The organism is Streptomyces sp. f51 (assembly GCF_037940415.1).
Classification (GTDB): domain Bacteria; phylum Actinomycetota; class Actinomycetes; order Streptomycetales; family Streptomycetaceae; genus Streptomyces.
This window is the reverse complement of sequence record NZ_CP149798.1, coordinates 1,142,058-1,198,213: the sequence shown is the minus strand read 5'-3', so window position 1 is coordinate 1,198,213 and position 56,156 is coordinate 1,142,058. Positions and strand designations below refer to the sequence as shown.

Below are 56,156 nucleotides of genomic sequence, written 5' to 3'. Positions count from 1 at the left end.
GAGATGAACGAGAACCCGGCGGCGAACGAGGCGTACCGGCCGAGGCTGCGGTGCAGTTCCTGGCGGTAGCCGAACTCGGTCAGGGAACGGTCGTCCGGGGACGCGGGCGGATCGGGACGTACGTCGGAGGGGGCGGTGGTGGTCACGGCGGCACCTGCCTTCGGCGCGAAGGGCGATCGGGATTCCTGTCGGGTGACAGAAATTAGGGAGACCCTGTTTCGCCCGCGTGACGCGGCCGTATCGGCGACGGGCCCAATTCCTCACGTGGGTGCGGCCCGCGCGTGCCCGGCCGCCCTCCGGGGTCCGTCGTGCCCTTCCGAACGCGATACATCGTGTCCATTGACGCGTTGCGCCGACACGCGATATGTTCGGTTACGGATATTCGGGGGCGAGGTGGGAAGGGTGACGTCGATGAAGCGGCGCAAGCTGAACAACCCGCTGGCGCTCGCCGTCATGACGACGCTCTGGCAGAAGCCGATGCATCCGTACGAGATCGCCCGGACGCTGCGCCGCCAGGGCAAGGACACCAGCACGAAGATCAACTACGGATCGCTGTACACGGTCGTGCAGAACCTGGAGCGGCACGGCTTCGTCGAGGTCACCGACGTCGAGCGGCAGGGCAACCGTCCGGAGCGCACGATCTACGGCATCACCGAGGCCGGGCGCGAGGAGACGACCGAATGGCTCTCCGACCTGATGGCCGTCCCCGCGCGGGAGTACCCGATCTTCGAGACCGCGCTGTCGCTGATGGGGGTCCTGCCTCCGGACGAGGTCGCACGGCTCCTCGCGGAGCGGCTCAACTCCCTTGAGGTGCAGGCCGCGAGCGCCCGCGGCGGCCTGACGAAGCTGTACGAGACGCTGCCCCGGCTCTTCCTGGTGGAGACCGAGTACCAACTGCACATGATCGAGGCGCAGGCGGCCTGGGTCCGGGGGTTCCTCGCGGAACTCGGGGACGGCACGCTGCCCGGCGTCGAGGCGTGGCGGACGTTCCACGAGACGGGGGAGATCCCGCCCGAATTCCAGGAACTGGAGGAGCGCGCCTTCGACACGTGACCCCGGAGAACAGACCCCGGCAGGACTGTTGGAGCAGTCCCGCCAGGGTCTCGAACCCCGAACCGAATCCGCCGTGCGGCGGCTCCAGGCGATCGAGGTGCGGCACACCCAGGATAGCCCGGCGCTCCTCACGCGGATCGGATCGGCGATCACCGAGATCACCCGGCCTCGGCCGGGCGGCTCGGCCACCCGGGACCGAACGGCTTCACGCCGAGCGGCCCGGCAGTCACCCGGGACCACTCGGCTTCACGTCGGGCGGCCCGGCAACCACCCGGAACCACCCGGGAATCCGAGATCACCCGGCTCCGGCCGGGCATCCGCTCACTTGGGAGAGCAGTCGTCATGACGGACACACGTGCGCCCGCGGTCGAGGCGCGTCAGCTGATCAAGACGTACTCCGGTGACGTCACCGCGCTCAGCGGCATGGACATCACCGTCGGACAGGGCACCGTCTTCGGCCTCCTCGGCCCGAACGGCGCCGGCAAGTCCACCACCGTCAAGATCCTCACCACCCTGGCCCGCCCCGACTCGGGCACCGCCACCGTCGCGGGCCACGACGTGCTGCGCCACCCGGACCGGGTGCGGCGCGCGATCGGCGTGGTCGCCCAGAACTCGGGCGCCGACCCGGTGGCGACCGGCCGGGAGAACCTCCGCCTCCAGGGCAGGCTCCACGGCCTCAGGGGCGCGGCCCTGGACCGCCGGGCCGACGAACTCCTGGAGCGGTTCGCCCTCAGCGAGGCCGCGCGGCGCCCGGTCAAGGGGTACTCGGGCGGCATGCGGCGGCGTCTGGACGTGGCCCTCGGTCTGGTCCACCGTCCCGAGGTGCTCTTCCTCGACGAACCCACCACCGGACTCGACCCCGAGGCCCGCACCGCGATGTGGGACGAGATCGCGAGGCTCGCCGGCGACGACGGCCTGACCATCCTGCTCACCACGCACCATCTGGAGGAGGCCGACCGGCTCGCCGAGCGCGTCGCCATCGTCGACCGCGGACGGGTCGTCGTCGAGGGCACCCCGGACGAGCTCAAGGGCGAACTCCGCGGCGACGCCGTCCATGTGGAACTGGCCGAGGCGGTCGGCGACGCCGGACGTACGCTCCTTGAGGGCGCCCTCGGGAATCTGCCCGGCGTGCACCAGGTCCTGTTCGACGGACGGCGGATCAGCGTCCGCGCCGACGACGGCGGAGCCACCGTGCCCGTGCTGCTCGGCGCGCTGGAGCGGGCCGGGGCCCGGGTCGTGTCCGCGACCGTGGCCCGCCCCTCGCTCGACGACGTCTACCTCCGCTACGCGGGCCGCCGTTACTCGGAAGCCGGATCGGACGACGCCGGTTCCCTCGTCCTCGCCGGAGGTGCCCGATGAGCGCGGCCGTCTCCCAGACCTGGTACATGACGCAGCGCCAGCTGATGGTGTTCGCCCGTCAGCCCGCCTACGCGATCATCACCCTCATCCAGCCGGTGATCTGGCTGTTCCTGTTCGGCGGTCTCTTCAAGCAGGTCGTCGAGCTCGGCGGTTTCGGCACCGGTTCGTACCTCGACTACCTGGTGCCGGGGGTGGTCGTGATGAGCGCCCTCAGCTCCAACATGTGGGCCGGCATGGGCACGTTGGAGGAGATCCAGCGGGGCACCCTCGACCGGTTCCTCACCACCCCGGTCAGCCGGGCGGCGCTGATGAACGGCAACGTCGTCAACAACGGCCTGATCACCGCCCTCCAGTCCGTCGTCATCGTCCTGCTCGGGCTGGCCGGGGGTGCCGAGTACCCCGGCGGCGCGGGCGGTGTGGCGATCCTGGTCCTCGCCTCGGTGCTGCTCGGCACGGTGTTCGGCGCGCTGTCCAACGCGCTGGGCATGCTGGTCCGGGAGCGGGAGTCGATCATCGGGATCAACACCTTCCTGCTGCTGCCGCTGACCTTCCTCTCCAGCGCCTTCATGGCACCCTCCCGGATGCCGGACTGGATCCGGCACGTTGCCGGCTTCAACCCGCTCGACTGGGCCATGGTCGCGGGCCGTTCGGCGATGTCGGCGCACCCGGACTGGGGTGGCGTCCTCGGCCGGACGGGAGGCCTGCTCGCGCTCGCGGTGGCGGCGGTCTGGCTGTCGATCCGCACCTTCAGGTCGTACCAGCGCTCGGTGTAGCCCCTGCGCACGGAACCCTTACAGACGTCAGGAGGCGGGCCCGCGTCATGCGGGTCCGCCTCCTGACGAGGTGCGGGGCGTCGAGGATCCGGCCTCAGGCCGAGGTCTCCTGCTCCGCCTCCACCCGGGCGTTCCAGTCGCGCTTGGCGGCCTGCCAGCCGTCCTCGTTGTGGCCGAGGCGCCAGTAACCCGAGATCGACAGGTCCTCGCGCGGAATCCGGTGCTCGACCCGCAGCAGGGCCCGCAGTTCCTTCACGAAGCCGGCCTCGCCGTGCACGAACGCGTGCACCCGGCCCTCCGGGAACTCCAGGGCCCGTACGGCCTCCACCAGGGCGGCGCCGATGGGCCGGTCGCCGCGGTGCAGCCAGACGATCTCCGCGTCGGAGTCGATCTTCTGCTCCTCCTCGGGTCCGGAGACCTCGACGAAGGCGCGGACGGTGGCGGCGTCGGGCAGTGACTCCAGCGCGGCGGCGATGGCGGGCAGCGCGCTCTCGTCACCGGCGAGCAGATGCCAGTCGGCATCCGTGTCGGGGGCGTACGCGCCACCGGGGCCCATGAACCGCACGACCTCGCCCGGCCGCGCCCGAAGGGCCCACGGTCCCGCGAGCCCCTCGTCCCCGTGCACCACGAAGTCCAGGGTCAGCTCACGCGTCTCGGCGTCCCAGGCGCGCACCGTGTACGTCCGCGTCACCGGCCACTGCTCGCGCGGGAACTCCTCGCGGACGCGCTCCAGGTCGAAGGGCTCGGGATACGTGACACCCGGCGGCCCGAACAGCAGCTTCACATAGTGGTCGGTTCTGCCGCTCGTGGCGAAGTCCGCGAGAGTGTCGCCCCCCAGCACCACGCGCTGCATGTGAGGGGTCAGCCGCTCGGTCCGCACGACCATCGCGGAGTGGGGCTTCCGGGGCTTGCGTTCCGGGCGCTCTGCCATGACTGCCTCCTGTTCACATGGTTAGGCTTACCTAAGTTAGCACCTCTTCGTGTGCAGTAACCATGCACGAACCGGTATCGGTCACGCCAGAAGTGTTCAACTATGCCTCCAGGGTCGCGAGCAGACGGTTCAGCGAGCCGCCCAGACCCCAGCGCCCGGCGAGCTCGTCCAGTGCGGCGGGATGGCGCGGGGCGTGCGGCAGTGCCGTGTCCACCGCGGGGAGCGGTACGTCCCCCGCCACCTTGACGACCGTCGGCGCCACGGCGATGTACGGGCGGGACTCGTCCAGTCGCTTGCGCTGCGAGGGGGTCAGCTTCGCCTTGGGGTCCTCGACGGCGGCCATGATCCCGGCCAGGTCGCCGAACTCGGCCAGCAGCTTGGCGGCCGTCTTCTCCCCGATGCCCGGCACCCCCGGCAGCCCGTCGCTCGGGTCGCCGCGCAGCAGCGCCAGATCCGCGTACCCGGGACCGTCGACGCCGTACTTCTCGCGCAGCCAGGCCTCGTCGGTCAGCTGGAGCGTGCCGACGCCCTTGAGGGGGTACAGCACGCGCACCCCCCGCTCGTCGTCGACGAGTTGATACAGGTCGCGGTCGCCGGTGACGATGTCGACCGGGCCGCTCGCCCGTCCGGTGAACGTGCCGATCACGTCGTCCGCCTCGTACCCGGCGACTCCCACGCGCGCGATGCCCAGCGCGTCCAGGACCTCCTCGATGACGGGCACCTGCGGGGAGAGCGTGTCCGGCACCTCCTCCTCGTCCGGGCCGGTCTCGGTCGGCGTCGCGACCCGGTGCGCCTTGTACGACGGGATCAGGTCGACCCGCCACTGCGGGCGCCAGTCCGCGTCCATGCAGGCCACCAGATCGTCCGGCCGGTGGTCCTTGACCAGGCGGTCGATGAACTCCAGCAGCCCGCGCACCGCGTTCACCGGCGTGCCGTCCGGCGCCTTCACGGATTCCGGCACACCGAAATAGGCGCGGAAGTACAGCGAGGCGGTGTCGAGGAGCATGAGTCGTCGCGTCTGAGCTGTCACGCTCCGCATCATGCCGTACGCCACTGACAGTGACCTGGACCACTCCCGTGTTTGCTCCGTGTAAGCGGGGGCAGGCGCGGCCTCTGAACGAACTCGGTTGCATATTGAACGTATTCAACCGTCACCGGCAGCCGGGACCACCTGAACCGCGCGTCCAGCGTGTTCCCCTGCCCCGACGAGAGGCACCTGTGTCATCCAGGCTTGAGGCCGACCATCTGTACAAGGTGTTCGGAAGACGATCGGAAGAAGCCGTGGAGCGGCTCCGCCAGGGGGCCGACCGTGAGGAACTGCGCTCCGACGGCACCACGGCCGCCGTGATCGACGCGTCCTTCACGGTGGAGCCGGGGCAGATCTTCGTCGTCATGGGCCTGTCCGGATCCGGCAAGTCCACGCTGCTGCGCATGCTCAACGGACTGCTGGAGCCCACCGCGGGACACGTGCGCTTCGACGGCCAGGACCTCACCGCGCTCAGCGCGCGCGAACTGCGCGAGGTCCGTTCCCGCAAGATCAGCATGGTGTTCCAGCACTTCGCGCTGTTCCCGCACCGCAGCGTGCTGGAGAACGCCGGGTACGGCCTCGAGGTCCAGGGCGTACCGGCCGCCGAGCGCCGGGAACGGGCGGCCACCGCCCTCGAACTGGCCGGACTCGCCGGCTGGGAGAAGTCCTGGCCCGACGAACTCTCGGGCGGCATGCAGCAGCGGGTGGGCCTCGCCCGCGCGCTCGCCACCGACGCCGACCTGCTGCTCATGGACGAGTCGTTCAGCGCGCTCGACCCGCTGATCCGCCGCGACATGCAGGACCAGCTGATCGAGCTCCAGAAAAAGCTGGAGAAGACCATCGTCTTCATCACGCACGACCTCAACGAGGCCATGCGCCTCGGCGACCGCATCGCCGTCATGCGCGACGGCCGCATCGTCCAGACCGGCACCGCCGAGGACATCCTCGTCCGGCCCGCCGACGACTACGTCGCCTCCTTCACCCAGGACGTCGACCGCTCGCGGGTGCTGACCGCCGGCGCCGTCATGGACACGGACGTGCGCGGCGACGAGGCCGACTGCGCCTGCGAGAAGGCCAGGCCCGACACCCCCTTCGTGGACCTGTGCGCCATGAGCGCCCGCCTCCCGCACCCGGTCGCCGTCCTCGACGAGAAGCACGCCCTCGTCGGCGTCGTCCCGTGGCAGCGGCTCCTCGGCTTCCTCGGCGACGAGCGGATCGCCCCCGCGGACCGTCCCGGCGGACGGGACAAGGGGGTGAAGGCGCATGCCTAGGATCCCCTTCGGCGACTGGGTCAACAGCGCGGTCGACTGGCTGCTCAACCACATGGCCTGGCTCTTCGACTTCCTCAAGACCGTCTTCTCCGGCACCTACGACGGCATCGACGCGGTCCTCCAGGCGCCCCAGCCGCTGCTCCTCGCCGGCATCCTCGCCGTCGTCGCGTTCTGGCTGCGCGGCACCTCCGCGGGCGTCCTCACCTTCGCCGGATTCGCCTTCATCGACTCCCTCGGGCTGTGGGAGGACGCGATGACGACCCTGTCCCTGGTCCTCGTCGCGACCCTGATCGCCTTGGTCGTGTCCGTCCCCGTGGGCATCTGGGCTGCCCGCTCCGACCGGGTCAGCGGCATCGTCCGGCCGGTCCTCGACTTCATGCAGACGCTGCCCGCGATGATCTACCTCATCCCGGCGATCCTGTTCTTCGGCACCGGTGCCCCCGCCGGCATCGTCGCCACCCTGATCTTCGCGCTGGCCCCCGGCGTCCGCATGACCGAACTGGGCATCCGCCAGGTCGACAAGGAACTGGTCGAGGCCGCGGACGCGTTCGGCACCACCCCGCGCGCCACCCTGCTGCGCATCCAGCTGCCGCTCGCCCTGCCCACCGTCATGGCCGGCGTCAACCAGGTGATCATGCTGGGCCTCTCCATGGCCGCCATCGCCGGCATGGTCGGCACCGGCGGTCTCGGCGGCGACGTCAACGAGGCCATCGGCCAGCTGAACGTGGGCCTCGGCTCCGAGGCCGGCGTCGCCATCGTCATCCTCGCGATCTACCTCGACCGCATGACCGGCGCGCTCGGCACCCAGGTCTCCCCGCTCGGCCGGCGTGCCGCCGCCCGGGCACGGGCCGCACAGGGCCTGAGGATCTGGTCGTACCGGCCCCGTCCCGCGGTCGCCCTGGTCGGAGTCGTCGTCCTGGCCCTGGTCGCGGGCGGCATGGGCCTGTTCGGCGGCGCGGGCACGCCCGCCACCGCGGCCGACGGCCAGGACGTCGGACAGGGCAAGAAGATCACCATCGGCTACATCCCCTGGGACGAGGGCGTCGCCTCCACCTTCCTCTGGAAGGAGATCCTGGAACGGCGCGGCTATCAGGTGGACGTCAGGCAGTTCGACGCCGGCCCGCTCTACACCTCGCTCGCCCAGGGGGACGTCGACTTCGAGACCGACTCCTGGCTGCCGACCACGCACGCCGAGTACTGGAAGAAGTACGGCAAGCAGCTCGACGACCTGGGCTCCTGGTACGGCCCGACGTCCCTGGAGCTCTCCGTGCCCGCGTACATGAAGGGCATCGACTCCCTGGACGACCTCAAGGGGCAGTCGGCGAAGTTCGGCGGCCGGATCACCGGCATCGAGCCCAGCGCCGGCATGATGGGCCTGCTCAAGAGCAAGGTGCTCAAGGCGTACGGGCTCGACAAGGAGTACAAGGTCGTCGACAGCTCCACGCCCGCGATGCTGGCCGAGCTGAAGCGCGCGTACGCCAAGAAGCAGCCGATCGTCGCCACCCTCTGGTCGCCGCACTGGGCCTACAGCGAGTACAAGCTGAAGAAGCTCAACGACCCCAAGGGCGCCTGGGGCAAGGGCGACGGGGTGCACACGCTGTCCCGCAAGGGCTTCGCGCAGGACGACCCGGTCGTCGGCAAGTGGCTGAAGGACTTCCGGATGTCCGAGAAGCAACTCACCGGTCTCGAAGCCGAGATCAACAAGGCGGGCAAGGGCAGGCAGCAGGACGCCGTGCGCGCCTGGCTGAAGAAGAACCCCTCGGTCGTCGGCGACCTGGCCCCCGTCGAGGACTCCGCCGCCGCACCGGCCGAGGCCGAGCGCCCGCTGGACGTCGCCTGGTTCCCCTGGGACGAGGACGTCGCCGTCACCTACCTCTGGAAGAACGCGCTGGCACGGCGCGGCTACACGGTCAACCTCAAGCAGATGGACGTCGGCCCGGTCTACACCGGTCTGGCCTCGGGCGACCTCGACCTCAACTTCGACGCCTGGCTGCCGCACGCCCAGTCCAACTACTGGGACCAGCACAAGAACGACCTTCGCGACCTCGGCAGCTGGTACAGCCCGACCTCCCTGGAGATCGCGGTCCCCTCGTACGTGAAGGACGTCAAGTCCCTCGCCGACCTCAAGGGCAAGGCGAAGACCTTCGGCGGGAAGATCATCGGCATCGAGCCGGGCACCGGTGAGATGAACCTCCTCAAGAAGAAGGTGCTTCCGGGCTACGGCCTGGACAAGGAGTACGAGGTCGTCGACGGCTCCACGCCCGCGATGCTGGCCGAGCTGAAGCGCGCGTACGCCAAGAAGGAGCCGGTCGCGGTCGTCCTGTGGTCGCCGCACTGGGCGTACAGCCAGTACAGGCTCACCAAGCTCACCGACGACAGGAAGCTGTTCGGCGAGGGCAACACGATCCGGACCATCGCCGGCAAGGAGTTCCCCGGCCGGTACCCGAAGCTCACCGAGTGGATCAGGAAGTTCAGGATGAGCGAGTCCGAACTCGGCGGCCTGGAGAGCGAGATCAGGCGGCACGGGCAGGGCCACGAGGAGGAAGCCGTCGCCGCGTGGGCCAAGGAGCACCCGGACGTGGTGCGCCGCATGACCGCGAGCTGACGGGCGGGCCGCCGTCGCGCGGCAGACGGTTCACTCCGAGGGGTGGTCCTTGTCGTCAGGGTCGATGTGACCCGGACGACCAGGACCACCCCTCGCCGCGTCCCCGGAGCCGCGCCCCCCGGCCGCCCGTCCGTACGCGTGCGCGCCGGACCGCACACACGGGCGAGGAAGCGCCCGGCCGCGTACTGGCGTACGGGAGAGTTCCGGACAAAACCGTGGCGCGGCCGGCGGCCCCGCCCGCACGGGCGCGGTCCCGGCCCGGGCCGTCGCCCGCGGTCGCGTCCCACCGGCCCCCGCCGCGGGCGGGCCGCCGGCCCGGCGCACACCAGCCCCGTGCGCGCGGGATCCCCCGAACGCGGCCACCGCCGTGCGCCCCGGCGTGACGCGATGCGCCAACTGCGCACCGGTCAGGCGGACTTCGGGTCATCATCGAGACGCCGAAGCGTCCGGGCGAGGCTCCCGCCCTCGTGATCGGCCCTTTCGCCCCGGTACGAGGGGGTGGCGGCGCCGGGCGCACGAGGGCTCGCGCGGTGGCGCGAACTGTAACCCTCACTCTCCCTCGAAGTGACAGCGATGTGACGGCTCCATGAAACGGTTTGCCGAACATGCGTAGGGTGCAAACAACTCAACAGAACCAGCGGACCGGAAATCCGGACGGTTCGTGGACCGACGACGCGAGGGAGGGAGCCGGAGCGATGGGCGACCACAAAGAACAACCTCTTCGGGTGGGCGCCGCCGTGCGGCGACGGCGCCGCGCACTGCGCCTGACCCTCGCCGTCGTGGCCGAGCGCAGCGGTCTGTCGGTGCCCTTTCTCAGCCAGGTGGAGAACGAGCGGGCGCGGCCCAGCAGAAGCTCCCTTGAGCGGGTCGCCGACGCCCTCGGCACCACGGCCGCCGACCTGCTCGCCGCCGCCGACCCGGCGTGCAGCGTCGACGTCGTGCGCGCCGACGCCGGGGCCGAGTTCACTCCCGAGGCCCAGGCCCGCCCCCTGGTGCGCGGTCACCACCAGCTGCACGCCACCGAGTTCACCGGCGAGCACGAAGAGGCCCGCGAACTCCAGCACCGCAACGACAAGTTGATGTACGTCGCCGACGGCGGGGTCGAGGTCGAGGCGGAGGGCCGGGCCCATCGCCTCGGCCGGGGCGACACGCTCTATCTGTCCGGCGGCGTCCGCCACCGCTGGCGCGCCACCGTCCCGGACACCCGGGTGGTGGTCGTCGAGGTCGCCGACCACATCGACGCCGTGGAGGACCCCCACACCTTCGGCAAGCGCTGAGGCGTACGGGCGACGGGCGTCCCGCCCCCGCGCGCGAGAGGATGGCGGGCAAGGGAACGGCGTCGGAGAGGCGGACGGATATGCGGGTGGTGTCCCTCGTGCCCTCGCTGACGGAGGCCGTGGCGGTGACCGTGCCCGGCGCCCTGGCGGGCGCGACCGACTGGTGCAGCCACCCGGCGGACCTGGACGTCACCCGCGTCGGGGGCACCAAGAACCCCGACGTGGACGCCGTCGTACGCCTCGCGCCCGATCTCGTCGTCGCCAACGAGGAGGAGAACCGCGCGGCCGACCTGGCCGGCCTGCGCGCGGCCGGGATCGAGGTGCTGGTCACCGAGGTCCGGGACGTACCGGGAGCCCTCCGCGAACTGGACCGGGTGCTCCTGGCCTGCGGCGCGCGCGGCCGTCCGCGCTGGCTGGACGAAGCGGAGGCCGCGTGGGCCGGGCCGCCCGCTCCGGGCCCCCGCAGGACGGCGATCGTGCCCGTGTGGCGGCGGCCATGGATGGTGCTGGGCCGGGACACCTTCGCGGGGGACGTCCTGGCGCGGCTGGGCGTCGACAACGCCTACGCGCACCACGAGGACCGCTACCCCCGTGTCCCCGTCGCCGAACTGAACGCGGCGGGCGCCGACCTGGTGGTGCTCCCCGACGAGCCGTACCGCTTCACCGCCGACGACGGCCCCGAGGCCTTTCCCGGCCTGCCCTGCGCCCTCGTCGACGGCCGCCTGCTGACCTGGTACGGCCCGTCGCTCGCCGGAGCCAGGACCCTGCTCGACCGGGCCCTGCGAGCGGCCGACCGCTGATCGCTGACTGCCGACCGCTGACCGGGCGGCCGAGCGCTGACCGGGCGGCCGGGAGGCCCTGGTCGCCCGGTCGGCGCTCGGTGTTCCCCGAGGGGTTCCGGGTCCGGCTTCCGGTCAGGCCCCGGGCCGCTCGGACACCAGCAGTTCCCGGAGCTCGTCCATCGCCTCCCGGAGCCGGTCGGCGAACGTCCGCATCTGCGCGGCGACCGCCAGCGGCGTGCTCAGGTAGAGGTTGAAGCGCTCGGGAAGCAGCACATAGGCGATGCCGATGCACTGGCTGCTGGTCGACCCGAAGCCGAAGTACTGGATGTTCACGGACGGCGCCGAACTCGTGCTCAGATAGTCGTCCCGCATGGTCAGCCAGCCCGGCGTCCGGTACAGCGCGGGCTGCTCGGTCACCCCGAGCTCGGCCCCCCGGCGGCGCTGGATCAGCTCCAGCTCCCACAGGTGCTGCTCAGGCGCCTGCCCGGACTGGCACGCCTTCGCGCGCGCCACATGGGCCTGCGTGGCCGCCCGGAACGCGGTGCGCCGGGTGTCCGCGTCCGCCGCCGGGTCCTCCATCGCCGCGACGAAGGCGACCATCTCGGGGGTGACGACACGCATCGCCTCGGTCCGGCCGTGCCGGTACTGCCGGGTGGCGATCGACTCGTACGTGGCGCCCAGGTGTCCCTTGGCGCGCTGGTGCGCGAGCTGGTACGCGGCCTGGACGAACGCGTCGGGCGAGACCCCCAGCGCCTTGGCCGCGCGGCTCCCGAAGTCCGTGAACGACACGGTGCCGGTCGCGGTGTTCTCCCCGTACGCCGCGAACGCCTCGGCGGCGGAGCGCGCCCGCTCCCGCAGCGCGTCGTCCAGTTCGAACACGATCGGTTCCAGCGCCGGCAGCCCCTGGGGGCGGGCCCCGGACTGCCGGGACTGCTCCTCGGCGGGGGTGTCGAGCAGGGCGTCGGTGAAGCTGAGGATCGTCGTCCCGTCCAGCTCGCAGTGCTCGACGTTGATGCCGGCCCGACCGTCGGCGAAGACGACGAAGGTCACGGCCTTGTCGAACCAGCGGTTGCCGCGGTCGCCGTACAGCAGCTGGTCACAGGCGTCCTGGACGTCGGCAGGTGCGAAGTCCTCAAGGGCGACGCAGAACAGCGCGGTCTCGACGTCGTCGAGGGCGGCGGCGTTGCCCGGGTGGCAGGCGAGCAGGGACTCGCGGGCGGCCGCCCACTCCGCGCGGGCCATGGTGGTGAGGTGGCCCACCGAGGTGTCCGCGCCGGCCGGGGCGGCCTTCATCACGGCGCGCAGCCCCGCCTCGATGTCCTCCAGGCCGTGCGGGACACCGTCGGGGCCCAGCACGTCCAGCCGGAACATGCCGCCCCGGAAGAACACCACGATGTGCCGGGCCTCGGACGGGCCGGGCCACTCCTCGGTGTAGGGGGCGCGGACGGTGTCCTGCCGTGCGCCGGGGATCCGGGTGGTGGAGAACAGGAACTGGTTCTGCACCATCGACTGGGGTGTTCCGCGCTGCACGAGCGGCGGGACCAGTCCCTGGTCGAGCCGGCGCTTGTGGTTGAGGGCCCCGGCGACGAGACCGGCCGCCCGCTCCACCTGTGCCTGGTCGGAGTCGCGGAACAGGAAGAAGAAGTTGGCGTTCAGGGCGATCCTGTCCCGGCGGCCCAGATACCGGTACGGCCAGAAGACGTCGAGCCAGCTGTGCACGCCCTCGGTGGCGTCGTACTCCTCCAACGCGGCGTGCAGTGCCCGGCCGGGGCCACCGGGCCTGAGGAAGGCGGCGATCTCCGCCTCGGTCGCCGACCGCTCGTCGGCGGTCAGCAGCGGCGCGCACCAGGCGAGGAACCGCTCGCAGCTCGCCTCCAGGGTGGGCAGCGGTACGCGCGGGAGGCTGTCCTCCTGAGGGGAGACCGCGTTGCCTGACGCATCCTGACTGGATTTCAACTCTGTTCTCGATTCGGTTCGTCGGTACCCGTGATGTCGTACGGCCGGGACAGATAGAGCTGTGCGTACAGCCAGCCTTCCGTCTCCAGGCCCTCTGGATCCACCCCCGCGGCCGACATGCCGTCGAGGACGAGCGCCTGCTCCTGCGCGGAGGCGAAGCGCCGCTGTCGGAAGACCTCGTCGACGCGGACGGTCCGGTAGCCCAGATCCGCCAGCGCGCGCTCGACGGGGTCGAACGGGAACATCCGCAGCACGAAGTGCGCCATCCAGGGCCGGCGGTCGCCCTGCGCCCGGACGACGCGCGTGAGCGTCCGCTCGGTGACGTAGCCGACGCAGCCCGTCGAGATCACCAGGTCCGTGCCCGAGAGCCTGGCGCGCTGTGGCGCCGTGGGCTCGTGCCGCTCCAGGTCGGCGTGCACCACGTCGTCGAGGAAACCGGCCTCGCGGGCGTAGGACAGCGCGGGGGCGGAGGTGTCGAGGCCGACGAAGCGGATCGCCTGCGGGGGCCTGCGCGACCGTGCCAGCTCCCGGTCGCGGGCCAGCAGGGCCTCGCGGCTCACACCCGCGCGCTCCGCGTCGCCGTAGCGCGTGTACAGCTCGTCCATGGTGGCGTCGTACTTCAGCAGCGCGGCGTTGATCCCGTACGAGCAGCCGATGTCCAGGACCTTGGGCACGGCCACGTCCCGGGTCTCCCGGTACTCCGTGATGATCTTGGCGAACCACGGCTTGGCCTGCTGTGGAACGTCGTAGTCGAGCGGGCGCAGCACGCTGAAATAGGTGCGCGGATCGGGCTGGTCGTAGATGTGGTCGAGTGTGACTTTTCCGGTCACGTCGAAACGCACAGGGCTTACTCCTCCGTGGGATCGCGCGGGGGGAAACGGCCTACGGCGACTGCGGGTTGCCGCTAGTCGAGGAGCCGGTCGCCGCGGACGGCACGGCCCTCGGCCGCCAGGTGCTCGGGCAGCACCCGGCCGAAGAGCTGCCGGGTCCGCTCCACGCTCCCGACGACTCCGGGGCGCTCGCTGTAGGCGAAGATCGCGGAGTGGCGCGCTGTCTCGCCGCGCACCGGGCTCACCCGGTGCAGCGAGTAGCGCCCCTTGAACAGTTGCAGGTCACCCGGTTGCAGGGGGAGGCGCCGGGTCAGCCGTTCGCCCCTGCCGTCCAGCACGTCCCGGACGTCGTCGAAGTTCTCGTCCCGCGCGGTCCGGATGTTCGGGCAGTACTCGAAGACGCCGCCGACCTGCGCCTGCTGGGTGAGCATGCTCACGGTGAACTCGTTGGTGTCGAAGTGCCAGGGGTGCTCCATGCCCGGCGCGACGACGTTGAGGACCAGCCCGGAGAGCGGGTCCGCCAGCTCGTGCAGCTCCGGCAGTTCGAAGCAGTCGGCGACGAAGCGCCGGAAGACCGTGTCGGAGTAGAGCCTGCTGATGAGCGAGTCCGCGGGGACGCGGTCCCGTGCGACGAACGCGTTGCCCCGCTCGAAGGTCCTGCGGCCCGGGTGGTCCGGCGGCAGTGCCGTGTCCACCGCGATGTTGTAGACGTTCACCGTCTCGACGTCGTGATGCGCCCGGGGGGCGATGGCCGAGCACTCCTGCCGCAGCACCTCGCGCAGCGACGGGCGGATGAAGTCCGGCAGCACGGTGCAGCCGAGCGCGGACAGCTCGCGCCGGGCGCGGGAGACCACGGCCCGTCCCGGGGCGCTGGTGAGTTCGGACAGGGGATAGCGGGCCGTGTCGACCACCTGATCAAGCGTCAGGGCTTCCAAAGAGCGCATTCGATCCTCTCCACACGCGGGCCACCCCCCTCGCAGCCCTTCGCCAACTGGGCTGGCTGGAAGGGCACTTGAAGTTCCCACAGTGACGCCGTGCTGTCTGTGACACGTCACACTGCCCATCTGTGTGCTCCGGCATGCTTCCGCGGTCTCGACACGGGGCGGGTCACCGTGCACATGCGGCGGGGCCTGTCGCCGCTCCGCCGATGCGCGGTCGGGCGTGATCACCGACGTTGACCTCGTCCACGCGGTACGCGCACACTCTGCGGGTCCGCGACGGTCGTCGGCGTAAGGGGAGGTCCCGCCATGTCCGGAGCGACACGAACGGGAGCCCGTACCGGGTCCCTCGCCCGTCTTGACCGTCCCCGTGGAGGGAGACCGACCGCATGGAGTTCGACTTTTCCGGCCCGGTGATCGAATGGCGCGGGCCGTCGCCGTACTACTTCGTCCGCTTGCCGGACGAGGAGTCGGCCGACGTCCGCGAGGTGGCCGCGATGGCCACCTACGGCTGGGGCGTGATCCCGGTCGAGGCCCGGATCGGCGAGGTCGTCTTCCAGACGTCGCTCTTCCCGCGGGACGGCGGCTATCTGCTGCCGCTCAAGGCGGCCGTGCGCAAGCCGGCCGGCCTCTCGGCAGGAGACGACGTGACGGTGGGGATGACCGTCCGCCTCCACGAACCCCCGGGCCCACTAGGCGCTTCAGGGGTCGTGGTGGGCGGTTGAGACGCTTTGGCGGCGCCGGGCCGCCGCGGCGTCTCACCGGGGGGCGGCGAGCAGCCTGCCCGTGAGCAGGCCGTGGGCCGTCCTGACCGCGGCCACCGACCAGGCGGTCAGCAGCAGGACGTACAGGGCCACGGCCAGTGCCTGGAAGGCGGGCAGGCCCGTGTGCCGGGCCAGGCCCTCCGCGCCGGTGACACAGGTGCCCACCGGGAATGTGAAGGCCCACCAGGTCATCGCGAAACCCATGCCCTGGCGGCGGGCCCGTACGGTCATGGCGACGGCCAGCGCGAGCCACAGCAGCGCGAAGCCCAGCACGGGGACGCCGTAGAGGACGGCGAGCAGCGCGAAGCCCTGGTCGTAGGGGGCGGGCACCACACCGGGGGCGGCGTCCGCGAACTTGCCCACCGCGGTCGTCGACTGGCCCAGCGGGCCGAGCACCAGGAACAGCGTCGGGGTGAGCGCGAGCGGCAGCGGACCCGAGGTGACGAGCCGCGCGAAGATCATGGGCAGCATCACGAAGGTGGCCACCAGGCTGATCCCGAACATCGCGACACAGGCGAGGAGCAGGGTCTCCCGGGGCTGCCCGGCCGGCAGGTGGGGGACGAGGAGCGGGCCGAGCGCGGCCGACACCATGGGGGCGACGATCGGCAGCAGCCACACGGGGGACGCCTGCCCGGGCTCGATGCGATGCCGTACGACCATGAGATACGGGACGGCCACGGCGGCGGCGAGCCCGATCAGCGTCCCCGCGGTGAACAGCACGGTGTCCACGGCGACCGCGGCCGGTGTCCCGATCCAGTCCCGGCCGACCAGCAGCGTGCCGCCGCCCACGGCGAGCAGGGCCATCGAGAGGCAGCCGTAGAACGGGGCCACGGCCGGGTCGAGGAGGTGGGCGCGGGCCTGGTCGCTGTGGTGGGCCCAGTGCAGCGCGCGGGCGGCCAGCAGCGACACCAACAGGGTGAGCGAGAGGGCCCACACGACGGTGCAGGTGGTGCGCAGACCGGGCACGTCCACCGGGAGCCCGGCTCCCGCCGTGGCCACGATCGCGGTGCCCATCACGGAGGCGTACCAGTTCGGGCCGAGCTGACGGACCGCGGTGACGACGCGGTTTCCCGGGACACGGGGGGTCTTCGTGTCGGGGACGGTTCCCGCCTGATGGGCGGACAAGGGCTGGGCTGCGGTGACCATGACACCACGGTCGCGCCCCGGCGGACTCCCCACCAGGGAGTGCGCACCTATGACGACATAAGCTGGGTTTATGAGCAGCGGGTCTGAGGATCGTCATGGGTAGCGGCGCCGAGGACCGGCCCGGTGCCGGGATCGCCCACCGGGTGCCCGATCTCGGCGCGCTGGAACTGCTCCTCGCGGTGGCGCGCCTCGGCAGCCTCGGACGTGCGGCGCGGGAGGTGGGGATCACCCAGCCGGCGGCCAGCAGCCGTATCCGTTCCATGGAGCGGATGCTCGGCGTGGCGCTCGTGGACCGGTCACCGCGCGGCTCCCGGCTCACCCGCGAGGGCGCGCTCGTCACGGACTGGGCCCGGCGGGTGGTGGACGCGGCCGAGGCGTTCGACGCCGGGGCGCAGGCGCTGCGCGACCGGCGCGACTCGCGGCTGCGGGTCGCCGCGAGCATGACCATCGCCGAGTATCTGCTGCCCGGCTGGCTGATCGCGCTGCGCGCGCAGCGTCCCGACACGGCCGTGTCGCTGCTCGCGGGGAACTCCGCCGCCGTGGCCGAGCGGCTTCTGTCGGGTGAGGCGGACCTCGGGTTCGTCGAGGGGCTCTCGGTGCCGTCCGGTCTCGACGCCACCGTCATCGCGCACGACCGGCTCATCGTGGTGACGGCGCCCGGGCACCCCTGGGCGCGGCGGCGGGTGCCGCTCGCGGCGGCCGAGCTGGCCGCGACGCCGCTCATCCTGCGGGAGGAGGGGTCGGGCACGCGTCAGGTGCTGGACTCCGCGCTCGGTGGGCTCGCCCGTCCCCTGATCGAGCTGTCCTCGACGACGGCGGTCAAGGCGTCCGCCGTGAGCGGCGCGGGGCCCGCCGTGCTCAGCGAACTCGCCCTCGGTGAGGAGCTGTCGGCCCACCGGCTGGTGGGTATCCCGCTCGCCGACGTCCAGCTCACCCGCGCCCTGCGCGCCGTATGGCCGACGGGCCACCGCCCCACGGGCCCGGCCCGCGACCTGCTGTCCCTGACGCGGGGGGCGTAGCGGACAGGCTCCTCAATCGCCGGAGGGGCTGAATCTCGGCCGTCCGGCGATTGAGGACGAGGCCGTCCAGGCCGAAGGGGGGCTGGGGGCGGCAGCCCCCGGAATCGGGACGGGTAGGGGCGGAGGGGGCGAAGAACCGTGGTGCGGGCGCCGGGCAGGTCAGGTCGCCGCAGTGATCAGGCCCCGCATGACCCGCAGGTCGTCCCCCATCTCCGGGTGCCACTGGACTCCCAGGGCCCAGCCGGGTCCGGGGAGTTCGACCGCCTCCACCGTGCCGTCCACCGCGTGCGCGCAGACCGTGAGGCCCTCTCCGAGGCGGTCCACGGCCTGGTGGTGGTACGTCGGGACGGCGCACCGCTCCGGTACGAGACCGGCGTACAGCGTCCCGGGGACGGGGATCACCTCGTGGTGGCCGACCACACCGATGTCCTTCACATGACCGTCGAGATGCTGCACGAGCGTGCCGCCCAGGGCCACGTTCAGGAGCTGGTGGCCCCGGCAGATGCCGAGCAGCGGGGTGCCGGAGTCCAACGCGGCCCGGATCAGGGCGAGTTCCCAGGCGTCACGCTCGTGCGCGGGCGGGCCCGTACGCGGGGAGCGCTCGGCACCGTACCGGCCGGGGTCGACATCGGGACCGCCCGCGACCACGACCGCGTCGAGCCGGGCGACGGTCTCGCGGGCCAGGGCCGGATCGTCGGGCGGCAGCATCACGGCGAGCCCGCCGGCCCGCTGCACGAGCCGCGGATAGCCGGCCGGCAGCAGCGCGGCCTCCAGCTCCCACACGCCCCAGCGCGCCCCGGTCTCCAGATACGTACTCACACCGATCAGCGGCCTGCCCACGCGTCACTCCCTTCCACGGCTTCAATGGAAAGGTCTCATACCTTTGCGGGGCGGGGGAGCGGAACACAGGGGCTCCACACGTCACGTCCGGCTCACGCCGGGAACCCGCTCACGCGGGGCCCCTTCGCGCCAGGAGCCCCGCTCACGCCAGGAACCCCCGCAGCAGCGCCGCCGTGCCCGCGCAGTGCTCCCGCATGATCTCGCGCGCCCCGTCCGCGTCCCCGTCGAGCACCGCCTCGACCAGGGCGGTGTGCTGACGCTGCGAATGCTCCAGGTTGCGGACGAGGAGCGGGATGCAGTCGAGCAGGTCGTTCACGCCGGCGCGGACGGCCGCGTACCGCGCGGTCAGGGACGGGGAGCCGCACAGCTCCGCGAGGGTGAGGTGGAGCATGGTGTCCAGGCGCCGGTAGTCGGCCAGCGGGGCGTCGTTCGTCCGCTCCAGCGCCTCGCGCAGCCGGGCGCCCTGCGCGGCGTCGAGGCCGTGCGTCGCGCACAGCCCGGCCGCGCCGACCTCCAGGACCTCGCGGAAGCGCAGTACGTCCTCGATGTCGACCGCGGCGACCCGGCGGCGCAGCTCGTGCTCGCCCGGCGCGTCGGTGCGCGCCAGCACGAACGTGCCGCCGTAGCGCCCGCGCCGCGACTCGACCAGACCCTGGTCCTGGAGCACCTTCAGGACCTCGCGCAGCGTCACCCGGCTGATGCCGAGCCGCTCCGCCAACTCCCGCTCCGCGGGCAGCCGTTCACCTCCCGGCACCAGGCCGAGCCGAACGATCTGGAGGATCTGCTCCAGCGCCTCCTCGAAGCCGTTGCCCGCCCGCACCGGCCGCAGGACCGGCGTCAGCCGGTCGCCCGTCCCCCGGCCGGATTCCGCCCGCGTCATCAGGTCGCGCCCCCTTCCCAAGCAATGGTTCTCCGCAATACCTTATGGCCCTCGGCTGACCCAAGGAGGCTTTTCCGGTGGCAGACCGCACACCCCCGCTCACCGTCGAGGAACTGCGCGCCCTCGTCGGGGCCGGAGACATCGACACGGTCGTCCTGGCCTTCCCCGACATGCAGGGGCGGCTCCAGGGCAAGCGGTTCGCCGCGGCCTTCTTCCTCGACGAGGTCCTGGAGCACGGCACGGAGGGCTGCAACTACCTCCTCGCCGTCGACACCGACATGAACACCGTCGACGGCTACGCCATGTCCTCCTGGGACCGCGGCTACGGCGACTTCGCGCTGCACCCCGACCTCGGCACCCTGCGGCGCGTCCCCTGGAGCGAGGGCACCGCCCTGCTCATCGCCGACCTCGCCTGGAACGACGGCTCCCCGGTGGTGGCCGCACCCCGCCAGATCCTGCGCCGCCAGCTGGACCGCCTCGCCGACCTCGGCTACACCGCCCAGGTGGGCACCGAGCTGGAGTTCATCGTCTTCAAGGACACCTACGAGCAGGCATGGGACACCGGCTACCGAGGGCTCACCCCGGCCAACCAGTACAATATCGACTACTCGGTCCTCGGGACCGGACGCGTCGAACCCCTGCTGCGCCGCATCCGCAACGAGATGCAGGCGGCCGGCCTCACCGTCGAGTCCGCCAAGGGCGAGTGCAACCCGGGCCAGCACGAGATCGCCTTCAAGTACGACGAGGCCCTCGTCACCTGCGACCAGCACGCGATCTACAAGACCGGCGCCAAGGAGATCGCCTCCCAGGAGGGCGTCTCGCTCACCTTCATGGCCAAGTACAACGAGCGCGAGGGCAACTCCTGCCACATCCACCTCTCGCTCGCCGACGCCGACGGCACCAATGTGATGGCGGGTTCCGCCGGGGACCCGGGCGGGATGTCGGAGGTGATGCGCCACTTCCTCGCCGGACAGCTGGCCGCGCTGCGCGACTTCTCCCTCCTGTACGCGCCCAACATCAACTCCTACAAGCGGTTCCAGCCCGGCTCCTTCGCCCCGACCGCCGTCGCCTGGGGCCACGACAACCGCACCTGCGCGCTCCGCGTCGTCGGCCACGGCCGCTCCACGCGCTTCGAGAACCGGCTGCCCGGAGGCGACGTCAATCCGCATCTGGCCGTCGCCGGACTCGTGGCGGCCGGACTGTACGGCATCGAGCGCAAGCTGGAGCTGCCCGAGGCCTGCTCGGGCAACGCCTACACCGCCCAGTACGCGCACGTCCCCACCACCCTGCGCGAGGCCGCCGAACTCTGGGAGAACAGCCCGATCGCCCGGGCCGCCTTCGGTGGCGAGGTGGTCGAGCACTACCGCAACATGGCGCGCGTCGAACTGGAGGCGTTCGACGCCGCGGTGACCGACTGGGAGCTGCGCCGCTCCTTCGAACGCATGTGAGGACCCCCTTGCCGCACCCGCACACTTCGCAGCCGTCCACCCCACCCCCGCACGACCACGAACTCCGCGTGCTCGACCCGGCCACCGAGGAGGTCGTCGCCACCGCCCCGGCCGCGACGGCCCAGGACGTGGACGACGCCGTCGTACGGGCCGGCCGGGCGCAGACCCGCTGGGCCGCGCTCGCACCCGCCGACCGGGCCAGGCTGCTGCGCCGTTTCGCGGCCGAAGTCGACGCCCACATCGAGGAACTGGCCCGTCTGGAGGTCCGCGAGGCCGGCCACACCCTCGGCAACGCCCGCTGGGAGGCGGGCAACGTCCGCGATCTCCTCGACTACGCGGCCGGAGGAGTGGAGCGACTGACGGGTCGTCAAATCCCGGTCCCGGGCGGCCTCGACATCACCCTCCTCGAACCGCTCGGCGTCGTCGGCGTCATCGCGCCCTGGAACTTCCCGATGCCCATCGCCGCCTGGGGCACCGCACCCGCACTCGCCGCGGGCAACGCCGTCATCCTCAAACCCGCCGAGACGACCCCGCTCACCGCGCTCCGGCTGGCCGAACTCGCCCTGGACGCGGGCCTGCCCGAGCATCTCTTCCAGGTGCTGCCCGGCGCGGGCCCCGTCGCGGGGGACGCCCTCGTCCGGCACCCAGGCGTCGCGAAGATCGTCTTCACCGGGTCCACGGCCGTCGGCAGACAGGTCCTGGCCAAGGGCTCCGCCCTCCTCAAACGCGTCACCCTCGAACTCGGCGGCAAGAGCCCCAACATCGTCTTCGCCGACGCCGACATCGAGGCCGCCGCGGCGGCGGCCCCCATGTCCTTCCTCGACAACTCCGGCCAGGACTGCTGCGCCCGCACCCGCATCCTCGTCCAGCGCTCCGTCCATGACCGCTTCCTCGAACTCCTGGCCCCGGCCGTCGAGTCGGTCGTCGTCGGCGACCCCTCCGACGAACGCACCCAGATGGGCCCGCTGATCTCCCGGGCCCAGCTGGACCGCGTACGGTCCTACGTCGACGACGGCGCGCCCGGCATCCGGGGCAAGGCCCCCGAGGGCCCCGGCTTCTGGTTCGCGCCCACCGTCCTCACCGGCGTCGACCCCGGCGCCCGCGTGGCCGTCGAGGAGGTCTTCGGTCCCGTCGCCGTCGTGCTGCCCTTCGAGGACGAGGCCGACGCCGTCCGGCTCGCCAACGCCACCGACTACGGCCTGTCCGGATCCATCTGGACCCGCGACGTCGGCCGCGCCCTGCGCGTCTCCCAAGCCGTCCGCGCGGGCAACCTGTCCGTCAACTCCCACTCCAGCGTCCGCTACTGGACCCCCTTCGGCGGCTTCAAGCAGTCGGGGATCGGCCGCGAACTCGGCCCGGACGCCCTCACCGCCTTCACCGAGACCAAGAACGTCTTCATCAGCACGGAGGGTCCCGCACAGTGACTTCAGACACCCCCGAGACCATCTGCCGCCGCCTGGTGGGCCGCACCGCCGTCATCACCGGCGCCGCCAGCGGCATCGGCCTCGCCACCGCGCGCCGGCTCGCCTCCGAGGGCGCCCACGTCGTCTGCGGCGACATCGACGAGCAGCACGGGAAGGCCGTCGCCGAAGAGGTCGGCGGCACCTTCGTCAAGGTCGACGTGACCGACCCGGAGCAGGTGGAGACCCTGTTCAGGACGGCGTACGACACCTACGGCTCGGTCGACATCGCCTTCAACAACGCGGGCATCTCGCCGCCCGACGACGACTCCATCCTGGACACCGGCCTGGAGGCGTGGAAGCGCGTCCAGGAGGTCAACCTCACCTCGGTCTACCTGTGCTGCAAGGCGGCCATCCCCTACATGCGCCGCCAGGGCCGGGGCTCCATCATCAACACCGCCTCGTTCGTGGCCCGGATGGGCGCGGCGACCTCCCAGATCTCGTACACGGCCTCCAAGGGCGGTGTCCTCGCCATGTCCCGTGAACTGGGCGTCCAGTTCGCCCGGGAGGGCATCCGGGTCAACGCCCTGTGCCCCGGCCCGGTCAACACCCCGCTGCTCCAGGAGCTGTTCGCCAAGGACCCGGAGCGGGCCGCGCGCCGGCTCGTGCACATCCCGGTCGGGCGGTTCGCCGAGGCGGACGAGATCGCCTCGGCCGTCGCGTTCCTCGCCAGCGACGACTCCTCCTTCGTGAACGCCACCGACTTCCTGGTGGACGGGGGCATCTCGGGCGCCTACGTCACCCCGCTGTAGCCCGGCCGCGCGGCGCACGGTCCGCGGGGCGCGGGAGGGCCCGCACCACCCCGCCCGGCGGACCGTCCACCACCCGTCCCGGCAAGTCCCCCTGCCCACCGCGGCATTAGAGTGCCGGGATGAGCGTGACACCTCCTCCCGGCTGGTACAGCGACCCGTCGTACCCGCTCGTCGAGCGCTGGTGGGACGGGACCGCGTGGACCGACCACCGGCGTCAGCCCGAAGTCCCCCAGCAGCCCCTGATACAGACCCCGCCGGCCGAGGGCTCCGGCCCGGGACGGGCCAGGACCGTCGCCCTCGTGACGGCCGCGGTCGTCCTCGTGGCCGCGATCGTCACCGGCGCGGTGCTGCTGCGCCACGACGACGGCGGCGACGCCGCGGCACAGACCACGCCCACGTCCTCGTCCCCCACCGGGACCGAGGCGCCCTCGCCCTCACCGTCGGGTCCCTCGCCCTCGGCCGGTGACCCGTCCGTCGTCGTGGACGAACTGAACGGCATCACCTTCCCGGTCCTCGACGGCTGGGTGAAACCGCAGTACGCCGCCGACCACGACATGGTGCTGTCGACCCCGAGGACCTACGACTGCCCGGGCGACCCCGGTCTGTGCCGGCACGGCCGGGTCGACTCGCGCACCGCGACCGCCACCGACGAGACGTCGCCGAAGGCCCTCGCCGAGGAGGACATCGCGGACGCCGCCGACAGCGCGTACGGACACGACCTCCTGGGCAGCCGCCCCTTCCGTGGCATCAGCTCGCACGAACTGGTGAAGTCCGGCTCCGTCGCCGTGGCCGGGCGCGCCGGATACCTCGTGCGCTGGAAGGTCAGGACCGGTGTGGGGCCCGGCGGTTACGTGGAGTCCCTCGTCTTTCCTTCCAGCGTGGGCTCGCAGTCCCCGGTCATCGTCCGGTTCGCCCTCGACGCCGGGGCCGACGGGCCGCCGCTGTCCGACATCGACCGCATCACCGCCGGCATCCGCCCGGTGGGCGGCAAGGACGCCGGCGGCGGTGTGGGGAGCAGCATCGGCCCGACCCGGTGATCCCCCGGGTCAGAGGAAGGTGTGGCCCTCTCCCCGGTAGGTCGGGACGGAGGCGGTGACGGTGTCGCCCTCCACGAGGTGCAGCGTGTCGAACCGCTCGCACAGCTCACCGGCCTTCGCGTGCCGGAACCACACCTTGTCGCCGATGAGCAGATCGTCGGCGGGGGAGCCGAGCAGCGGGGTCTGCACCTCGCCGGGACCCTCCTGGGGGTCGTACGACAGGCCCTCCGGCAGATACGGGACCGGCAGCCGGTCGGGGCCCGCGGCCCCGGAGGCGGGATATCCGCCGCCGAGCACGGTCACCACACCCACACCGGGGCGGCGCACCACGGGCTGGGCGAACAGTGCCGCCGGGCGTCCGCTGAAGGACGTGTAGTTGTCGAAGAGCCTCGGCACATAGAGCCCCGAGCCGGCCGCGATCTCGGTGACCGCTTCCTCCGCCGCCGTGTGCTGGACGCTTCCGGTGCCGCCGCCGTTGACGAATTCGAGGTCCGGTTCCACCGCGCGGACCGCCCGGACGACGTCCGCGCGCCGCTGGGCGAGCTCCTTGCGGGCCGTCGCCTGCATCAGCCGCACGGCACGCGAGCGCAGCGGCCGCCCCGAGACAGAGTCACCGACGCCGGCGATGTGACCCTCGTACGCCATGATCCCCACCAGCTTGAACCCCGGGGCGCGCTTGACGGCGCGGGCGAGGTCCGCGACCTGGGCGGCGGAGTGCAGCGGTGAGCGCAGCGCGCCGACCCGGACCCGGCCGCCGAACAGCTTCAGCGACGTGTCCAGTTCAAGACAGACCCGTACGACCTCGGTGCCGCCGTCGCGGGCCTCGTCGATGAGGCGCAGCTGTGCCGGGTCGTCGATCATGACGGTCACCGCGGCGGCGAGCTTGGGGTCGGCGGTCAGCTCGGCGTAGCCCTTGCGGTCGGCCGACGGATAGGCGAGCAGGACGTCGTCGAAACCGGACCTGGCCAGCCACAGGGACTCGGCGAGGGTGAACGACATGAGCCCCGCGAAGCCCTCCCGGCCCAGGACGCGTTCCAGCAGGGTGCGGCAGCGGACGGACTTGCTGGCGACGCGGATCGGCTTCCCGCCGGCCCGGCGGACCAGGTCGTCCGCGTTCGCGTCGAAGGCCTCCAGATCCACGATGGCGACGGGGGCGTCGAGGTGAGCGGTGGCCCGGTCGTAGCGGGCCCTGTCGGCGGCACGGGCAGTCATGAGCGAAGACTGCCAGACTCCATTACCGCAGGGTAGGGGGACGTTCCGGGCAGATGCCCCGGGGCCTCGGACTGGTTCCCGTCCGGCGCTCGTCAACCCGTAGAGTGACGCGGACGCAGGGAGGTACGTCCTTGCCCCGGCGGACCCTGCCCGGGGTGACGGTCCACCGGTGCGGGTATGCGTGCCCGTGGTGAACCTCTCGCGCACACGAACGGCTCGCCGAGTTACGGGGCGTCCGACAGCCCGGTACGAGGAAACGGGGGGTGCATGAGTACGGAAGCGCGGCGCGCCTCGAATCCCCGGCGCCCTTCCGTTCCGCCGGGCTCCCAGGGGCCCGCGACCCCCCCGGCTCCGGGCCACCCCCCGGCCGAGGTCCCGCCGAAGCCGGACCGCCCGCCCGGGCCGGACCTGTCGGCCGGCGAGGACTGGTCCGCAGAGAACCCGCCCTCGACCCCGTCGGGCCGGCTCCCGGGACCGGAACGACCCGCACCCGCCCGGGGCTCCGACCGGACCGCAGCCACGTCGGGATCCGGACAGCCCGCGTCACCGTCCGGGTCCGGACAGTCCTTGACCTCGTCGGGGTTCGGTCAGGTCGCGCCCTCTTCCGGATCCGGACAGGGTGAGTCCTCTTCCGGGTTCGGACGACCCAGGTCCTCCACGGAGGCTGGACAGTCGGCGTCGGCGTCGGCGTCCGTGTTCGGTCCGCCCGCAACCGCCTCCGGATACGGGCAGGCTGCGTCCGGCCGCGTTCCGGCGGGTCCGCCGCGCCCCGCGGGTCCGCCGCGCGGCTCGGTCCCGTCCGTGCCGCCGCAGCCCACCGCGCCGCCGTCCACGCCGGACCGGTCCGGTCCGCCCGCCTCCGGCGTGCCGGGCGCCGCCCCGTCCGGCAGGGCGGAATCGGCCGTGCCAGCTGCGAAGAGGCCCACCTCGCTCGTCCGCCCGCGGGCCGCCGCGCCCGGTACCCCCGGAGCCGCTTCGTCCGCCGGGCAGACATCGGTGTCGACCGGTGGCACGGGCTCGCCGGGGCAGGCCGCGCCCCGCACGTCGAGGCCCACCGGGGCCGGTGTCCCGGGAGCGGCCTCCCCTGCCGCACCGGAGTCCGTCTCGCCCGGCCGGCCGTGGTCCGCGCCGTCCGGTACGCCGGACTCCGACGCGGGACCGTCCGCCCCGGACGGCACACCGGCGTCCGCCGCACCGCGTTCGGGTCCGTCCGGTACGCCGGGGCGCGACGCGCGACGGTCCACTCCGGCCGGCACACCGGTGTCCGCCGCACCGCGTTCGGGTCCGTCCGGTACGCCGGGGCGCGACGCGCGACGGTCCACTCCGACCGGCACACCGGTGTCCGACGAACCGCTGCCCGGCTCGTACGACACGAGGGGCCCTGACACATCCCGGTCCGAGCAGACGGGTCCGCCTGCGTCCGGCGCCCCGCGTCAGGCCGCGCCGCGCCCCGGGTACACCGGGTCGCCTGCGTCCGGCCAGGCCGCGCCGTCATTCGCGCAGACGGGTTCGCCTGCGTCCGGCGCTCCCGGTCAGGCCGCGCAGACCGGTTCGTCTGCGTCCCGCGCACCGCGCCAGGCCGCGTCGGAAGCCGCCCCGCTGAGCTCTCCGGCGGAGGACTCGGCGGCTCCGCAGCGGCCGGTGGGGGAGGCCGCCGTGCAGCGGTCCGGCACCGGGGCGCGGCCGGAGGGCCTGCGGTATCCGCACCTGCGTCCCGAGGGCCGCACGGCGCCCGTGAGCCCGCCGCCCCCCGCGGCCTCCGCGCGTTTTCCGGACACCCCGCCCGCGTCCGCCGGGCCGGCGCGTCCCGACGAAGCCCCGCGCACCGCGGGAGTGCCCCGACCCGCACGGGACGACCGGCAGGCCGCCGCACCCCCGTTCGTCCCGCCCCCGTCCCTCCCCTCGTCGCCGCCCCCGGCGCCTTCTCCGTTCGTGACTCCCGGCCCCGCGGCCCCCGGCCCCGAGCGTCCCTTCGTATCGTTCGCGGAGCCCGACACGTACGGCGGCGACACCGGGCGGACGCGCGGGGGAAGCCGCTCCCGTCTCGTGACCGCGGCGGCCTGTGTCGTTCTCGGGATCGGGCTCATCGGCGGTGCGGTGACCGGGAGTTGGCTCACCGGCGACGGCACGGACGGACCCGGTTCGCCCGGCGCCTTCGCCACGGCAGGGGAGCTGTGGCACAGCGTGCCCGTGGACCGGCTCTTCCCGCCGACCGTGGACGGCGAAGGAGCCGGTCCCGGGGGTTCCGACCGCACCTGGACACGGATCGCGGTCGCCCCCGACACCGGCTGCAAGGACGCCTTCGACCCGCTGCTGCGCCGGGCCCTCGCCCCCGTCGGCTGTCTGCGTCTGCTGCGGGCCACCTACGTGGACGCGACCCGCAGTCATGTCACCACCGTCGGCCTGCTGTTCACCAAGACGGACGCGGCGGGCATGACCTCCCTCAAGGCCCGCTTCGCCAAGGACGGCCTGGACCGGCGTACCGACCTGCTGCCCCTTCCGTACGCGGCCAAGGGCACCGACGCCGCCGGGTTCGGCAGGGCCCAGCGCGCCTCCTGGACCGAGTCCGTCCTCACGGACGCCCCCGTCGTCGTGTTCGCCGTCTCCGGGTTCGCCGACGGCCGCACGGTCGCCGCCCCGCAGCCCGCCGCCGACGCGATGAAACCGGACGCGACCACGCCCGCGGCCCAGGCGGGCCTCGGCCACGAGGCGAAGGGCCTCGCCGACCGGGTCGAGCGAGGACTCCGCAAGACCGTCAAGTCGTCCACGGAGGAGCCGTCATGACCCGCGACGACGGCCCCGACGGCCGCGACCGGCAGCCCCACGGAACCGCGGCCGAAGGCGCGCCGACCCCCGCCGACGGCGTCCGCCGCCGCCCGCGCCCGGCCGGGGAGACCCGCCGCCCTCCGCTCTCGCGCAGGTCCGGTGCCCTCGCCGCCGCGCTCGCCGCCTCCCTCGCGCTGGTGCCCTCCACCGCCGCGCACGCCGACGGCATCCGCGCCCAGCAGTGGGGCCTCGACGCCATGCACACGCAGCAGGCCTGGCGCACGACGAAGGGCAAGGGCATCACCGTCGCCGTCCTCGACACCGGCGTCGACGCCCTGCACCCGGACCTCAAGGGAAATGTGCTCGCCGAGAAGGACATGGTCGGCTTCGGCGCGAGCCGGGGCGACCGCTCCTGGGCCCGGCACGGCACCGCCATGGCGGGCATCATCGCCGGACACGGGCACGGGCCGGGCGACGCCAACGGCGTCATGGGCATCGCTCCGGAGGCGAGGATCCTGCCGGTCCGCGTCATCCTGGAGGACAAGGACCCGGCCCGCTCCAAGGCCCGCAACACCCGCGGCAACGCGCTCGCCGAGGGCATCCGCTGGGCCACCGACCACGGCGCCGACGTCATCAACCTCTCCCTCGGCGACGACTCCAGCTCCGCCCACCCCGAACCCGCCGAGGACGAGGCCGTCCAGTACGCGCTGAAGAAGGGCGTCGCGGTCGTCGCCTCGGCCGGCAACGGCGGGGAGAAGGGCGACCACATCTCGTACCCCGCCGCCTACCCGGGCGTGATCGCCGCGACCGCCGTCGACCGGTACGGAACCCACGCGTCCTTCTCCACCCGCCGCTGGTACGCCACCGTCAGCGCCCCCGGCGTCGACGTGGTCATCGCCGACCCGGACGACCGCTACTACGAGGGCTGGGGGACCAGCGCGGCGTCCGCGTTCGTCTCCGGAGCGGTCGCGCTCGTCAAGGCGGCCCACCCGGGACTGTCCCCGGCGCAGATCAAGAAGCTGCTGGAGGACACCGCGCGCAACGTGCCCTCCGGGGGCCGTGACGACTCCCGCGGCTTCGGCTTCGTCGACCCCGCGGCGGCCATCAAGGCGGCGGGCCGGCTCAAGCCGGAGGGGCTCAGGTCGGCCGAGTACGGCCACAAGTACTTCGGCACCGGCCCCGACGCCCCCGACGGCGGCGGCAGTTCGACCGACTGGGCCGCTCCCCTCGCGGGCGCCCTGGGCCTGGCCCTGCTGACGGGGGCGGTTTTCCTCTGGCGCGGCCGCAGATTCCCGAACCCCTTCGAACGCTCCTAGGCACAACCCGAACCGCCCGCGACCCGGAGCGGTCTCAGTCCTCCGCCGTGTCCCGGAACGCGGACACCGCGGCCTTCGACACCGCCTCCACCAGCGAAATGCCCTTCGCCTGCGTGGAGTTGCCGTTCGAGAGGGTCGCCACCAGATACTCGTGGCCGTCCGCCGAGATCCGCCCGATGCTGTTGACGTCCCACAGCCCGGTCGTGCTGCGCGCCAACCACCCGTTCTTCAGCGCCCATTGAGAACCGTCGGCCGCGGCCGACACCCCCCACTGCTGGTCGGCCTCGATCTCGCCCATCAGCCCCTGGACATAGGACCGCGAACTCGCGCTGAGCCGGGAGCCCTTCCCGAACACCTGCCGGAGCAGCTTCAGTTGATCGCCCGCGGTGGTCTGGGTCAGCCCCCACAGCTCGCCGTCGCCGCCCTGCGTGGACGTCAGCCCGAAGCGTCTGTTCGCCGCGTCCAGCCCGTCGGCGCGGCCGATCGCCGCCCACAGCGCGGACGCCGACGCGTTGTCGCTGTTCTCGATCATCGCGGTGGCGTACGTCTTCTCCCGCGCGGTGAGATGCCGGTCCGCGTCCTGCGCCTGGAGCAGCAGCGCGGCCAGGATGTTCACCTTGACGATGCTCGCGGTGTCGAAGGCCGCGTCCCCGTGGGCGGCGCTCTCACCGGAGTCGACGTCGAGGACGGCGACCGACGTCTTCGCCCCGGCCGCCACCGTCACCGACTTCAGGGCCTTCGCGAGCAGTGCGTCGCGGTCCACGGAGGGCTCCGCCACAGGTTCCACCGATGCCTCCTCGCTCCCGGCCGGCGACGCAGAGGGCGATGCCGGCGCGGCCGACGATACGGCGGCGGTGCCGTCGTGCGCCTGCGCCTTCACGTACACGGTCCCGGCCGCCGTGGCGCCGACGAGGACGACGGAGGCCACCGCGACGGAGAGGAGCGGCGTGCGCCGGGAGGGCCGGGCGCGACGCCCGCGTGCTCTGTGACGGTCCATCCGGCGATGCTGGACGGCCCGGCTGTGCCCGCGGTTAGACGCTTGTTAGAGGTGTGTCAGCGAAGTCTGAGAAACGCGTGAATCCCGTCGGCTCCGTGTTTCAGGGGCCGCACAGGCGCAGCAGCATCCCCCCGATAGGGTCGGGGACCGTGGCGAACAAGAACATTCCCGACTCCGGCTTCTCCGACGACGACGGCTCGGCCGACCCCCGGCTGAGCGCCGCGCTCGCGGCCTGGTCCGCCGACCGCGCCGCCGTACCGCCGGTCCTGGAGGCGCTCACGGGTGCCCGGCTGCTCGTCCCCGTCGTGGCGATCCTCGGCGAGGTCGAGGAGGACGAGAACGGGCTGCGCCGGGAGAAGACCAGCGACATGGCGGTCCCCACGCTCAAGGCCGGGAACCGCACGGCCCTGCCCGCCTTCACCTCCACGGACTCGCTGGCCCGCTGGGATCCCGAGGCCCGCCCCGTGGCCGTACGCCTGAATCAGGTGCTGGAGGCGGCGGCGCACGAGAAGGCCGACACGATCGTGGTGGACCTGGCCGGGCCGGTGTCCTACGAGCTGACCGGATCGGCCCTGCTGGCGCTCGCCGAGGGGCGTACGACCGCCGACCCGCTGGCCGACCCGGCCGTGGTCGAGGCGGTACGGGCCGCGGTGGCCGCCGAGCCCCTGGTCGTCCGGGCGCATCTCGGCCCGGGTCCGGCGGACGGCACCCTCGCGCTGGTGCTCGACGCGTCGGCCGCCCCCGCCGAGACCGCCCGCGCGGTGGCCGAGCGGCTCGCGGCCGACGAAACACTGAGGGCCCGCCTGGTGCGCGGCCTCGACCTGGCACTGCTGCCGGCCGGGGCGACACCTCCGGGCGAGCCCCTGTACGTACGCGGATAGGTACGCGGGCGGGCCCGTGTCCGTAGGACGTTCCGTACGGACACGGGCCTCGGATCAGCCGTAGACGGGGCCCGTGTACTTCTCGCCGGGGCCCTGGCCCGGCTCGTCCGGGACGAGGGACGCCTCGCGGAAGGCCAGCTGGAGGGACTTCAGGCCGTCGCGCAGCGGTGCCGCGTGGAAGGAGCTGATCTCGGTCGTGCTCGCGTCGAGCAGACCGGCGAGCGCGGTGACCAGCTTGCGCGCCTCGTCCAGGTCCTTGTGCTCGTCGCCCTCCTCGGTGAGACCGAGCTTCACGGCGGCGGCGCTCATCAGGTTCACGGCGACCGTCACGATGACCTCGACCGCGGGGACCTCGGCGATGTCGCGGGTCATGGTGTCGAAGTCGGGGTTCTGGGGAGGGGTGTCACTCATGCCTCACACGATAGGCCCCGGCGCGCGTGCCCCCGTCCACGGGAGTCGTCCGGGCCGTGGACGAGGGCGGCTCCGCCCCGGTGTGCGGCGGTGAGAAGGCCTCCGGTTAGCGCCTGCCCGGCGGAACTGCTAACCTTGTGTAACGACCGGCCGGACACGATGTGCCCGGCCCACAAGTGGAGGCTCCGATCTCCCACCTGACTGTCCTCCGGGACGGCAGGTCATCCGGTCAGGCGGCCGCCATCGTTCCGTACGGACGATGGAGTCGCCCGAATGCGCGCCCCGCGGCAGACCGCGGCGGTGCTCCGGTTGCTATGGAGCCCCGCCTGTGTCCCGTCCGGGGCATTTTTCATGCCCCACGGCGGTTGGTCACCATGTCATCAGAGACATACGCGGCTGTCCGCCAGACCGCCGTGTGGTGCTACCGAGGAGGATCCATCAGCACCGAGCCCCGCATCAACGACCGGATTCGCGTTCCCGAAGTGCGACTTGTCGGTCCCAGCGGCGAGCAGGTCGGGATTGTTCCGCTTGCCAAGGCCCTTGAGCTTGCTCAGGAGTACGACCTCGACCTGGTCGAGGTGGCGGCGAGTGCTCGCCCGCCCGTCTGCAAGCTCATGGACTACGGCAAGTTCAAGTACGAGTCGGCCATGAAGGCCCGTGAGGCGCGCAAGAACCAGGCGCACACGGTCATCAAGGAAATGAAGCTCCGGCCGAAGATCGACCCGCACGACTACGACACCAAAAAGGGTCACGTCGTCCGGTTCCTCAAGCAGGGCGACAAGGTCAAGATCACGATCATGTTCCGTGGTCGCGAGCAGTCCCGGCCGGAGCTCGGCTACCGACTGCTCCAGCGGCTCGCGACGGACGTCGAGGACCTCGGGTTCATCGAGTCGAACCCGAAGCAGGACGGCCGAAACATGATCATGGTTCTCGGTCCGCACAAGAAGAAGACCGAGGCGATGGCCGAGGCCCGTGAGGCTCAGGCTGCTCGCAAGGCGGAAGCGAAGGCCAACCCGGGTCGCTCGCAGAACGCCGCGGAAGAGGTCGCCGCCGACGGTGACGACATCGAGAGCGCGCCCGTCGAGACCGAGAGCGCGCCCGTCGAGGCCGAGTCGGCCGAGAGCCCGGCCGAGGCATCAGCCGAGGCCTGATCCCAGGGCCCCCGCCCAGGGATGTCAACCGATACATATGACGTTCCACCCGTGCCCGGTCCCGCGACCGGGCACCGGAACGCCACTGACGAGGAGAGAACGGCGCTATGCCGAAGAACAAGTCGCACAGCGGTGCCAGCAAGCGCTTCAAGATCACCGGCTCCGGCAAGGTGCTCCGTGAGCGCGCCGGCAAGCGCCACCTGCTCGAGCACAAGTCGTCCCGCGTGACGCGCCGTCTCACCGGCACCGCCGAGATGGCCCCGGGCGACGCCGCGAAGATCAAGAAGCTTCTCGGCAAGTGACGTACCGGCGCCCAGCGCCGCACGTCTGATCCGGGACCCAATCGATTTCGGGTCGTGTGAGTCCAACCACGGCCCCGCTACAAGGAGTTAAAAAGTGGCACGCGTCAAGCGGGCAGTCAACGCCCACAAGAAGCGCCGGGCAATCCTCGAGGCGGCCTCCGGCTACCGCGGTCAGCGTTCGCGCCTGTACCGCAAGGCCAAGGAGCAGGTCACCCACTCGCTGGTCTACAACTACAACGACCGCAAGAAGCGCAAGGGCGACTTCCGTCAGCTGTGGATCCAGCGCATCAACGCTGCGGCCCGCCAGAACGGCATGACGTACAACCGCCTCATCCAGGGTCTGAAGGCCGCCAACATCGAGGTGGACCGCAAGATCCTCGCGGAGCTGGCCGTCAACGACGCCAACGCGTTCGCCGCGCTCGTCGAGGTCGCGCAGAAGGCCCTGCCGTCGGACGTCAACGCGCCGAAGGCTGCGTGACGCTGCGCCGGCATCAGCCGACGTGACTGAAGGACCCGCAGGTCATGCCTGCGGGTCCTTTGCTGCTGACGCCCGCCGCGGCTGTGTGCCCGGGTGCCGGTGCCGGCCAGTGGGGGCTGATCGCTCCCCCGAGTTCTCGGCTCCGCTCGAACAGGGGGGACCCCCATCGCGGCGGAGCCGCAGATCGACAGAGCCCCGCGCCCCCGGGGGGTCGGAGTCGCCCCGTCATCATGTGATCCGCGCAGATATCGAAGGTGAACCAGAACATGGCCTCCGCCAGCCCCGAGCTGATCTCGCCCCGTTCCCCCCGTGTCCTGGCCGCGCGGCGGCTGGCCCGGCGGAACTTCCGGGGCAAGGAGCGGCTGTTCCTCGCCGAGGGGCCGCAGGCCGTACGGGAGGCCGCCGCCCACCGCGCCGACGGCACCGCCACCCTCGTCGAGCTGTTCGCCACCGTCGAGGCCGCCGAGCGCTACGCCGACATCATCGACGGCGCCCGCCGCGCCGGCGCCCGGGTGCACCTCGCCGACGAAGAGGTGATCGCCGACATCTCGACCACCGTCACCCCGCAGGGACTCGTCGGTGTCTGCCGCTTCCTCGACACCCCCTTCGAGGACGTCCTCAAGGCCGCGCCCCGGCTCGTCGCCGTCCTCGCGCACGTCCGCGACCCCGGGAACGCCGGGACCGTGCTGCGCTGCGCGGACGCCGCCGGCGCCGACGCCGTCGTCCTCACCGACGCCTCCGTGGACCTGTACAACCCCAAGGCCGTACGCGCCTCCGTCGGATCCCTGTTCCACCTGCCCGTCGCCGTCGGCGTCCCCGTCGAACAGGCCGTGGCCGGACTCAAGGCCGCCGGCGTGCGCATCCTCGCCGCCGACGGAGCGGGCGAGGACGATCTCGACGACGAGCTCGACAAGGGCACCATGGGCGGCCCCACCGCCTGGGTCTTCGGCAACGAGGCATGGGGGCTCCCGGAGGAGACCCGCGCGCTGGCCGACGCCGTCGTGCGCGTTCCGATCCACGGAAAGGCCGAGAGCCTGAACCTGGCCACGGCCGCGGCCGTATGTCTCTACGCGTCGGCCCGTGCACAGCGCGCCTCCACAGGGTGCCGCTCCGTCACCGGCAGCTAGTAGGGTGACGGGCCCGGGGGCCCTCTGCGCCAGACGAGAGGTGGGGTACGGGGATGAGTGTCGGCACGGGCGGTGCCCACAGCGCGCTACGAGCGCGGGACGCGCGCGGCACGGCCGCGTCCCGGCACGATGACACCGCCGCGGCCGGCTCCGGACTCGGGATAGACCCCGACGACCTGCCCGACGGGATCGTCGTCGCCGACGAACACGGCCGGGTGGTCTGCTTCAACGCGGCCGCCGCCCGGATCACCGCGGTCCCCGCAGCCGAGGCACTCGGGCGCCGCCTCGAAGCCGCGCTCCCGCTGGAGGACCTCGAAGGCCGCCGCTGGTGGCAGCTGACCGATCCGTACGGCGGTCTCGCCATCCGCAACGGCCAGCCCGAACGGAACCTGCTCCTCCCCGGCGGCCGGGAGATCCTCGTCTCCGCGCGGTACGTGCGCACCCACCCCACCGGACCGGTCCGCCGGGTCGTCGTCTGTCTGCGCGACACCGAGGCCCGCCGCCGCACCGAGCGCAGCCACGCCGAGCTGATCGCCACGGTCGCCCACGAACTGCGCTCCCCGCTCACCTCGGTCAAGGGCTTCACCGCGACCCTGCTCGCCAAGTGGGAACGCTTCACCGACGACCAGAAGAAACTGATGCTGGAGACCGTCGACGCCGACGCGAACCGCGTCACCCGGCTCATCGCCGAACTCCTCGACATCTCCCGCATCGACTCCGGGCGTCTCGAGGTGCGCCGCCAGCCCGTCGACATGGGAGCGGCCGTCGGCCGGCACATCCAGGCCTACGTCGCCTCCGGCCAGCCCGCCGACCGCTTCCTGCTGCGCATCGAGCAGCCCCTGCCCGCCCTCTGGGCCGACCCCGACAAGGTCGACCAGGTGCTCAGCAACCTGATCGAAAATGCGGTGCGCCACGGCGAGGGAACCGTCACCATCGACGTGGCACCCTCCACGTCCCCGCGCGAGCGGCAGGACGAGGAGGGCACGGCGAACGCCGTCACGTCGGTCACCGTGAGCGACGAGGGCACCGGAATCCCGGAGGAGTCCATGAACCGCGTCTTCACCCGCTTCTGGCGGGGCAGCAAGCGCGGCGGCACCGGCCTCGGGCTCTACATCGTCAAGGGCATCGTCGAAGCCCACGGCGGCACCATCACGGTCGGCCGCGCCCCCGGCGGGGGAGCGGAGTTCCGATTTACGCTGCCCGTGGGCACCCCGGCGTACCTCCTCTGACGCCTCCGCGGCCCCCACGGGCTCACGCGCACGGGACCACCGCCGGGACGCCCCGTCCTGGTCGGGCCCCCACCCCCGATAGACTCGGCCTTTGGCACCTTTGCGTCCACGCATCTGCGGACGATTCGTCTCCGAGTCGATGACGGGGACCCTCAGCCAGCCAACCGGAAGCACGGGAAGAGATGTCGGCACCTAATAAGTCGTACGACCCTGTAGAGGTCGAGGCCTTGAAACCGGAAGAGATCGAGCGCATGCGGGACGAGGCGCTCGCCGCCTTCGCCGCCGCCGGCGACCTCGACGCGCTCCAGGAGGCCAAGGTCGCCCACACCGGCGGCACCTCCCCGCTGGCCCTCGCCAACCGCGAGATCGGCGCACTGCCCCCGCAGGCCAAGGCGGCGGCCGGCAAGCTCGTCGGCCAGGCCCGGGGCGCCGTGAACAAGGCCCTCGCCGCCCGCCAGGGCGAGCTGGAGGCCGAGCGGGACGCCCGCGTACTGGTCGAGGAGGCGGTCGACGTCACCCTGCCGTACGACCGCGTACCGGCAGGCGCACGGCACCCGCTGACCACCATGATGGAGCGGGTCGCGGACGTCTTCGTGTCCATGGGATACGAGGTCGCCGAGGGCCCCGAGGTCGAGGCGGAGTGGTTCAACTTCGACGCCCTCAACTTCACGCCCGACCACCCGGCCCGGCAGATGCAGGACACCTTCTTCGTCCAGGGGCCCGAGGGCACCCACGGCGACGAGTCCGGTGTCGTGCTGCGCACCCACACCTCGCCGGTGCAGGCCCGCGCCCTGCTCGACCGGGAGCCGCCCGTCTACGTCGTGTGCCCCGGCCGCGTCTACCGCACGGACGAGCTCGACGCCACGCACACCCCGGTCTTCCACCAGATCGAGCTGCTGGCCGTCGACGAGGGCCTGACCATGGCCGACCTCAAGGGCACCCTCGACCACATGGTCCAGTCGCTCTTCGGCTCGGACATGAAGACCCGGCTGCGCCCGAACTACTTCCCCTTCACCGAGCCGTCCGCCGAGATGGACATGCTCTGCTACGTCTGCAAGGGCGAATCCGTCGGCAACCCCGACCGCCCCTGCCGTACCTGCTCCTCCGAGGGCTGGATCGAGCTCGGCGGCTGCGGCATGGTCAACCCGCGGGTGCTCGTCGCCTGTGGCGTCGACCCGGAGAAGTACAGCGGATTCGCCTTCGGGTTCGGCATCGAGCGGATGCTGATGTTCCGTCACAGCGTTGAAGACATGCGAGACATGGTCGAGGGTGACGTCCGGTTCACCCGGCCGTTCGGGATGGAGATCTGATGCGGGTCCCGCTTTCTTGGCTGCGGGAGTACGTCGACCTGCCGGCGACGGAGACCGGCCGCGACGTCCAGGCCAAGCTCATTTCGGCAGGCCTCGAGGTCGAGACCGTCGAGCAGCTCGGCGCCGACCTCAAGGGCCCCCTGGTCGTCGGCCAGGTGCTCACCATCGAGGAACTGACGGAGTTCAAGAAGCCCATCCGCTTCTGCACCGTCGACGTCGGCACCGCCAACGGCACCGGTGAGCCCCAGGAGATCGTCTGCGGCGCCCGCAACTTCGCCGTCGGCGACAAGGTCGTCGTGGTCCTGCCCGGCGCCGTCCTGCCCGGCGACTTCGCGATCGCCGCGCGCAAGACGTACGGCAAGACCTCGCACGGCATGATCTGCTCCGGCGACGAGCTGGGCATGGGCGACGACGGCAGCGGCGGCATCATCGTGCTGCCGCCGGAGATGGAGCCGGGCACCGACGCGATCGAGCTGCTCCAGCTCGTCGACGAGGTCCTCGACATCGCCGTCACGCCCGACCGCGGGTACGCGCTGTCGATGCGCGGTGTGGCCCGCGAGGCCGCCATCGCCTACGGCCTGCCGCTGCGCGACCCCGCGCTGCTCGACGTACCGGCCCCGAACGCGTTCGGGCACCCGGTGCGGATCAGCGACCCGATGGGCTGCGACCGCTTCACCGCGCGCACGGTGACCGGCCTCGACCCCGACGCCCAGTCCCCGATCTGGCTGCGCCGCCGGCTCCAGAAGGCCGGCATGCGTCCGGTCTCGCTCGCCGTCGACATCACGAACTACGTGATGCTGGAGCTCGGCCAGCCGCTGCACGCCTACGACCGCAGCCGGGTCGAGGGCACCATCGGCGTGCGCCGGGCCGAGCAGGGCGAGAAGCTCACCACCCTCGACGGCGTCAAGCGCACGCTCGACGCCGGCGACCTGGTGATCACGGACGACCGCGGCCCCATCGGCCTCGCGGGCGTCATGGGCGGCGCCCACACCGAGATCGACGACACCGAGGGCACCACCACCGAGGTCGTCATCGAGGCCGCGCACTTCGACCCGATCTCCATCGCGCGCACCGCCCGCCGGCACAAGCTGTCCTCCGAGGCGTCCAAGCGCTTCGAGCGCGGCGCCGACCCGGCGGCCACCTCGGCCGCGGCCCAGCGGACCGTCGACCTCCTCGTGCTCCTCGCGGGCGGCACCGCCGACGCCGGGGTCACCGAGGTCATCGCGCCGTCCGCGCCGCACACCATCACCATCCCGGCGAACCACCCGGACAAGGTGGCCGGTGTCGACTACGGCCGCGAGACCGTCGTCCGGCGCCTCCAGCAGGTCGGCTGCGACGTCTACGGCCAGGACGAACTGATCGTCACCGTGCCGTCCTGGCGGCCCGACCTGACCGACCCGAACGACTTGGCGGAGGAGGTCATCCGCCTTGAGGGCTACGAGAACCTGCCCTCCACGCTGCCCAAGCCGCCGGCGGGCCTCGGCCTGACCGACCGGCAGCGGCTGCACCGCCGGGTCGGCCGCGCGCTGGCCGGCGCCGGTTACGTCGAGGCGCCCAACTACCCGTTCATCGGGGAGCACGTCTTCGACCAGTTCGGCCTCGCCGACGACGACCCGAAGCGCAGGGTCGTCAAGCTGGTCAACCCGCTCTCCGACGAGGAGCCCGCGCTCCGTACGACGCTGCTGCCGGGCCTGCTCCAGGCCCTGCGGCGCAACGACGGCCGCGGCAGCCACGACCTGGCGCTCTTCGAGACCGGTCTGGTCTTCCACCCGCAGGAGGAACTGCGTGTCGCCGGGCGGCTGCCCGTGGACCGCCGTCCCACCGACGAGGAGATCGCGACCCTGGCCGCCGCGCTTCCCGTCCAGCCCCGGCACGCCGCCGTCGTCCTCGCGGGCGCCCGCGAGCAGGCCGGCTGGTGGGGCAAGGGCCGCCCGGCCGACTGGGCCGACGCGATCGAGGCCGCGCGGATCCTGGCCCGCGAGGCGGGGACCGAACTCCTCGTCCGCTCCGGCCAGTACGGTCCGTGGCACCCGGGCCGCTGCGCCGAGCTCGCGGTCGTCGTGGACGGCACCGAGCAGGTCATCGGGTACGCGGGTGAGCTGCACCCCGGTGTCCTGAAGACGCTGGGCCTGCCCGCGCGCACCTGCGCGATGGAGCTGGACCTGGACGCGCTGGAGCTGGCGAGCTCGGGCCACCCCAAGGGCCCGAGGATCTCGACCTTCCCGGTCGCCACCCAGGACGTCGCGCTGGTCGTCGACAAGGGCGTCCCGCACACGGACGTCGAGGCGGCTCTGCACGAGGGCGCGGGTGAACTCCTGGAGTCCATCCGGCTGTTCGACGAGTACGAGAGCGAGCAGCTCGGCGCGGACAAGAAGTCCCTCGCCTACGCGCTGCGGTTCCGTGCCGCCGACCGCACGCTGACCGTCGACGAGGCCTCCGCGGCCCGTGACGCGGCGGTGGCGCTCGCCGCCGAGCGCACGGGAGCGGTGCTGCGCGGAGCCTAGGCTCCACCGGCTTCCCCGGGGAACCGTACGCCGCCGGGCGTACGGTTCCCCGTTTCCGTTCCACCCCCGAACGCCCCCTCGCCGACGGTCTCCGTCGGTCCCGGGCTGCCCGGTTCGGGCGTTTTCCGGCTCCGGCCTGCATAAATGCGGTCGTTCGAAGACACCTCACTCATTCGGGTGACATGTCCGGGTGACCCCGCGGACCCGGGCCGGGGGTCGACAGAATTCGGAACGGTCTCTCCGAGGCCGTCTGCGCCGTCAGTGCCTATTGGGGGGCCAATCGGCATGATCCGAATCAAGGCTGGGGCTCCCCGCAGGGCGACGCTCCAGACGCATTCGCGGAACCCGGCCAGAGCGGTCCTCGGGCCGCGCCGCCGGAGCGACCGGCTGAGGGCCGGATTCGACCGGGCCCTGCGCGGCCGCCGACCCCGCACCGGGGGCACCCGTGAGGACCGCGGCCGCCGCACCCGCCGGGGCCTCGGTCACCGGGTCCCGCGCACCACCGGCCGGCCACCGCTGCGCCGGGCGCTGAACCTCGGGCTGCCCGCAGTCTGGGGCGCGCTGGCGATCTCGTACAAGATGGCCTGCCCGCTCGCGCAGCAGCACGGGCTCGGCGCCGGCATCGTCACCAGCGCCGTGTTCTTCGCGGTCGGCGCCGGTCTGATACTCCACGTCAGAAGAGCCCTGCTGCGCGAACTGCGGCAGATCCGCAGGGTCGCGGGCGCCGCGCAGAGCGTCCTGCTGCGCCCGCTGCCCCCGCGCATCGACGGGCTGGACATCGCCGCGGCCCAGCTCTCCGCGGACCACGGCGCGAGCATCGGCGGCGATCTGTACGAGGCGATCGCCACCGAACACGGCGTGCGGGTCGTGATGGGGGACGTCCGGGGGCACGGCCTGGGTGCCATCGGGACCGTCGCCGCCGTCCTCGGCAGCTTCCGCGAGGCCGCGCACGACGAACCCGAACTCGGCGGCGTCCTCAGACGGCTCGAAAGGGCGCTGGCCCGGCATCTGCGCGACCGGGCCGGGCATTCCTCCGCCGGACCCGACCCCGACAGCCACACGGCCGAGGAGTTCGTCACCGTCCTGCTGCTGGAGATCCGCAGGGACGGAGAGGTGCACGCCCTCAACTGCGGCCACCCGTGGCCGTATCTGCTCGCCGGAGGCCGCGTCAGGCCCCTCGTGCGCTCCGAACCGCTGCCGCCGCTCGGTCCCTTCCCGCTGCCGGCCTGCCTGACGGCCGAGCCCTGCGGGCGGCTCGGGCCGGGCGAAGGGCTGTTCCTGCACACCGACGGCGCCGAGGACGCGCGGGACGCGCGCGGGCGGTTCTTCCCCCTGCTCCCGGCGCTCGCCGCGGCCGTCCGGGACGGACCCGTCGTACCGCAGGCCGTCCTGCGCGCGGTGTTCGCCGGTCTGCTGCGCCACACCGGCGGGCGGCCCGACGACGACGTGGCCCTCCTGGTGCTGCACAACGACCGCCGGCCCCTCGCGCTGAGGCAGGACCGGTTGACCCAGCACGTGCCCCGGTGAGCGGTACGCGGTCCCGTTCCGGTGGGGGCGACCGGCCACGGGACCCGCGCCCGGACGACCGGAGTCCCGCGGTCGCCCCCGGCCGGACCGGCTCTGCCGTCCGCCCGGCCACGGAGTGTCGGACAGGCGGCCGGGCGGACGGCGCGGAGCGGGCCGCCGCACTGTACGAGGGGGAGCCGGCGGCCCGGCCGGCCTCTTGCGAGGCATTTCAGTCAACCGGTACGGAACTCTCCGCGACAGCGCGCGTACAGCGCGGATACGGGCATTCCCATCACACCCCGTGTGAAAGGGGACGCACTACTCTCTCTGGTGCGGTCGGGCGTGGCCCGCACGACCGGCGCCGTCGGCAACGAGCCACCCGGGGGGCCTCCCATGCAGCCCAACACCCTGCTCGACGCGATCCTCGACGAGGCGGGCATCTCGCACGCGGGACTCGCCGCCCACGTCAACCAGGCGGGCCGGGCCCGCGGCCTCGCCCTGCGCTACGAACACACGGCCGTGGCACGCTGGTTGAAGGGCCAGCGGCCGCGCGGCCAGGTGCCCGACCTGATCTGCGAGGTGCTCGCGGTACGCCTGCACCGGCCGGTCACCCTCGACGACATCGGCCTCGGCGTCCCCGGCGAGCCCTCCACCCCGCACGCCGGCTCCCTGTCCGGCTTCGTCGAACGAGCCACCGCCCTGTGGCGTTCCGACGAACAGCAGCGCCCCCACATCCTCGGCGCCCAGGCCGTCACCGGAACCCCCGCCGTGATGCCGGTGTGGGAGTGGGAGAACCCGCCCGAGGACGTGGACGTCTCCCGCGGAGGCCGGCACCAGGTCAGCATGGCCGACATCGAGATGCTGCGCGCGGCCCGGGCCCACTACGAGCAGATGTACCGCAAGGCAGGGGGCATCGCGACCCGCACCCGGATCGTCGGCTTCCTCAACTCCGAGACCGCGCCCCTGCTGCGCGGCAGCTACACCGACGCCACCGGGCGCCAACTCCACCGCGCGACGGGCGGACTGGTGGCCGTCGCGGGCATCTGCGCGTACGACTCCGACGCGCACGGACTTGCCCAGCGCTACTTCCACCAGGCACTGCGCCTGGCGAAGGCCAGCAACGACAGGGGACTTGGGGCGTACGTCATAGCTCTGCTGGTCAACCAGTCGCTGTTCATGCGCGAGTACCGGCAGGCGGTCGCCTTCGCCGAGGCCGCGCTCCGGGCGGCGGGACGCCAGATCACCCCCGCGCTCGCCTCGGACCTGTACGCCATGCAGGCCAAGGCGTACGCGCACCTCGGCGACGGCAGCAGCGCGCTGTCCTGCATACGGCGTGCCGAGCAGGCCGCCGAGCGCATCCGGCGCGGTCACGAACCCGACGAGACCGGCTATGTCCAGCCGGGACTGGTCAACGTGCAGGTGGCGGAGGCGCTCCTCAGCCTCGGTGACCTGGTGGCCGCGGCCGAGCACGCCACGGCCGCGGTCGACACTCCGGCGCACGACCGGGGGCGCGTGCACCGGCTGGCCATGCTCAGCCAGATCGAACTGCGCCAGGGCAACGCCGACAAGGCGGTGGCGACCGCCGTGCGCATGGCGGAGCAGGCCCGGGGGATGGAGTCCCAGCGGCTGCGCGACAGACTCCGCGCGGTACGCGAACACCTGGTGCGCAGCGGCTGCGCGGGCACGACCGAGGCTGCCGAACTCATCGACGGCGCTCTGCGCGTACCGCTGTAGGAAGCGCGCGGACGATCCGTCCCACCCGCCCGGCCGGGGCGCCGGGCGCGAGCGGTGCCCGGACGCGGGGCGCCGTTCCGCCCGGCCGTGTCCTCCGCCGCCGTGCTGCGCCCCGACCCCAGTGAGCCCTGCTGCCGGAAGGCCGCTGCTGCGATATTGCCATCACTCGGCGGAAGGTGGCAGAACCGTGCAGTGGACGAAACAGAATGAACAAACTGTGTATGAAAACCGCTGGTTCAGCGTCAATCTCGCGGACGTGGAGCTGCCGGACGGGCGGCATCTCGATCACTTCCTGATACGGCTGCGGCCCGTCGCCGTGGCCACGGTGGTGAACGAGGCCAACGAGGTGCTGCTCCTGTGGCGGCACCGATTCATCACCGACAGCTGGGGATGGGAGCTCCCGGCGGGCGTCGTGGAGGACGGCGAGGACATCGCCGTGGCGGCGGCCCGCGAACTGGAGGAGGAGACCGGGTGGCGGCCGGGACCCCTCAGGCATCTGATGAGTGTCGAGCCCTCCAACGGGCTCACCGACGCCCGCCATCACATCTACTGGGCGGACGAGGGCGCGTACATCGGACACCCCGTGGACGACTTCGAGTCCGACCGCCGGGAATGGGTACCCCTGAAGCTCGTTCCCGACATGGTCGCCCGTGGCGAGGTCCCGGCCGCCAACATGGCGGCCGCACTGCTTCTGCTGCACCATCTCAGGCTCGGGCAGGACGTGTTGCCCTGACCGGCCCCCCCGCGTCCCCGGCCCTAGTGGCCGAGGGCCTGCCAGACCGCCACGGCCAGTGCGCCCACGGCCGCGACGACGGCGACGGTGGGCAGGGGCCAGCGGGTGTGTTCGAGGGCGACGATCCGTGTGCTGAGGTCGTCCAGGTCCTTGGCCGTCTGGTCGTCGCGCTGGGTGAGCAGCGCCAGTCCGCCCTCGATGCGGGTGAACCCCACTTCGAGCGACCGGCGTAACTCCGCGATCTCCTTCGGTGCCGCGGGATGCTCGGGGTCGGCGGTCACGAGTCCGCTCCTTTCCGTGGTCGGCACATCCCTGTGTCTGCGTACGGAAAGTCAACTCGCCTGGTGGACACGTGGGGAGCGTGTGCGCCGGGCATATGCGGGCCCGGCGCGCACACGGCGTGTGAACACCGCGGGCCCGGCACCGTGAAAGGTGCCGGGCCCGCGAGAACTCCGAGCGACGGAGCGGCTGTCCGGCCGGATCAGCCGTAGGTGTAGAACCCCGAGCCGGACTTGCGGCCCAGACGGCCGGCGTCGACCATGCGCTGGAGCAGCGGGGGAGCGGCGTACAGCGGCTCCTTGTACTCCTCGTACATCGAGTACGCGACCGAGGCCACCGTGTCCAGGCCGATCAGGTCCGACAGCTTCAGCGGACCCATCGGATGGGCGCAGCCCATCTCCATGCCGTTGTCGATGTCCTCGCGGCTCGCGATGCCCGACTCGAACATCCGGATCGCGGACAGCAGATACGGGATCAGCAGCGCGTTGACGACGAAGCCCGAGCGGTCCTGGGCGCGGATCGCGTGCTTGCCGAGCGCCTTCTCGGCGAACAGCTGCGCGCGCCCGATGGTGCCCTCGGACGTGGTCAGCGCCGGGATCAGCTCGACGAGCTGCTGCACCGGGGCCGGGTTGAAGAAGTGGATGCCGATGACCTGGTCGGGACGCGAGGTCGCGACGGCCAGCTTCACCAGCGGGATCGAGGAGGTGTTGGAGGCCAGGATCGCGTCCGGCCGGGTCACCACCTGGTCGAGCACCTGGAAGATCTCGGTCTTCACCTGCTCGTTCTCGACGACGGCCTCGATCACCAGGTCACGGTCGGCGAACTCGCCGAGGTCCGTGGTGAAGCTCAGCCGGTCCTGGGTGGCCTTGAGCTCGTCCGCGGAGATCTTTCCGCGCTCGGCCGCCTTGGACAGGGAGGAGAAGAGCCGGGTCCGGCCGATCTCCAGGGCTTCTCCGGTGGTCTCGGCGACCTTGACGTCGAGTCCGGAGCGGGCGCACACCTCGGCGATGCCCGCTCCCATCTGGCCGCAGCCCACCACTCCGACGCGTTCGATGTCGGTCACATCGTCCCCTTCACTGATCCGCACGGCCCGGCAGGTCGTCCGTTGTTCGGTCCCTGCTCCGAACGTGCACGTTACTCCCAAGTATCGATGATCGATCGTCGGGGTGGTGCATGCTGAGTCCCGATACGTTCCGTGATGGGAAGAATGCGCGACGTGAGGAGTGCGGGTATGGGGAGACTGCCACGCCGGGCGTTCGCGGCGGCCACGCTCGCGACGCTGTCGGGTCTCGGTACGGCGGGGGACGCCGAGGCCGCCCAGGACACGGCCGCACCGCCCCGGGCGGCCGTACCGCGCGCCATGCGGGGCCTGTGGCTCGCGACCGCCTCGAACCGCGACTGGCCCTCCCGTACGGGCCTGAGCGCCGCACGCCAGCGCGCCGAACTGCTCGGCCTGCTCGACACGGCCGTACGCCTGCGTCTGAACACCGTGTTCTTCCAGGTCCGCCCCGCCGCCGACGCGCTCTGGCCCTCGCCGTACGAGCCGTGGTCCCGCTGTCTGACGGGCGTCCAGGGCAAGGACCCCGGCTGGGACCCGCTGGGCACCGCGGTACGGGAGGCCCACGCGCGGGGCCTGGAACTGCACGCCTGGTTCAACCCGTACCGCGTCTCCGGGCAGCCAGACCCCGCCCGGCTCGCCCCCTCGCACCCCGCGCGGCTCCACCCGGACTGGACCGTGCGCCACGGCGGGAAGCTCTACTACAACCCGGGGCTGCCCCCGGTCCGTACGTTCGTCCGCGCCGCCATGCTCGACGCGGTGCGCCGGTACCCGCTCGACGGTGTGCACTGGGACGACTACTTCTATCCGTACCCCGTGCGCGGTGAGCGCTTCGACGACGACGCGGCCTACGCCGAGCACGGCGGCGGCTTTTCGAGCAGGGCGGCCTGGCGGCGCCACAACATCGACCTGTTGGTGCAGGAGATGGCGGCCGGCATCAAGAAGGCGCGCCCCGGGGTCCGGTTCGGGATCAGCCCCTTCGGGGTCTGGCGCAACGCCTCGACCGACCCGCTCGGTTCACCCACCCGGGCGGGCGTCGAGACGTACGACGACCTGTACGCCGACACCAGGAAATGGGTCCGGCAGCGCTGGGTGGACTACATCTGCCCCCAGCTCTACTGGAACATCGGCTTCGCCGCCGCCGACTACGCGCGACTGCTGCCCTGGTGGGCGGCGGTGGCGCGGGGCACCGGAGTGGGGCTGTACGCGGGCGAGGCGCTGTACAAGGCGGGCGACCCCGCGCAGCCCGCGGCCTGGCAGGACCCGGCCGAACTCTCCCGCCATCTCACCCTGGCCCGCAGGTACCCGGAAGTGGGCGGACACGTCTTCTTCGCGGCCTCGGAGGCCGGAGCCGACCGCGTCGGCGCGATGGCGCGCGTCGTCGCCGACCACTACCGGCAGCCGGCGAAGCCCCCGCTCTGAGGACCTGCCGGCCTCCCGGTGCCCTTGCCTATCGCGGCGGCATCTCCCGGTGACGGATCTCGGAGTCCGGTCCGGGCGAGCACACCGCCTCGTGACCGTCCTCGAACCGCACGCGGTAGGGGGGAGAGCCTTCCGCTCCCATGACCTCGGTGATCTCCGCGACCTTGTCGTGCTGTCCGACGGTCCGGCCGTGCTGCACGAGCTTGTCGCCTTTGGTTGCGTGCATCTGAACGGTCTCCTCGCCTGTGGCTCAGCCCCGTGCCCGCTGGGTCAGAGCGATGCAGACGAGGACGGCGGCCGCCGTCAGGGGCGCCGCCGGGGTGAGCCGCTCGCCCAGGAGCAGTACCGACCACACCAGTGTGAGCAGCGGCTGGGCCAGCTGCAACTGGCTGGCCTTGGGAATCCCGATCGACGCCATGCCCCGGTACCAGACGACCAGGCCGGCGAACTGCGAACCGACCGCGACCCACAGCAGCCCGGTCACGCTGTGCGCCGTCAGACGCACCGGCTCGTACGACAGCGCGAGCAGCGCGCCCGGAACGCTGAGCGGCAGACACAGGACCAGGGCCCAGCCGATGACCTGCCAGCCCGGCATCACCCGGGCCAGCCGGCCGCCCTCGGTGTAGCCCGCCGCGCAGATCAGCAGGGCCCCGAAGAGATAGGCGTCCGCCCCGGTCAGGGCACCGCCGCTCTGCCACACGGTGAACGCGATCACCGCCGCCGCGCCGCCGCAGGCCGCCAGCCAGAACGTCCGTGAAGGCCGAGCGCCGGTGCGCAGGGCCGAGAACAGCGCCGTCGTCAGCGGCAGCAGCCCCACGACGACGGCGGCGTGGGCGGTGGTCGAGGTCCGCAGGGCCAGCGTCGTCAGGAGCGGGAAGCCGAGGACGACCCCGGCGGCGACCACGGCGAGGCCCGCCAGATGCCGCCGGGCGGGCCGGGGGATCCGCAGCGCCAGCAGACAGCCTCCCGCGACGACCGCCGCGAGGACGCAGCGCACGGTCACCAGCGACCAGGGACCGAAGCCCTCAAGGCCCCAGGCGGTCGCGGGGAAGGTGAGCGAGAAGGCGGTGACGCCCAGAGCCGCCTGAAGGGTGCCCGCACGGCGGTCCCCGGGCGCCGGGCTCGGGGAGGAGGCGGCGGCCGGGGGCTCGGCGGTGGTGCTGACCGCTATCCCGGTCCGGTCGATAGCGCTACTCTGTGCTCTCATGCATGAGCGTAGCAGTGGGGACGAACTGGCGGAACGGCTGCGGAAGGAGCTGAACCGCTACTCACCCGGTGGAAAGCTGCCGTCCAGCCGGGCGCTCGTCGAGCGGTTCCGCGTGAGCCCGGTGACCGTGTCGAGGGCGCTCGCGCAGCTCGCCGCCGAGGGGCTCGTCGTCACCCGGCCCGGCGCGGGCGCCTTCCGGGCACGGCCCCGGCCCGCCGCCGCCTCCACCGGCGACACGTCCTGGCAGGAGATCGCGCTCAGCGCGGACGCCGCGACCGAGGCAGTCCCCCGGACCGTGGACGCCTCCGGAGTCCTGGTCTCGCTCGCCGCGCCGCCCCCGGGCGTGGTCGAGTTCAACGGCGGCTATCTGCACCCCTCGCTCCAGCCCGAGCGGGCCATGGGCGCCGCACTCTCCCGGGCCGGCCGCCGCCCCGGCGCCTGGTCCCGGCCCCCCATGGAGGGCCTGCCCGAACTGCGCGAATGGTTCGCGCGCGGGATCGGCGGGGCCATCGGCGCGGCCGACGTGCTGGTCGCGGCGGGCGGCCAGGCCGCCCTGACGACGGCCCTGCGCGCGCTCGCCCCGCCCGGGGCCCCGGTCCTGGTCGAGTCGCCCACGTATCCCGGCATGCTGGCCATCGCCCGCGCCGCCGGACTGCGCCCCGTCCCGGTCCCCGTCGACCCCGACGGGGTCAAACCCGAGCTGCTGGCCGACGCCTTCAGGGCGACCGGCGCCCGCGTCTTCGTCTGCCAGCCGCTGTTCCAGAATCCGACCGGCGCCGTGCTCGCGCCCGAGCGGCGGGGCGAGGTGCTGCGGATCGCGCGGGACGCCGGGGCCTTCGTCGTCGAGGACGACTTCGTGCGCCGCCTGGTGCACGAGGACGCGGGCCCGCTGCCGCGTCCGCTGGCCGCCGAGGACCCCGACGGAGTCGTCGTGCACGTCGGTTCCCTGACCAAGGCGACCTCGCCGAGCTTCCGGGTGAGCGCCCTGGCGGCGCGCGGTCCGGTGCTGGAACGGCTGCGCGCCATCCAGGTCGTCGACACCTTCTTCGTGCCGCGCCCGCTCCAGGAGGCCGCGCTGGAACTCGTCGGCTCGCCCGCGTGGCCGCGCCATCTGCGCACCGTTTCGGCCGAGTTGAAGGCCCGGCGCGACACCATGACCGCCGCGCTGCGGCTGCGCCTGCCCGAACTCGCCCTGCCCCACATCCCGTTCGGCGGCTATCACCTGTGGGCGCGGCTGCCCGACGGCACCGACGAGTCCGCGTTCACCGCCGCCGCGCTGCGCGCCGGAGTGGCCGTCACTCCCGGCCGCCCCTACTACAGCGCCGAACCCCCGGCCGCGCAGATCCGGTTGAGCTTCGCCGCGGTCGCGGGGACGCAGGAGATCACCGAAGGCGTACGACGACTCGCGGCGGCCCACGACGAGGTGCGGGCCTGAGCGGACGCTCCCGGACTCCGCGCCGCCGGGGGTGCGGGGGCGCCGCCGGGGGTACGGGGGCGCGTCGGCGGCGCGGCGAACTCCACGGCGTCCGCACATCCGGCGCACAGACCGGCTGCTGGTGTCCCGTGCATATTCGGACACTCTGCGTAACACCCTTGACCTGCGGAGGCGGGCGCTCCACGATCTGCGCATGCATCTTCGGGTCACGTTCGTCGCCGCCGCACGCAGCTCCGCGCTGCTGGCGGAGCGCTTCGAGGACGACCGGCCGCTGGACCAGGCGGGATGGGAAGAGGCGCAGCGCGCCGCCGCGGGGCTGCTGCCGCTGGCCGCGGCCGAGCTGCGCTACTGCGCGCCGACACCCCGCAGCCGGGCCACCGGCGACGTCCTCGGCTACGCCCCGCTCGTCCAGCTCGCGCTGCGTGACTGCGACATGGGCCGCTGGCGGGGCTTCACCCTGGGTGAGGCCATGGCCCGCGAGCCCGAGGCCGTGGACTCCTGGCTGTCCGATCCGCGCTCCACACCCCACGGCGGTGAGAGCCTGCTGTCCTTCATCGCACGGGTCGGCGCCTGGCTCGACACCCGCCCGGGGGAGGACGGCGGCAGCATCGTCGCGGTCGCCGAGCCGTCGGTCGTACGGGCCGCTCTGGTCTACGCGCTGAAGGCGCCGCCGTCGACGTACTGGAACATCGACGTCCGTCCCCTGTCGGCGATCACCGTGACGGGCCGGGCGGGCCGCTGGAATCTGCGCGTCGACGGAGCGCCCGCTCAGGTCGGACGCGCGTAGGCGGTGCTGAGCACCAGGTCCTTCGCGGGCCCGCGCACCCGCCAGACGGACTCCCAGCGGTCCTCGTCGCGGACGGTGAACTCGCCCCGGTAGAGATCCGCCGAGCACGGGTGGTCGGCGACCCAGTGCCCGCTCGTCAGATCCAGGTCGTGGAACGGACGGCCGTCGGAGAACCGTACGAGAGCGGTCCCGGCGCCGGGGCCCGGCAGGAACCGCAGGGTCCGCTCGGCGGGCCGCCCCACGCCCTGCCACACGAACGTGCCCGATTCCCGGTGCAGCAGCCCGCCGTCGTCCGAGGGGCCGAAGACCGTCGTGCCGGTGAAGCGCCCCTCCGCGCCGCTCGCGAGGTCACGGACGGCCCGCTCGACCCGCCAGCTTCCGGCCAGGTACGCCAGCACGTCCCCGACCGGCCAGAACTCGCCCATGCCGCCCCGCTCCTCCGTCCCGTCCACCGGACAGCGCCTGCCGGCGCGCCCGGCCCCCATTCTCGCCGTCCGGGCCGCCGGGCCGACGGCCGCCCCTCGAACGGGGCACCGCCGGGACTCCGTGCTCAGACCGTGGCGTGGCCGGTCTTGGCGTCGTCGCCGGCGGGCAGCAGCCCGCGCTCGCCGAACACCTTCTTGGCGACCAGCGTCGCGTTGATCGCCTTCGGCATGCCGCAGTAGACGGCGGAGTGCAGCAGCGCCTCGACGATCTCCTCCGGGGAGAGGCCCACGTTCAGCGACGCGTTGACGTGCACCTCCAGCTGGGGCTCGCAGCCGCCGAGCGCGGTCAGCATGCCGAGGGTGACCAACTGGCGGTCGCGCGGCGCGAGTCCGGGCCGGTCGTAGATGTCGCCGAACCCCCAGGCGACGATCTGGTGGCCCAGTTCGGGGCTGATGTCGCCGAGCGCGGCGACCACCCGCCGGCCGGACTCGCCGTCCACCCGGCCGAGGACCTCCATGCCGTGCTCGAAACGCTCCTCGCGCGTGGTGGCCCCGGTGCCGTTCGCGGTGTCGCTCATGTCCGGTCGTCCGATCCCGGCCGCGCCGGCAGCCGTTGGTGGTGATCGATCTCGTCGTCGGGGGCGGACGCGTACGGTACGCCCGTGCCCCCGGCCGGATCAGGAACTCCGGCCGGGACGCGGGACGTGCTGTTCGCCGCCCAGGGAACGACCGTAGGACCTGGAGCGCGCTCCAGGTCAAGCGCGGCCGGGGGCCCGCACCGCCCCGCGGAGGGCGGCGTCGGGCCTACGGGTTGCGGCGGGGCTTCCCGCGCTTCGCGCCGCCCTTGGGGCCGCCGTTGCCCCCGCCCTTCGCGCCGCCGCCCCGGGCCGTGGTCCTGCCGCCGCCCTTGCCGCCGGTCCTGCCGGGAGCGGGCTTGCGCCGGGCACCGCCCGTGTCCGACTTCCGCGCGGCGCCCTTCGCGGGCTTCGCCGCGCCCTTCTGCTGCGTCGGGGGCGGCGTCTGGGAACGCCCGCGCGTGCTGTTGACCGTACGGCCGCGCACGATGCCGATGAAGTCCTCCACCAGGTCGGTGGTCCGCTCCTCGGGCCAGGCCAGCGCGACCCGCGACTCGGGGGCGTCCGTGACCGTCCGGTAGGTGAGGTCCTTGCGGTGGTGGAGCCGGGCGAGGGACTGCGGGACGACCACGACCCCGATGCCCGCCGCGACGAGTTCGACGGCGTCCTCGGTGGTGGCGGGCCGCTCCAGCGCGGGCAGGCCCGGCAGCCTCTCCCAGTCCAGCGGGTCGTCGAGGGGGTGCAGCACGATGTCGTCGGCGAGGTCCTCGCCCGAGACCTGCTCGACCGCCGCCACGATGTGGTCCTTGGGAACCACGACGACGGTCGTCTCGGTGTAGAGGGGGATCGCGCTCAGGTCGGTGCCGTCGACCGGCAGCCGCACGAACCCCGCGTCGGCGTCGCCGCGCCGCAGGACGTCGTACACCTCGTCGGCGGACACCGGGACGAGCGTCAGCGGCACGTCCGGGAGCCGTTCGTTCCAGATCCGCACCCACTTCGAGGGCGTCACCCCCGGAACGTAGGCGAGCCTGAACGAGGGGGATGCTTCGGAGCCGGTCACCACGTCAGATTACCCGGCGTGGCCACCGCCCCCGTACCGGCGATGGTCGGCGGGGGCCCGCACGCTCGATACCCTTGACTCCATGAGTTCGCACCAGACCGCCCAGACGATGAAGCCCGCCACCGCGGCGAAGAAGCTGGGTGTGTACCTCGAGGCCACCCCCGCCGAGTTCCAGGAGGGTGTCGTCTCGCGCGCCGAACTGAACGCGTTGCAGACCGACCCGCCCGCCTGGCTCCAGGAACTGCGCCGCACCGGCCCGCACCCGCGGCCGGTCGTCGCCGCCAAGCTGGGCGTCTCCATCGCGGGACTCGCCCGCGGCGGCGTCAGCGAGGCGCTCACCACCGAGCAGATCGAGGCGCTGAAGACGGAGGACCCCGAGTGGCTGCGGCGTGAGCGCGCCACCCAGGCGGAGGTCCGCAAGGAGAGCGTGCGCATCAAGGAGAAGAACGCGGAGCGCGACGCCAAGCACTCCTGACCCCGGAGCGACCGGCGGGCTCGGCCGCCGACAGGGTGCCGTACGACTCGTACGGCACCCTTTTCATGTGCCCGGGAGCCGGGTCACGTCGGTCACGGACACCGGTGCCGGCAGCGCGCCCGAGCCGATGGTGGCCGCGAGCCGGTCGGCGGACGCGGGCGTGAAGCCTCCCGAGATGTCGACGGTGCCGCCGTCGAGCCGCCGGCTGACGGACGGGGCGGAGATCACGACGCCGTCCAGGACGATGGCCAGCTCGTTCTGCGGCGGGGTGTTCATTGCCTGGCTCGCCGTGAGGGCGGAGAACTGCCGGGCGCCGGCGGAGTCGAAGCGCAGCCGTACGAGCCGGCCTCCGCTCTGCGCGTCGCGCACCGATTCGGCCGAGGTCACATGGGCTCCGTCCACGGCGGTCGGCCCCAGGGCGAACTTGGCGCGCGAGCCGGTGCCGCCGCCGTCGGTCCCGCAGGCGACGACGGACTCCCGCGCGGTGGCCTCCGTCTCGGCCGCGGGCCTCTCCCGCGCCGAGCAGTCCATCGCGGTGAAGCGTGCCTGGAGCGCCGCGTCCGACGCGTCGCCCCCGGGTGTGCCGGGCCCCGCACTCGCGCTCGCCGAACCGGCGGCACGGGGGCGCAGCCCCTCGGTGACGGCCCGCCCGTGCGTGGCGGCGGCGCTGGGCGAGGGCTGCGGCGCCGGCGTCGCGCCGACCGTCTCCTCGGCCAGGACGGGCCGGAAACCGAGCCGGCCGGACGCGCCGAGGTCCGTCAGGCTCTTCTCGTCGGCGGTGCGCCCCGTGACGGTGACCCCGCCCGCGCGCCCCTCGACGCGCACCTCGTAGAGCCCCAGCGCCTTGGCCCGCGCCCGCATGCGGTCCACGGTCCGGCGTACGTCCTCGGCCCCCAGGGGGCTCGCCCCGGCGAAGGTCACCACGGACCGCCGTGCGTCCGCCGTGACGGAGGGCGAGGCGCCGCGGGCTGCCGAGGTGCCCGCAGGCCGGTCCGCGGAGACGGAGCCCGGCCCGGAACAGGCGGCGAGCGCCGCGGCGGCGGCACAGAGGAGGAGAGCCCTGTGCGGGGCCCGGGGGAGACGCATGCCGGGGATGCTTCCAAGGCGGTGACCGCCGGCGAGGCGGATGCCGGCCTTTGACCGGAATTCATCGCGATGGCCCGCGCAATTCTTTCGGGCCCGATCGTGTGGTGCCCGAACGGAGAGGGCGTCACGGTGGCGGGGCGGCGGGGGAACAGGATTGCATAAACGTGCAGCGATACGTATAGTCATGCCATCCAAGAGGAGGGTTCCATGACGATGCGTGCGGCGGTGGCGGGAGCGAGCGGGTATGCGGGCGGGGAACTGCTGCGCCTGCTCCTGGCACACCCCGGGATCGAGATCGGCGCCCTGACCGGCAACTCCAACGCGGGCCGGCGGCTCGGCGGGATCCAGCCCCATCTGCTGCCGCTCGCGGACCGCGTCCTGACCGAGACCACCGCCGAGGAGCTGCGCGGCCACGACGTCGTGTTCCTCGCGCTGCCCCACGGGCAGTCCGCCGAGGTCGCCGAACAGCTCGGCCCCGACGTCCTCGTCATCGACATGGGCGCCGACTTCCGGCTGAAGGACCCGGCCGACTGGGAACGGTTCTACGGTTCCGCCCACGCCGGTACCTGGCCCTACGGCCTCCCCGAACTGCCGGGTGCCCGTGCCGCGCTGGAGGGGTCCAAGCGCATCGCGGTACCCGGTTGCTACCCGACGGCCGCCACGCTGGCCCTCTTCCCCGCCTACGGGGCGGGACTCGCCGAGGCCGAGGCCGTGATCGTCGCCGCCTCCGGCACCTCGGGCGCGGGCAAGGCGCCCAAGGCCCACCTGCTCGGCAGCGAGGTCATGGGATCGATGAGCCCGTACGGCGTCGGCGGCGTCCACCGGCACACCCCGGAGATGATCCAGAACCTCACGGCCGCCGCCGGTGAACCCGTCACGGTCTCCTTCACCCCCACCCTCGCGCCCATGCCCCGCGGCATCCTCGCCACGTGCAGCGCCAAGGCGAAGCCCGGCGTCACCGCCGAGTCCGTCCGGGCCGCCTACGAGAAGGCCTTCGCCGACGAGCCGTTCGTCCACCTGCTGCCCGAGGGGCAGTGGCCGGCCACGGCGTCCGTCCACGGTTCCAACGCCGTTCAGGTCCAGGTCGCGTACGACGCCGCCGCGCACCGCATCATCGCGATCAGCGCCATCGACAACCTCACCAAGGGCACCGCGGGCGGTGCCGTCCAGAGCATGAACCTCGCCCTCGGCCTCCCCGAGGACCTGGGGCTCTCCACGATCGGAGTCGCACCGTGAGTGTCACGGCAGCACAGGGATTCACTGCGTCCGGCGTAGCCGCCGGGATCAAGGCGAACGGCAACCCGGACCTGGCCCTCGTGGTCAACACCGGGCCCCGCCGCGCCGCCGCGGGTGTCTTCACCTCCAACCGTGTGAAGGCCGCGCCGGTCCTGTGGTCGGAACAGGTCCTCAAGAGCGGCGAGTTGACCGCCGTCGTCCTCAACTCGGGCGGCGCCAACGCCTGTACGGGCCCCAAGGGCTTCCAGGACACCCACGCCACCGCCGAGAAGGCCGCCGAGGCGCTCGGTGGCATCGGCGCGGGCGGTGTCGCCGTGTGCTCCACCGGCCTCATCGGCGTCCTGCTCCCGATGGACAAGCTCCTTCCGGGCATCGACCTGGCCGTCGCCCAACTCGGCCCGCACGGCGGCGAGAAGGCCGCCATCGCCATCAAGACCACCGACACCGTGCACAAGACCTCGGTGGTGACCGGGCAGGGCTGGACGGTCGGCGGCATGGCCAAGGGCGCCGGCATGCTCGCACCCGGCCTCGCCACCATGCTCGTCGTGCTCACCACCGACGCGGACGTGGACAGCGCCTCGCTCGACCGGGCGCTGCGCGACGCCACCCGCACCACCTTCGACCGGGTCGACTCCGACGGCTGCATGTCCACCAACGACACCGTGCTGCTGCTCGCCTCCGGAGCCAGTGGAGTCACCCCGGACCAGGCGGAGTTCGCCGAGGCCGTCCGCGCGGTGTGCGACGACCTGGGCCAGCAGCTCATCCGGGACGCCGAAGGGGCCAGCAAGGACATCAAGGTCGAGGTGGTCAACGCCGCGTCCGAGGACGACGCCGTCGAGGTGGGCCGCTCCATCGCCCGCAACAACCTCCTCAAGTGCGCGATCCACGGCGAGGACCCCAACTGGGGCCGGGTCCTGTCCGCCATCGGCACCACCCGGGCCGCCTTCGAGCCCGACCGGCTCAACGTGGCCATCAACGGCGTGTGGGTCTGCAAGAACGGCGGCGTCGGCGAGGACCGCGACAAGGTCGACATGCGCTACCGCGAGGTCCACGTCGTCGCCGACCTCGCCGCCGGCGACGCGACCGCCACGATCTGGACCAACGACCTCACCGCCGACTACGTCCACGAGAACAGCGCGTACTCCTCATGAGCAATCCGACCCGCAAGCACACCGCCCTGCCCAAGGCACAGATCCTCATCGAGGCGCTGCCCTGGCTCACCCGGCACCGCGGCAAGACCGTCGTCGTCAAGTTCGGCGGCAACGCCATGATCGACACCGAGCTCAAGGCCGCCTTCGCCCAGGACA

The 56,156-nt window shown here is 72.6% G+C and carries 54 protein-coding genes (2 of these 54 cut by a window edge); 33 read left to right on the top strand and 21 right to left on the bottom strand.

What is annotated here, in order from left to right; translation table 11 throughout:
* Positions 1–146, bottom strand: the 5' portion of a protein-coding gene (locus WJM95_RS05390; protein WP_339128299.1) for an amino acid permease. 1,399 nt of this gene lie to the left of the window's left edge; only the first 146 of its 1,545 coding nucleotides appear in the window; its start codon is at positions 144–146; the stop codon falls past the left edge of the window.
* Between the two features lie 265 nt (positions 147–411).
* On the opposite strand from WJM95_RS05390, the gene WJM95_RS05385 reads away from it, so the two are divergent.
* From WJM95_RS05385 to WJM95_RS05375, 3 genes are all read left to right on the top strand, one after another.
* The gene (locus WJM95_RS05385) at positions 412–1,053 is read left to right on the top strand and encodes a PadR family transcriptional regulator (RefSeq protein WP_339135369.1); all 642 of its coding nucleotides are present in this window, start codon (positions 412–414) and stop codon (positions 1,051–1,053) included.
* A gap of 342 nt (positions 1,054–1,395) precedes the next feature.
* Complete coding sequence (locus WJM95_RS05380; protein ID WP_339128298.1) at positions 1,396–2,412, top strand: ATP-binding cassette domain-containing protein; 1,017 nt, start codon at positions 1,396–1,398, stop codon at positions 2,410–2,412.
* Positions 2,409–3,185 carry an ABC transporter permease gene (locus WJM95_RS05375; RefSeq protein ID WP_339128297.1) on the top strand — a complete coding sequence of 259 codons (777 nt, stop codon included), beginning with the start codon at positions 2,409–2,411 and terminating at the stop codon, positions 3,183–3,185. The genes WJM95_RS05380 and WJM95_RS05375 overlap by 4 nt, the downstream gene beginning before the upstream one ends.
* Before the next feature lie 94 nt (positions 3,186–3,279).
* Here WJM95_RS05375 and WJM95_RS05370 read toward each other — a convergent pair whose 3' ends face one another.
* Both WJM95_RS05370 and WJM95_RS05365 read right to left on the bottom strand, forming a co-directional pair.
* Complete coding sequence (locus WJM95_RS05370) at positions 3,280–4,116, bottom strand: siderophore-interacting protein (protein WP_339128296.1); 837 nt, start codon at positions 4,114–4,116, stop codon at positions 3,280–3,282.
* A gap of 100 nt (positions 4,117–4,216) precedes the next feature.
* A complete protein-coding gene (locus tag WJM95_RS05365) occupies positions 4,217–5,155 on the bottom strand; it encodes a 5'-3' exonuclease (protein ID WP_339135367.1) in 939 nt (312 codons plus the stop codon).
* Positions 5,156–5,334: 179 nt separating this feature from the next.
* On the opposite strand from WJM95_RS05365, the gene WJM95_RS05360 reads away from it, so the two are divergent.
* The 4 genes from WJM95_RS05360 (at position 5,335) to WJM95_RS05345 (ending at position 11,096) form a co-directional block, all read left to right on the top strand.
* Positions 5,335–6,414 (top strand): glycine betaine/L-proline ABC transporter ATP-binding protein, encoded by a 1,080-nt coding sequence (locus tag WJM95_RS05360; RefSeq protein ID WP_339128295.1) that lies wholly within the window; start codon positions 5,335–5,337, stop codon positions 6,412–6,414.
* Positions 6,407–9,019, top strand: a complete 2,613-nt coding sequence (locus WJM95_RS05355) for an ABC transporter permease/substrate binding protein (protein ID WP_339128294.1) — start codon at positions 6,407–6,409, stop codon at positions 9,017–9,019. Before WJM95_RS05360 ends, WJM95_RS05355 begins: the two co-directional genes overlap by 8 nt.
* Positions 9,020–9,714: 695 nt before the next feature.
* Complete coding sequence (locus tag WJM95_RS05350; RefSeq protein ID WP_339128293.1) at positions 9,715–10,296, top strand: XRE family transcriptional regulator; 582 nt, start codon at positions 9,715–9,717, stop codon at positions 10,294–10,296.
* An 80-nt stretch (positions 10,297–10,376) separates the two neighbouring features.
* Positions 10,377–11,096 (top strand): helical backbone metal receptor, encoded by a 720-nt coding sequence (locus WJM95_RS05345; RefSeq protein WP_339128292.1) that lies wholly within the window; start codon positions 10,377–10,379, stop codon positions 11,094–11,096.
* Positions 11,097–11,210: 114 nt separating this feature from the next.
* Here WJM95_RS05345 and WJM95_RS05340 read toward each other — a convergent pair whose 3' ends face one another.
* The 3 genes from WJM95_RS05340 to WJM95_RS05330 all read right to left on the bottom strand — a co-directional run bounded on the left by WJM95_RS05340 (position 11,211) and on the right by WJM95_RS05330 (position 14,808).
* The gene (locus tag WJM95_RS05340) at positions 11,211–13,034 is read right to left on the bottom strand and encodes a choline/carnitine O-acyltransferase (RefSeq protein WP_339128291.1); all 1,824 of its coding nucleotides are present in this window, start codon (positions 13,032–13,034) and stop codon (positions 11,211–11,213) included.
* Positions 13,031–13,876 carry a class I SAM-dependent methyltransferase gene (locus tag WJM95_RS05335; RefSeq protein WP_339128290.1) on the bottom strand — a complete coding sequence of 282 codons (846 nt, stop codon included), beginning with the start codon at positions 13,874–13,876 and terminating at the stop codon, positions 13,031–13,033. Before WJM95_RS05335 ends, WJM95_RS05340 begins: the two co-directional genes overlap by 4 nt.
* Positions 13,877–13,938: 62 nt before the next feature.
* Positions 13,939–14,808, bottom strand: a complete 870-nt coding sequence (locus tag WJM95_RS05330; protein ID WP_339128289.1) for an arpA protein — start codon at positions 14,806–14,808, stop codon at positions 13,939–13,941.
* A 383-nt stretch (positions 14,809–15,191) separates the two neighbouring features.
* Between WJM95_RS05330 and WJM95_RS05325 the strand changes: the two genes are divergently transcribed.
* Positions 15,192–15,527 carry a DUF1905 domain-containing protein gene (locus WJM95_RS05325; RefSeq protein WP_339128288.1) on the top strand — a complete coding sequence of 112 codons (336 nt, stop codon included), beginning with the start codon at positions 15,192–15,194 and terminating at the stop codon, positions 15,525–15,527.
* Between the two features lie 33 nt (positions 15,528–15,560).
* Here WJM95_RS05325 and WJM95_RS05320 read toward each other — a convergent pair whose 3' ends face one another.
* A complete protein-coding gene (locus tag WJM95_RS05320) occupies positions 15,561–16,712 on the bottom strand; it encodes a TDT family transporter (RefSeq protein ID WP_339128287.1) in 1,152 nt (383 codons plus the stop codon).
* A gap of 95 nt (positions 16,713–16,807) precedes the next feature.
* Between WJM95_RS05320 and WJM95_RS05315 the strand changes: the two genes are divergently transcribed.
* The gene (locus WJM95_RS05315; protein ID WP_339128286.1) at positions 16,808–17,731 is read left to right on the top strand and encodes a LysR family transcriptional regulator; all 924 of its coding nucleotides are present in this window, start codon (positions 16,808–16,810) and stop codon (positions 17,729–17,731) included.
* Positions 17,732–17,890: 159 nt separating this feature from the next.
* Here WJM95_RS05315 and WJM95_RS05310 read toward each other — a convergent pair whose 3' ends face one another.
* Both WJM95_RS05310 and WJM95_RS05305 read right to left on the bottom strand, forming a co-directional pair.
* On the bottom strand, positions 17,891–18,571 hold the full coding sequence (locus tag WJM95_RS05310; RefSeq protein WP_339128285.1) for a gamma-glutamyl-gamma-aminobutyrate hydrolase family protein: 681 nt from the start codon (positions 18,569–18,571) through the stop codon (positions 17,891–17,893).
* 142 nt (positions 18,572–18,713) lie between these two features.
* Positions 18,714–19,451, bottom strand: coding sequence for an FCD domain-containing protein (locus WJM95_RS05305; RefSeq protein WP_339128284.1), 738 nt, complete (start codon positions 19,449–19,451; stop codon positions 18,714–18,716).
* A 77-nt stretch (positions 19,452–19,528) separates the two neighbouring features.
* On the opposite strand from WJM95_RS05305, the gene WJM95_RS05300 reads away from it, so the two are divergent.
* From WJM95_RS05300 to WJM95_RS05285, 4 genes are all read left to right on the top strand, one after another.
* Entirely contained in the window at positions 19,529–20,899 is a 1,371-nt protein-coding gene (locus WJM95_RS05300) for a glutamine synthetase family protein (protein WP_339128283.1), read from the top strand.
* Positions 20,900–20,907: 8 nt separating this feature from the next.
* Positions 20,908–22,323, top strand: coding sequence for an aldehyde dehydrogenase family protein (locus tag WJM95_RS05295; RefSeq protein ID WP_339128282.1), 1,416 nt, complete (start codon positions 20,908–20,910; stop codon positions 22,321–22,323).
* On the top strand, positions 22,320–23,111 hold the full coding sequence (locus WJM95_RS05290) for a 3-oxoacyl-ACP reductase (protein WP_339128281.1): 792 nt from the start codon (positions 22,320–22,322) through the stop codon (positions 23,109–23,111). The genes WJM95_RS05295 and WJM95_RS05290 overlap by 4 nt, the downstream gene beginning before the upstream one ends.
* Positions 23,112–23,230: 119 nt before the next feature.
* Positions 23,231–24,148: a DUF2510 domain-containing protein gene (locus tag WJM95_RS05285; RefSeq protein WP_339128280.1), complete on the top strand. Its 918-nt coding sequence runs from the start codon at positions 23,231–23,233 to the stop codon at positions 24,146–24,148.
* Between the two features lie 9 nt (positions 24,149–24,157).
* Here WJM95_RS05285 and WJM95_RS05280 read toward each other — a convergent pair whose 3' ends face one another.
* Both WJM95_RS05280 and WJM95_RS05275 read right to left on the bottom strand, forming a co-directional pair.
* Positions 24,158–25,360 (bottom strand): amino acid deaminase/aldolase, encoded by a 1,203-nt coding sequence (locus tag WJM95_RS05280; protein WP_339128279.1) that lies wholly within the window; start codon positions 25,358–25,360, stop codon positions 24,158–24,160.
* 587 nt (positions 25,361–25,947) lie between these two features.
* Positions 25,948–26,748, bottom strand: coding sequence for a hypothetical protein (locus WJM95_RS05275; RefSeq protein WP_339128278.1), 801 nt, complete (start codon positions 26,746–26,748; stop codon positions 25,948–25,950).
* Positions 26,749–27,406: 658 nt separating this feature from the next.
* Between WJM95_RS05275 and WJM95_RS05270 the strand changes: the two genes are divergently transcribed.
* Both WJM95_RS05270 and mycP read left to right on the top strand, forming a co-directional pair.
* A complete protein-coding gene (locus tag WJM95_RS05270) occupies positions 27,407–28,144 on the top strand; it encodes a hypothetical protein (protein WP_339128277.1) in 738 nt (245 codons plus the stop codon).
* Entirely contained in the window at positions 28,141–29,442 is a 1,302-nt protein-coding gene (gene mycP, locus WJM95_RS05265; RefSeq protein ID WP_339128276.1) for a type VII secretion-associated serine protease mycosin, read from the top strand. Before WJM95_RS05270 ends, mycP begins: the two co-directional genes overlap by 4 nt.
* A 34-nt stretch (positions 29,443–29,476) precedes the next feature.
* On the opposite strand, the gene WJM95_RS05260 is transcribed toward mycP, so the two are convergent.
* Positions 29,477–30,439: a serine hydrolase gene (locus WJM95_RS05260; RefSeq protein ID WP_339128275.1), complete on the bottom strand. Its 963-nt coding sequence runs from the start codon at positions 30,437–30,439 to the stop codon at positions 29,477–29,479.
* Positions 30,440–30,588: 149 nt separating this feature from the next.
* Here WJM95_RS05260 and WJM95_RS05255 point away from each other — a divergent pair, with 149 nt between their 5' ends.
* Complete coding sequence (locus tag WJM95_RS05255) at positions 30,589–31,320, top strand: SseB family protein (RefSeq protein WP_339128274.1); 732 nt, start codon at positions 30,589–30,591, stop codon at positions 31,318–31,320.
* 54 nt (positions 31,321–31,374) lie between these two features.
* On the opposite strand, the gene WJM95_RS05250 is transcribed toward WJM95_RS05255, so the two are convergent.
* Positions 31,375–31,731 (bottom strand): DUF1844 domain-containing protein, encoded by a 357-nt coding sequence (locus tag WJM95_RS05250; protein WP_164371095.1) that lies wholly within the window; start codon positions 31,729–31,731, stop codon positions 31,375–31,377.
* Between the two features lie 413 nt (positions 31,732–32,144).
* Between WJM95_RS05250 and infC the strand changes: the two genes are divergently transcribed.
* From infC to WJM95_RS05200, 10 genes are all read left to right on the top strand, one after another.
* Positions 32,145–32,882 (top strand): translation initiation factor IF-3, encoded by a 738-nt coding sequence (gene infC, locus WJM95_RS05245; protein ID WP_339135365.1) that lies wholly within the window; start codon positions 32,145–32,147, stop codon positions 32,880–32,882.
* Between the two features lie 107 nt (positions 32,883–32,989).
* Positions 32,990–33,184, top strand: a complete 195-nt coding sequence (rpmI, locus tag WJM95_RS05240) for a 50S ribosomal protein L35 (RefSeq protein WP_006374321.1) — start codon at positions 32,990–32,992, stop codon at positions 33,182–33,184.
* Positions 33,185–33,278: 94 nt separating this feature from the next.
* Positions 33,279–33,662 carry a 50S ribosomal protein L20 gene (gene rplT / locus WJM95_RS05235; protein WP_003970214.1) on the top strand — a complete coding sequence of 128 codons (384 nt, stop codon included), beginning with the start codon at positions 33,279–33,281 and terminating at the stop codon, positions 33,660–33,662.
* A gap of 266 nt (positions 33,663–33,928) precedes the next feature.
* Positions 33,929–34,789 (top strand): RNA methyltransferase, encoded by an 861-nt coding sequence (locus tag WJM95_RS05230; RefSeq protein WP_339128273.1) that lies wholly within the window; start codon positions 33,929–33,931, stop codon positions 34,787–34,789.
* A 53-nt stretch (positions 34,790–34,842) separates the two neighbouring features.
* Entirely contained in the window at positions 34,843–36,018 is a 1,176-nt protein-coding gene (locus WJM95_RS05225) for an ATP-binding protein (RefSeq protein WP_339128272.1), read from the top strand.
* Positions 36,019–36,200: 182 nt separating this feature from the next.
* Positions 36,201–37,328, top strand: a complete 1,128-nt coding sequence (gene pheS / locus WJM95_RS05220; RefSeq protein ID WP_339128271.1) for a phenylalanine--tRNA ligase subunit alpha — start codon at positions 36,201–36,203, stop codon at positions 37,326–37,328.
* On the top strand, positions 37,328–39,832 hold the full coding sequence (gene pheT, locus WJM95_RS05215) for a phenylalanine--tRNA ligase subunit beta (protein WP_339128270.1): 2,505 nt from the start codon (positions 37,328–37,330) through the stop codon (positions 39,830–39,832). Before pheS ends, pheT begins: the two co-directional genes overlap by 1 nt.
* 285 nt (positions 39,833–40,117) lie before the next feature.
* Entirely contained in the window at positions 40,118–41,359 is a 1,242-nt protein-coding gene (locus tag WJM95_RS05210) for a PP2C family protein-serine/threonine phosphatase (protein ID WP_339128269.1), read from the top strand.
* Between the two features lie 372 nt (positions 41,360–41,731).
* Positions 41,732–43,072: a transcriptional regulator gene (locus WJM95_RS05205; protein WP_339128268.1), complete on the top strand. Its 1,341-nt coding sequence runs from the start codon at positions 41,732–41,734 to the stop codon at positions 43,070–43,072.
* A gap of 187 nt (positions 43,073–43,259) precedes the next feature.
* A complete protein-coding gene (locus WJM95_RS05200; RefSeq protein WP_339128267.1) occupies positions 43,260–43,805 on the top strand; it encodes an NUDIX hydrolase in 546 nt (181 codons plus the stop codon).
* A 23-nt stretch (positions 43,806–43,828) separates the two neighbouring features.
* Here the strand turns inward: WJM95_RS05200 and WJM95_RS05195 are convergent, their stop codons facing one another.
* Positions 43,829–44,086 carry a hypothetical protein gene (locus WJM95_RS05195; RefSeq protein WP_103547884.1) on the bottom strand — a complete coding sequence of 86 codons (258 nt, stop codon included), beginning with the start codon at positions 44,084–44,086 and terminating at the stop codon, positions 43,829–43,831.
* A gap of 200 nt (positions 44,087–44,286) precedes the next feature.
* Complete coding sequence (locus WJM95_RS05190; RefSeq protein ID WP_339128266.1) at positions 44,287–45,147, bottom strand: 3-hydroxybutyryl-CoA dehydrogenase; 861 nt, start codon at positions 45,145–45,147, stop codon at positions 44,287–44,289.
* 168 nt (positions 45,148–45,315) lie between these two features.
* Here WJM95_RS05190 and WJM95_RS05185 point away from each other — a divergent pair, with 168 nt between their 5' ends.
* Positions 45,316–46,563 carry a family 10 glycosylhydrolase gene (locus tag WJM95_RS05185; RefSeq protein ID WP_339128265.1) on the top strand — a complete coding sequence of 416 codons (1,248 nt, stop codon included), beginning with the start codon at positions 45,316–45,318 and terminating at the stop codon, positions 46,561–46,563.
* Between the two features lie 28 nt (positions 46,564–46,591).
* Here WJM95_RS05185 and WJM95_RS05180 read toward each other — a convergent pair whose 3' ends face one another.
* Positions 46,592–46,789, bottom strand: a complete 198-nt coding sequence (locus tag WJM95_RS05180) for a DUF1918 domain-containing protein (protein WP_339128264.1) — start codon at positions 46,787–46,789, stop codon at positions 46,592–46,594.
* Positions 46,790–46,813: 24 nt separating this feature from the next.
* Positions 46,814–47,770 carry a DMT family transporter gene (locus WJM95_RS05175; RefSeq protein WP_339128263.1) on the bottom strand — a complete coding sequence of 319 codons (957 nt, stop codon included), beginning with the start codon at positions 47,768–47,770 and terminating at the stop codon, positions 46,814–46,816.
* Here WJM95_RS05175 and WJM95_RS05170 point away from each other — a divergent pair.
* Entirely contained in the window at positions 47,769–49,205 is a 1,437-nt protein-coding gene (locus tag WJM95_RS05170) for a PLP-dependent aminotransferase family protein (protein ID WP_339128262.1), read from the top strand. The two genes, WJM95_RS05175 and WJM95_RS05170, sit on opposite strands and share 2 nt — an antisense overlap.
* A gap of 193 nt (positions 49,206–49,398) precedes the next feature.
* The gene (locus WJM95_RS05165) at positions 49,399–49,992 is read left to right on the top strand and encodes a histidine phosphatase family protein (protein WP_339128261.1); all 594 of its coding nucleotides are present in this window, start codon (positions 49,399–49,401) and stop codon (positions 49,990–49,992) included.
* On the opposite strand, the gene WJM95_RS05160 is transcribed toward WJM95_RS05165, so the two are convergent.
* The 3 genes from WJM95_RS05160 to WJM95_RS05150 form a co-directional block, all read right to left on the bottom strand.
* Positions 49,974–50,417 (bottom strand): DUF6314 family protein, encoded by a 444-nt coding sequence (locus tag WJM95_RS05160; protein WP_339128260.1) that lies wholly within the window; start codon positions 50,415–50,417, stop codon positions 49,974–49,976. The genes WJM95_RS05165 and WJM95_RS05160 overlap by 19 nt on opposite strands.
* Before the next feature lie 125 nt (positions 50,418–50,542).
* A complete protein-coding gene (locus WJM95_RS05155) occupies positions 50,543–50,995 on the bottom strand; it encodes a carboxymuconolactone decarboxylase family protein (RefSeq protein ID WP_339128259.1) in 453 nt (150 codons plus the stop codon).
* A 226-nt stretch (positions 50,996–51,221) separates the two neighbouring features.
* Positions 51,222–52,052, bottom strand: coding sequence for a LysR substrate-binding domain-containing protein (locus WJM95_RS05150; protein ID WP_339128258.1), 831 nt, complete (start codon positions 52,050–52,052; stop codon positions 51,222–51,224).
* Between the two features lie 82 nt (positions 52,053–52,134).
* Here WJM95_RS05150 and WJM95_RS05145 point away from each other — a divergent pair, with 82 nt between their 5' ends.
* Positions 52,135–52,527, top strand: coding sequence for a DUF5997 family protein (locus tag WJM95_RS05145; RefSeq protein ID WP_339128257.1), 393 nt, complete (start codon positions 52,135–52,137; stop codon positions 52,525–52,527).
* 63 nt (positions 52,528–52,590) lie between these two features.
* Here the strand turns inward: WJM95_RS05145 and WJM95_RS05140 are convergent, their stop codons facing one another.
* Positions 52,591–53,613 (bottom strand): hypothetical protein, encoded by a 1,023-nt coding sequence (locus WJM95_RS05140; protein WP_339128256.1) that lies wholly within the window; start codon positions 53,611–53,613, stop codon positions 52,591–52,593.
* A 207-nt stretch (positions 53,614–53,820) separates the two neighbouring features.
* On the opposite strand from WJM95_RS05140, the gene argC reads away from it, so the two are divergent.
* The 3 genes in view from argC to argB are tightly spaced (each overlapping or abutting the next) and all read left to right on the top strand, a layout consistent with a single transcriptional unit that may run on beyond the window.
* On the top strand, positions 53,821–54,849 hold the full coding sequence (argC, locus tag WJM95_RS05135) for an N-acetyl-gamma-glutamyl-phosphate reductase (RefSeq protein WP_339128255.1): 1,029 nt from the start codon (positions 53,821–53,823) through the stop codon (positions 54,847–54,849).
* On the top strand, positions 54,846–56,000 hold the full coding sequence (gene argJ / locus WJM95_RS05130) for a bifunctional glutamate N-acetyltransferase/amino-acid acetyltransferase ArgJ (RefSeq protein WP_339128254.1): 1,155 nt from the start codon (positions 54,846–54,848) through the stop codon (positions 55,998–56,000). Before argC ends, argJ begins: the two co-directional genes overlap by 4 nt.
* Positions 55,997–56,156: the 5' end (the start) of an acetylglutamate kinase gene (gene argB / locus WJM95_RS05125; RefSeq protein ID WP_339128253.1), read on the top strand. 755 nt of this gene lie beyond the right edge of the window; only the first 160 of its 915 coding nucleotides appear in the window; its start codon is at positions 55,997–55,999; the stop codon falls past the right edge of the window. Before argJ ends, argB begins: the two co-directional genes overlap by 4 nt.

Excerpts from the sequence above, each read along its gene's own strand:
- WJM95_RS05385 (WP_339135369.1), top strand. The coding sequence starts at position 412 with ATGAAGCGGCGCAAGCTGAACAACCCGCTGGCGCTCGCCGTCATGACG.
- WJM95_RS05380 (WP_339128298.1), top strand. The coding sequence starts at position 1,396 with ATGACGGACACACGTGCGCCCGCGGTCGAGGCGCGTCAGCTGATCAAG.
- WJM95_RS05375 (WP_339128297.1), top strand. The coding sequence starts at position 2,409 with ATGAGCGCGGCCGTCTCCCAGACCTGGTACATGACGCAGCGCCAGCTG.
- WJM95_RS05370 (WP_339128296.1), bottom strand. The coding sequence starts at position 4,116 with ATGGCAGAGCGCCCGGAACGCAAGCCCCGGAAGCCCCACTCCGCGATG.
- WJM95_RS05365 (WP_339135367.1), bottom strand. The coding sequence starts at position 5,155 with ATGCGGAGCGTGACAGCTCAGACGCGACGACTCATGCTCCTCGACACC.
- WJM95_RS05355 (WP_339128294.1), top strand. The coding sequence starts at position 6,407 with ATGCCTAGGATCCCCTTCGGCGACTGGGTCAACAGCGCGGTCGACTGG.
- WJM95_RS05350 (WP_339128293.1), top strand. The coding sequence starts at position 9,715 with ATGGGCGACCACAAAGAACAACCTCTTCGGGTGGGCGCCGCCGTGCGG.
- WJM95_RS05345 (WP_339128292.1), top strand. The coding sequence starts at position 10,377 with ATGCGGGTGGTGTCCCTCGTGCCCTCGCTGACGGAGGCCGTGGCGGTG.
- WJM95_RS05330 (WP_339128289.1), bottom strand. The coding sequence starts at position 14,808 with ATGCGCTCTTTGGAAGCCCTGACGCTTGATCAGGTGGTCGACACGGCC.
- WJM95_RS05325 (WP_339128288.1), top strand. The coding sequence starts at position 15,192 with ATGGAGTTCGACTTTTCCGGCCCGGTGATCGAATGGCGCGGGCCGTCG.
- WJM95_RS05320 (WP_339128287.1), bottom strand. The coding sequence starts at position 16,712 with ATGGTCACCGCAGCCCAGCCCTTGTCCGCCCATCAGGCGGGAACCGTC.
- WJM95_RS05315 (WP_339128286.1), top strand. The coding sequence starts at position 16,808 with ATGGGTAGCGGCGCCGAGGACCGGCCCGGTGCCGGGATCGCCCACCGG.
- WJM95_RS05305 (WP_339128284.1), bottom strand. The coding sequence starts at position 19,451 with ATGACGCGGGCGGAATCCGGCCGGGGGACGGGCGACCGGCTGACGCCG.
- WJM95_RS05285 (WP_339128280.1), top strand. The coding sequence starts at position 23,231 with ATGAGCGTGACACCTCCTCCCGGCTGGTACAGCGACCCGTCGTACCCG.
- WJM95_RS05280 (WP_339128279.1), bottom strand. The coding sequence starts at position 25,360 with ATGACTGCCCGTGCCGCCGACAGGGCCCGCTACGACCGGGCCACCGCT.
- mycP (WP_339128276.1), top strand. The coding sequence starts at position 28,141 with ATGACCCGCGACGACGGCCCCGACGGCCGCGACCGGCAGCCCCACGGA.
- WJM95_RS05260 (WP_339128275.1), bottom strand. The coding sequence starts at position 30,439 with ATGGACCGTCACAGAGCACGCGGGCGTCGCGCCCGGCCCTCCCGGCGC.
- WJM95_RS05250 (WP_164371095.1), bottom strand. The coding sequence starts at position 31,731 with ATGAGTGACACCCCTCCCCAGAACCCCGACTTCGACACCATGACCCGC.
- rpmI (WP_006374321.1), top strand. The coding sequence starts at position 32,990 with ATGCCGAAGAACAAGTCGCACAGCGGTGCCAGCAAGCGCTTCAAGATC.
- WJM95_RS05230 (WP_339128273.1), top strand. The coding sequence starts at position 33,929 with ATGGCCTCCGCCAGCCCCGAGCTGATCTCGCCCCGTTCCCCCCGTGTC.
- WJM95_RS05225 (WP_339128272.1), top strand. The coding sequence starts at position 34,843 with ATGAGTGTCGGCACGGGCGGTGCCCACAGCGCGCTACGAGCGCGGGAC.
- pheS (WP_339128271.1), top strand. The coding sequence starts at position 36,201 with ATGTCGGCACCTAATAAGTCGTACGACCCTGTAGAGGTCGAGGCCTTG.
- pheT (WP_339128270.1), top strand. The coding sequence starts at position 37,328 with ATGCGGGTCCCGCTTTCTTGGCTGCGGGAGTACGTCGACCTGCCGGCG.
- WJM95_RS05210 (WP_339128269.1), top strand. The coding sequence starts at position 40,118 with ATGATCCGAATCAAGGCTGGGGCTCCCCGCAGGGCGACGCTCCAGACG.
- WJM95_RS05205 (WP_339128268.1), top strand. The coding sequence starts at position 41,732 with ATGCAGCCCAACACCCTGCTCGACGCGATCCTCGACGAGGCGGGCATC.
- WJM95_RS05185 (WP_339128265.1), top strand. The coding sequence starts at position 45,316 with ATGGGGAGACTGCCACGCCGGGCGTTCGCGGCGGCCACGCTCGCGACG.
- WJM95_RS05180 (WP_339128264.1), bottom strand. The coding sequence starts at position 46,789 with ATGCACGCAACCAAAGGCGACAAGCTCGTGCAGCACGGCCGGACCGTC.
- WJM95_RS05170 (WP_339128262.1), top strand. The coding sequence starts at position 47,769 with ATGCATGAGCGTAGCAGTGGGGACGAACTGGCGGAACGGCTGCGGAAG.
- WJM95_RS05175 (WP_339128263.1), bottom strand. The coding sequence starts at position 47,770 with ATGAGAGCACAGAGTAGCGCTATCGACCGGACCGGGATAGCGGTCAGC.
- WJM95_RS05165 (WP_339128261.1), top strand. The coding sequence starts at position 49,399 with ATGCATCTTCGGGTCACGTTCGTCGCCGCCGCACGCAGCTCCGCGCTG.
- WJM95_RS05160 (WP_339128260.1), bottom strand. The coding sequence starts at position 50,417 with ATGGGCGAGTTCTGGCCGGTCGGGGACGTGCTGGCGTACCTGGCCGGA.
- WJM95_RS05155 (WP_339128259.1), bottom strand. The coding sequence starts at position 50,995 with ATGAGCGACACCGCGAACGGCACCGGGGCCACCACGCGCGAGGAGCGT.
- WJM95_RS05145 (WP_339128257.1), top strand. The coding sequence starts at position 52,135 with ATGAGTTCGCACCAGACCGCCCAGACGATGAAGCCCGCCACCGCGGCG.
- WJM95_RS05140 (WP_339128256.1), bottom strand. The coding sequence starts at position 53,613 with ATGCGTCTCCCCCGGGCCCCGCACAGGGCTCTCCTCCTCTGTGCCGCC.
- argC (WP_339128255.1), top strand. The coding sequence starts at position 53,821 with ATGACGATGCGTGCGGCGGTGGCGGGAGCGAGCGGGTATGCGGGCGGG.